Source organism: Pseudomonas anguilliseptica (assembly GCF_021375795.1).
Lineage (GTDB): Bacteria > Pseudomonadota > Gammaproteobacteria > Pseudomonadales > Pseudomonadaceae > Aquipseudomonas > Aquipseudomonas anguilliseptica_A.
This window is the reverse complement of record NZ_JAEIOI010000008.1, coordinates 1-46,287: the sequence shown is the minus strand read 5'-3', so window position 1 is coordinate 46,287 and position 46,287 is coordinate 1. Positions and strand designations below refer to the sequence as shown.

Genomic DNA, 46,287 nt, shown 5'->3' with positions numbered 1-46,287 from the left:
GTCGCGCTCGGTCACTTGCTTGACCGCTTCGATCTTGAATTCTTCGGGGTAACGCTGGTTGCTCATGGCACCTCCTAATGGGCCTCAATTATGAGGCTCGGAGGTCTCTAGGGAAGCGGGGCCTATTCACTACCCACTTGATACGACTCGCAATGCCCATATCTACATCCTTGTTAATTTTATGAGGTCGGGATTTTCGTGATGCTCTTCACGCAAGTCAAACTTGAGATGTTTTGTCGTGCCCAGGACGGGCTTGGAAGGGGCAAATAAAAAAGGTTGCTGAAAAGTCGCTGAACCGGGGCTTAAACAGCCTTAATCCACAGCAACTTTCAGCAACCTTTTCTACTGCGGCCCAGTGTTTCCGGGCCTTGTTTGGTGGAGTCGGGGGGATTTGAACCCCCGTCCGCCAGTTCTCCACTGTCGGTACTACATGCTTAGCCGTGTCTATTGAGTTAATCCGCAGCCGCCCGACGGGCAGGGTGCTTTGGACGAGTTGTGTAAGTTTTAGCCACTTCGTCCACAACGTACTACGCGGCGATCCTGTTCTGCATGACAATCACTTCAGGTTTACAGGCATCCCCTAGTGATCGCTGGAGCCGAAGCTACCAGAAGGACTAGTCGCGCCGCTTACGCAGCGAGAGCGTAGCCCTCGTAGTTTTCGTCATTGGCAACTATAGAAAGTTGCAACAGTGGATTTACGACTTCTGTTACCAAGTCGGCATGCACCTCGAGCTTCGCTACCGGCGTCGAATCCTAATCGACCCCAAAGCTTTTGCTGCTGGTACTGGGACGCGAGTTTACGCCAAAGGTTCCACAGCGTCGACCCGGCATTTGTCTGCGGACGCTTTGGGGCGTTGCCGGCTATGATTGCCACCTGCATAACCGACTGTTCTGAATGAGATTGCCGTATGCCGCGTGCACCGCGATATCCCCTGCGTCAATGGATCTGGCGCGCGTTTGTGCAGAGCGCCCTGATCCCGCTGATTCTGGTCGAGTCGGTGTTGATCACGGTGTATCTGCTGAGCAACGCCGCCATCCGCGATGCACAGATCAAGCATTTGCAGGAGAGCGCGCTGGAGGATCTGTCGGCCGCGGTGAAGCGTGAGGGCCAGGTGATCGACGGGCGTTTGCGTTCGGTGGAAGCGCAGGTGCAGATTTTCCGCGATGCGGCGCTGAATGCCCTGCTCAATCAGCGCTTCCAGCCTGATGAGCTGGAGCGCCAGCGTCATGCGCTGACGGATAACGGGGTGTTCTATACCCGCAGCGACGATGGTCGTGCAGCGTCCTTTTATGCCAACAGTACGCCCGTGGCAAAGCAGGATCACGCCAAGGCGCTGCGTCTTTCGCAGCTCGATCCGTTGATGCGCTCAATCCAGGCAGCCAACCCGCGGGTGGCGTCAGCCTATTTCAACAGTTGGGACAGCTATAACCGCATCTACCCGTTTTTCATGACGCCTGAGCAGTATCCCCATGACATGGTGATACCGGATTACAACTTCTATTACCTGGCCGACGCCAAGCACAACCCCGAGCGCAAGGTGGCCTGGACCGATGTTTACCTTGATCCGGCGGGCATGGGCTGGATGATGTCGGCGGTGGCACCGGTGTATCGCGGTGACTTCCTCGAAGGGGTAGTCGGTCTGGATATCACCGTGGGGCAGATGCTTGGCGAGATCGGTGAGCTGGATGTGCCCTGGCATGGTTACGCCATGCTGGTCAGCCGCGATCACAACATCATGGCTCTGCCTCATGCGGGTGAAGAGGATTTCGGCCTGCGCGAGCTGACGGAATATTCCTATGCCGAGGCCGTGCGTCGTGAAGTGCTCAAGCCTGAGGACTTCAATCTGGCCAAGCGTGCCGGCATGCAACCGCTACTGGAGGCCATGGCGGCTGGGCAGGGCAATGTGCAGGAAGTCATGCTCGGTGGGCGCAAGCAGCTGATTGCCTGGAGCGAGATTCCGCAGACTGGCTGGCAACTGCTGTTGGTGGTGGATGAAGCCAATATCTTCAGCGAGACCAACCGCCTGGCCGAGCGTTACCTGCACATCGGTTATTTGCTGATCCTAGGTCTGGCGCTGTTCTACCTGCTGTTTTTCGCCCTGATGTGGCTGCGTTCGCGGCAACTGAGCGAGCAGCTGGTACGGCCCATTGATGGCATTGTCGGGATGATGCGCGAGCTGGGTCAGGGCAATTATCAGCCAGCAACGCCAAACAGCCAGATTGATGAGCTGATGAGTATGGCCACGGCCGTGCAGCAGACCGGTGAGCAGTTGCAGGCCAGCGAAGTGCAGCGGGTTGAGGCACAGCGGATTCTCCAACTGGTGCTGGAAAGCACCACTGAAAGCCTTTGGGAGGTTGAAGCGCAAAGCATGAGCATCAGCCTCAGCGAGCGTTTCCTCAAACGCTTCGGGCTGACGCAGCCGTGCATGACCTTCAGCGAGTTCAATCAGCGCGTGCACCCCAATGATCTGGAGCGCATCCGTCATTTGCGCCAACTGTTTGCCAGCAGCGGTGAGGACCGTTTCGAGGCCGAGTACCGCTACGCCGATGCGCAGGGTGATTATGTGTGGCTGCTCAGCCGCGGCAAGGTATTGGAACGTGATGCTGACGGACGTGCCTTGCGCGCGGCCGGCACGCATGTGGATATCACCCGTCTCAAGCAGGTGCAGGAAGACCTGCGCCGCGCAAGCCTGGAGGCCCAGGCCGCCAGTCAGGCCAAGAGTCGTTTCCTCTCGAGTATGAGCCATGAGCTGCGCACGCCGCTGAATGCGATTTATGGCTTTGGCCAACTGATCGAGCTGGAGGCCCAGGACAAGCCCGATGCCAAGCAGGAAGCCGATTACGCCCGCGAGATCGTCAATGCCAGCCGCCACCTGACCTCTCTGGTCGATGACATTCTTGACCTGTCGAGCATCGAGAGCCGCCGCCAGCAGCTCAAGTTGCAACCGGTGGAAGTCGGTGCGCTGCTGCATGGTTGCGCTGAGCTGGTGCTGCCGGATGTGCAGCAGCGGCAATTACAGTTGCAGGTACTGGCCGAGCCGAATGCGGGGCTGTATGTGCAGGCAGACCCGCGCCGGGTACGCCAGGTGCTGCTTAACCTGCTGTCCAATGCCATCAAGTACAACAGCCCGCAGGGGCTGATCCGGATGGGTTTCGAAGTACGTTCGGATTGCGTGCGGCTGTGGGTTGAAGACAATGGCGCGGGGCTCAGCCTTGAGCAGCAGGCAGGGTTGTTCCAGCCGTTCCAGCGCCTGGGCCGGGAGAACTCCAGCATTCCCGGTACCGGGATTGGCCTGGTGCTTTGCCGGGAGCTGGCCAGTCTGATGGCCGGGGAAATGGGTTTTAGCAGCGCGCTTGGCACGGGCAGCCGTTTCTGGGTTGATCTGCCGGGTGCGGCCGCACCGAGTGCTGTCAGTACGCCGGATGCCGAGCCGCTTGCAGCGCAGCCCAAACAGCTGGCTGAAGTGCTCTGCGTGGAAGATCACCCAGCTTGTCTGAAGGTGGTGCAGGAGGCGTTGCGCGAATTTGCCGAGGTGCGTGGTGCTGGCTCGATCCAGCGCGCTTTGGCCGAGCTGGAGCGCTGCACGCCGACCTTGCTGCTGCTGGATCTGGACCTGCCTGATGGCGATGGATTGCGTGTGCTTGATGCCATGCGCCAGAACCCACGGTTGCAGGCTGTACCGGTGCTGGTGATCAGCGCCGCCGCCGATGAGGAAATATTCAGTGAGGCGCGCCGGCGTGGTGCGCAAGCCTGCCTGGCCAAGCCGATCGACCTGGCGCAGGTGCGCCGTGTAGCGCTGAGCCTGCTGGGGCAGGCGCTTTAAGCAACGCCTTCAGCTATTTGGCTGAAGGCATATGGCCCGTGTTACCCGCGCACATTACTCGCTGGCTTCGAGCAGCTTCAGGGCCTCACCCAGGACCTTGGCCGACTCACCGTGGTTACCGGCCTTGTGCAAAGCTTCGCCTTCGGCGCGTAGCTGCTGCACTTGCGCGAGTACCGTGGCGTCGCTCGGCGGGTCGTTTTTCAGCAGATTATCGATTTTGGCCATATCCGCCGGGCAGTGCATGGCCCAGAGCGAAGTGCTGAGGAGTGCGGTTGCAAGGAACGTGGCAAGACGGCGCATGACAAGGCTCCAGCGATAGGTAGGGCTTTCAGTATAGAAAGCCCTCGCTCGGCGACCGGGCCGTTGGTCACTCAAGGCCTGGCGTGGCTGACCCGATCCAGCAGATAGACCAGCCCGTGATAATCGATACCGCCATGCTGGCTCAGGCCGATTTCGCAGGTGCGGCTGGTGCTGATGCCTTCCTCGCAATATTGCACGGCGGACTTCAGGCTGCGCAGGGCGTGATCGTTCAGCTCGGGCGTAGTAAAGCCCTTGTCGCCGGCAAAGCCGCAGCAGTGAATGCCTTCGGGAATTACCACCTCTGAGGTGCAGCGCCTAACGATATCGATCAGGCCCTGCGCCTCCCCAAGATGCTGGGTGCTGCAGGTGACATGCACCGCCACGGGCTTGTTCTGCGGGGTGATATGCAGGTGGTCGAGCAGATGTTCGCGGATAAATTTCACCGGATCGTGCAGTTTCAGCCGGGCGTCCAAGCCATCCTGCAGCAGCCGCAGGGTGCAAGGGCTGGTGTCGCAGTAGATCGGGTCGAGGCCACCACGGCTGGCCTTGAGCAGGGCGCCGATCAGCTCCTGCTTCTTGCGCTCGGCTTGTTCGGCATAACCCTTGGAGGCAAATGGCTGGCCACAGCAGAGGTTGTCCAGCTCCGCCGGGAACACCACCTGAAAGCCGCCTTTTTCCAGCAGCGCGCGGGTCTTATCGAGTAGCGGCATTTGTTCGCTGTCACCGGCCGCCGGGCCCATGGCGCGGGATACACAGGCGGCCAGATAGACCACCCGTGGTCGGGCATCCGCTATTACGGCAGGCACTTGCAGGCGCTGTACCGCTTGCGGCATCGCTGGCGTCCACTGCGGCACGCGGCCCTGGCTGGCCTTGCTCAGCACCGCCGAGGTGCGGCTAAACAGGGGCGCGCCCATGATCATGCGTGCGCCGTTGGCCACATGCAGCATCAGCCGCGCGCCTTGCAGGGCACGGTGGAAATTATTCGCCAGCCAGTCGGCGCTGCGCGGGCTGTTGGCGTCGCGGGCGCGTAGTTGGCGCACCAGGTCGCCGGTGTTGATGCCCACCGGGCAACGCTGGGCACACAGGCCGGTGGCGGCGCAGGTATCGACGCCCTGGTACTGATAGGCCGCTTCCAGCTCACGGGTGTCGATGCCGGCGCGTTTCTTGGCCTGGATATCACGCCAGATCACGATGCGCTGGCGTGGGCTCAGGGTCAGCCCTTTCGACGGGCACACCGGCTCACAGAAACCGCACTCGATGCACTTGTCGACGATCGCGTCGGCAGCCGGCAGTGGCTTGAGGTTCTTCAGGTGAATGTCGCGATCTTCGGAAAGAATCACGTCAGGGTTGAGGATGCCCTGGGGATCGAGCAGGCGCTTGATTTGCCACATCAGCTGGTAGGCGTCAGTGCCCCATTCCAGCTCAACGAAGGGAGCCATATTGCGTCCGGTGCCGTGCTCGGCCTTGAGCGAGCCGCCGAACTCCACCGCCACCAGTTGCGCGACGTCCTGCATAAAGGCTTTGTAGCGGGTCTTTTCCGCCTCGCTGTCAAAACCCTGGGTGAAGACGAAGTGCAGGTTGCCTTCCAGGGCGTGGCCGAAAATGATCGCTTCGTCGTAACCGTGTTTATCGAATAGCGCGAGCAGGCGGTTGACGCCTTCGGCGAGCTGTTCGATGGGGAAAGTGACGTCCTCGATGATTACCGTGGTGCCGGTCTGACGCACCGCGCCGACGGCGGGGAAGGTGTCTTTACGGATCTTCCACAGCAGGTTGTAAACGCTCGGGTCTTCGCTGAAATCCACCTGCTTTTCCAGGGGGAAGTCGGCGATGGAGGCCATGATCAGCTGCAGCTGCTCGTGCAACAGGCTTTGGCTGGCGGCGCGCGATTCAATCAGCAGTGCACAGGCGCTGTCGGACAGACCTTTGACCCATTCCGGCATGCCGGGCTTGTTCTGCACCGAGCGCAGGCTGCGGCGGTCGAGCAGTTCAACGGCGGATACCGGCTGCTGCTTGAGCAGCGTCACCGCGCGGCAGCAACTCTCTACATCGGGGAACACCAGCAGGGCGCTGGCCTTGTGCGGGTGATCGGGCACGGTGTTGTAGGTCACCGCGCTGATAAAACCGAGGGTGCCTTCGGAGCCCACCAGCAGGTGGCTGAGGATATCCAGCGGCTGGTCGAAATCCACCAGGGCGTTAAGCGACAGGCCGGTGGTGTTTTTCAGCCGGTATTTGTGGCGGATCTTTGCCGCCAGTGCGCTGTTGGCACGGGTCTGTTTGCCCAGCTCGTTCAGTTGCGTCAGCAGGTTCGCATGAGTGGAAAAGAAGCGCGTGACGCTAAGCGGGTCTTCAGTATCCAGCACCGTGCCGTCGGCCAGCACCAGACGGATGCCGGCCAGGGTGTGGTAGCTGTTTTGTGCCGTGCCGCAGCACATGCCGCTGGCGTTGTTGGCGACGATGCCGCCGATTTTGCAGGCGTTGATCGACGCCGGGTCAGGGCCGATCTTGCGCTGAAAGGGCGTCAGTACGGCATTCGCCTGGGCACCGATCACCCCCGGTTGCAGGCGGATCTGGCTGCCCTGGTCGCGGATTTCCCGACCGTTCCAGTTATCGCCGAGCACGATCAGCACCGAGTCGCTGATGGCCTGGCCGGATAGGCTGGTGCCGGCGGCGCGGAAGGTCACCGGCACCTGATGCGCGCTGGCCAGTTTGAGCAGGTCGACCACCTCTAATTCTGCCTCGACGCGTACCACCAGTTTGGGGGTTAACCGGTAGAAGCTGGCATCGGTGCCAAAGGCCAGGGTCGACAGCGGGTCGTCGAAGCGCCGCTCGGCAGGGATCAGGCGTTCGACGGCGGTGAGAAATGCGCTGGGCAGGCTCATGCAGGCTCCGAAGTTAGAGGCAGCGTCAGGACGCAGCGTGGTGCAGTTCGCGCACCAATGAATCGGCATTGATCTCGCTGATCGACTTGGCACCGGTCAGCACCATGGCCACGCACATTTCCTTCTCGATCAGCTCCAGCAGGTTGCTCACGCCTGCGCCACCGTCGGCGGCCAGGGCGTAGATAAAGGCGCGGCCGAGCATCACCGTGTCCGCGCCGAGGGCGATCATGCGTACCACGTCCAGGCCGGTACGGATGCCAGAGTCGGCAAGAATGGCCAACTGGCCTTTTACCGCATCGGCAATTGCCGGCATCGCGCGGGCGCTGGACATCACACCATCGAGTTGGCGGCCGCCGTGGTTGGAGACGACGATGCCGTCGGCACCGAAGCTCACGGCGTCCTTGGCATCCTGAGGATCGAGGATGCCTTTGATCACCATCGGGCCGTCCCAGAACTCACGAATCCACTCCAGGTCCTTCCAGCTGATCGAGGGATCAAAGTTGTTGCCCAGCCAGCCGATATAGTCGGCCAGGCCCGTGGGGTTGCCCCGGTAAGCGGAGATATTGCCGAGGTCATGGGGTTTGCCGAGCAGGCCGACATCCCAGGCCCAGCGCGGGTGGGTCATGGCTTGCAGCATGCGCCGCACGGGCGCATTCGGGCCGCTCATGCCGGAGTGGGCATCGCGGTAACGGGCGCCGGGCACCGGCATATCGACGGTGAACACCAGGGTGGTGACGCCGGCGGCCTTGGCGCGTTCCAGAGCGTTTTTCATAAAACCACGATCTTTCAGCACATACAGCTGAAACCACATCGGCCGGTCGATGGCTGGCGCGACCTCTTCAATCGGGCACACCGAAACGGTCGACAGGGTAAAGGGAATGCCCTTGGCGGCAGCGGCCTTGGCGGCCTGTACTTCACCACGACGGGCGTACATGCCGGTCAGACCGACCGGGGCCAGGGCCACCGGCATGCTCAGGGTTTCATTGAACAGGCGGGTTTCCAGGCTCAGTTCCGACATATTGCGCAGCACGCGCTGGCGCAGGGCAATGTCCGCCAGGTCGGCGACGTTGCGCTTGAGGGTGTGCTCGGCGTAAGCGCCGCCGTCGATGTAGTGAAACAGAAACGGCGGCAGCCGGCGCTGGGCGGCGGCGCGGTAGTCGGTGGAGGCAGAAATGATCATGGAATCACCCAAGCAGGAAAAAGGGTTGTAGCGAAACGTCACTGCGCGCCGCTCCGGCAGCGCGCAGTGCGGCGTGTATCAACTCGCCATCAGCGGGTCGCTGACGCCCAGCACATACACCGCGAACAATGCGATCAGGCCGGTAAACAGCACGTAGTACAGGGTAGGCCAGACGGTCTTGCGCAGGATGCTGCCTTCACGGCCCAGCAGGCCCACGGTAGCCGAGGCGGCGACAACGTTGTGGATCGCCACCATATTGCCGGCGGCAGCGCCGATCGCCTGCACCGCCACGATCAGCGCGCTGGAGATCCCCAGGCTGCTGGCCACGCCGAACTGGAACTGGCTGAACATCATATTGCTGACGGTGTTGGAGCCGGCAATGAAAGCGCCCAGGGCACCCACGCTCGGTGCCAGCAGCGGATAGATACCGCCCACGCTGTCGGCCACCCAGCGCGCCATCAGGATCGGCATGCTCGACAGCTCGGCAGCATTGACCCCGGAGTTGATCAGGATGCGCACCATCGGCACGGTAAACAGCAACACGAAGCCGGCACTGAGCAACACGCTGGACGATTCTTTTACCGCAGTACCCAGCTCGCGCAGTTTCATGCCGTGGAAGAAGAAGGTGGCGATGACCACAGTGACCAGAATCCCGCCCGGCAGGTACAGTGGATCGAAGCTGGCACCAATCCCCGCCTCACCCAGCAGGTCGGGAAATTTCAGCGCCACACTTTTCAGCGCCGCGCTCACTTCAGGGAATACCCGGCTGATCACCAGCAGCATGCCAACCAGCACATAGGGCAGCCAGGCGCGCAGGGCACTCATCGGTTTGGCGGTCAGGTCGTCGAGTTTCATCTCCACGGAGCCTAGCCACTCGCTCGGCCATTTGTCCGCCGGGGCGAAATCCCAGGTGGTTTTTGGCAGCAGAAAACCCACACGTGCAGCGCTGGTGACAATTGCCAGGCCAATCAGACCACCACCCAGTGATGGGAACTCAGGGCCAAGGAACACCCCGGTCAGTACGTAAGGCACGGTAAAGGCCAGGCCGGCGAAAATCGCGAATGGCAGCACTTCAAAGCCGGCTTTCCAGCTTTTCTCGGCACCGAAGAAACGGGTCAGCATCAGCACCATCACCAGCGGCATCACGGTGCCGACAACGGCGTGAATGATCGCCACTTCACTGGTGATCAACTGCAGAAACTGCGCCCAGGACGAACCCTGCTCAACCAGCTGTGCGCCGATGGTGGCCGAGTCCAGGCCGGTGTTGACTCCGACGATGATCGGCGTGCCCACCGCGCCGAAGGACACCGGCGTGCTTTGCACCAGCATGCCGAGCATCACCGCCGCCATGGCCGGGAAACCGATGGCCACCAGCAGCGGCGCGGCGATGGCCGCAGGCGTGCCGAAGCCGGACGCACCCTCGATAAAGCAGCCAAACAGCCAGGCGATGATGATCGCCTGGATGCGCCGATCCGGGCTGATGGTGGCAAAGCCGGCGCGAATTGCGGTGATGCCGCCGGAATGCTTGAGGGTGTTAAGCAGCAGAATCGCGCCGAAGATGATCCACAGCAGGCCGAGGGTGATCAGCAACCCCTGCACGGTGGAGGCCAGCACGCGGTTGAAGCTCATGTCCCAGGCGAACAGCGCGACGCCGGCGGTGAGCAGGTAGACCAGGGGCATGGCATGTTTGGCTGGCCAGCGCAGGCCGATCAGCAGAATGGCGGCGAGCAGGATGGGCGAAAACGCCAGTAGGGCAAGAAGACCTGTCGACATAGTGGTCTCTCCTTAACGCTGCGCGGTGCGCATGGGTGAATGCGGGTACGCATCGGGCTGAAGCGCTGCGGCGGATAGAAGCAATAGAGCCGGCATGGGGGAGACCTCGTAGGATTCTTGGAATTGTTTTAGTGTGGTTAATTGGTAATACCAATTTACAAGACTGCGCGGTCAGGGTAAAAGTGCGGCCGTCGAACTGTCAATTAGCTGCCTTACGACTTTGGTCGTAAGGGTGCGTCTTGCGAGGCCGGACCAGCGGCGATAGGCTTGCCGGCAGCGGGCCGCAAAGGCCCATGGCAGGTGGTCAAACCAGTGGAGTGCGGGATATGGAAGTGGGATCGGTGCGCCAGCGCCGTTTGTCGGACGATATCGTCAGCCAACTGGAAACCATGATTCTCGAAGGCACGCTCAAGGCCGGTGAGCGCTTGCCCGCCGAGCGGGTGCTGGCCGAGCAATTCGGTGTCTCCCGGCCGTCGCTGCGTGAAGCGATCCAGAAGCTGGCGGCCAAGGGCTTGCTGGTCAGCCGGCACGGTGGCGGCAACTATGTGGCGGAGAGCCTGGGCTCGACCTTCAGTGACCCGCTGTTGCACCTGCTGGAACGCAACCCCGACGCGCAGCGCGACCTGCTGGAGTTTCGCCACACCCTCGAGGGCTCCTGTGCTTTTTATGCTGCGCAGCGCGCCACCGAGCTGGATCGCCAGCGCCTGACCGACGCCTTCGCGGCGCTGCAGGACTGTTACAGCCGCAGCGGCAAGGTGACCCGTGCCGAAGAGGGCGCCGCCGATGCCAACTTCCACCTGGCGATTGCCGAAGCCAGCCACAACGCTGTGCTGTTGCACACCATTCGTGGGCTGTTCGACCTGCTCAAGCGTAATGTGGTGACCAATATCGGCGGCATGTACGCCCAGCGTGATGAAACCCGCGACATGCTGATCGAGCAGCACCGCACGCTGTACCAGGCGATTATCGAAGGCCGCGCCGAGGACGCCCGCGCGCTCTCCAACCGGCATATCGACTACGTGCAGGAAGTGCTCGCCGAAGTGCAGCAGCAGGCCCGCCGTGAAGAGCGGGCACAACGCCGCGGTAGCACGCGTTAGCGTCTGGGCAGACGCACAGCGACTTCCAAACCGCCCAGCGGTGAGTCACCGAGGCTGATGCTGCCACGGTGCAGCTCCACTACCCGGCGCACGATGGACAGGCCAAGGCCGGCGCCTTGACCCGCGCCGAGGCGATAGAAGCGTTCGAAGAGTTTTTCCCGCTGCGCTTCGGCTACGCCCGGGCCGCTGTCCTGTACGCGCAGGATAATGGCGTCTGCCTGGGCGTCCAGCTGCACCCGGATACGGCCACTGTCGGGGGTGTATTGCACGGCATTGCTGATCAGGTTCTGCAGCAATGTGCCGAGGCTTGGGCCATCGGCGATCAGCTGATAATCCGCCGGCTCCAGAGCATCCAGGTCGAGTTCCTGATGACGCGCCAGGGCCAGCGGGATCAGTTCTGCCAGCTCGTTGCGCACAAAACCGAGCAGGTCCAGTTCGCCCATCGCCAGTTGCACCACATTGGGGTCCAGGCGGGCCAGCGTCAGCAATTGAGCCACTACCCGGGTGGCGCGTTCGACGCCTGTGCCGAGCTGGCGCAGGGCATCGTTGCGGTCCTGCGGGTCGGGGGCTTCCAGGGCGTTCTGGGCGTGGATGCGCAGTACTGCCAGCGGCGTGCGCAGCTCGTGGGCGGCATCGGCGATAAAGCGCTTTTCCTGATCCAGCAGCTGGTTGACCTGCATCAGCAGGCGATTGAGCGAAGCGCCCATGGGCTCCAGCTCCTGCGGCAGCGGGCCGAAAATCAGCGGTGCAAGGTTGTCCGGTGCGCGGCCGCGGATCGACTCGGCCATGCGTTGCAGGGGCTGCAAGCCAAACCCCACCGCCAGCCAGAGCAGCAATGCCAGCAGCGGCAGGCCGATCAGCAGCGGTTGCAGGCTGCGTCGGGCAATCTTGCCGGACAGCTCGCCGCGTACATCTTCGCGTTCGCCCACCAGTACCCAGTGATGGTCGACGTTGTCGTGCAGCACAAATACCCGCCAGCGGTGCTCACCCAGGGTCAGGGTGTGATAGCCACTGAGGTATTTGGCCAGACGGTTGAGGCGCTCGTTTAACGGTTGCTCGCCGGCCGGCAGGCTGAGGCCAAGCTGGCTGATCATTTCCATCAGCAGGCCTTTGGGCGCACTGGCGGACTGGAACACCAGCTCACCGTTGTCATTGAGCATCTGGAAGGCCAGCTTGCTTTCGTAGCTGTGCCCCAGCAGGCCGTCGAGGCTGCGCGGGCTGTTCTTCAGCAGCAGGGCTTCATCCAGCGCCGCTTGCAGGTCGCGGCGCGAGTCGGCGGACAACTCGTGACGAACCAGGCCCATCAGCACCCGGGAGGTTTGCGCCAGTTGGGCGTCGAACAGCTCTTCCACTTCATGGCTGGCATCGCTGTAGATCTTGTGGCTGATCAGCCCCAGGGTGACGCTCAACAGTGACAGCAGCAGGACCAGCAAACGTGCGCGGATCGAGCGCAACAACTTCGGCATGTTATTTATCCACCAGGTAGCCGACGCCGCGTACAGTGCGGATCAGTTCGGGAAAGAATTTTTTGCGCAGGTGGTGCACGTGTACTTCCAGGGCGTTGCTCTCCAGCTCTTCGTCCCAGCCGTAGAGGGCCTGTTGCAACTTGTCGCGGGTCATCACCCGGCCCGGTTGGGCGAGTAACTCGTGCAGCAGAAGGAATTCCTTGCGCGGCAGATTGACCGCCTGGCCCTGGTAACTGACGGCCTGGCTGACCGGGTCGAGGCTGATGCCACGGTATTCCAGCGCCGGTTGTGGGCGGTTGAAGCTGCGCCGCAGCAGGGCGCGCAGGCGCGCCTTGAGTTCGGCGACATCGAAGGGTTTGACCAGGTAGTCGTCGGCACCGGCATCCAGCCCGGCGATGCGGTCACTGGTCGAGTCGCGGGCGGTCAGCACCAGCACCGGCACCGGATTGGCGGCAGCGCGCAGGTGTTTGAGCACTTGCAGGCCATCCATGCGCGGCAGGCCGAGGTCGAGGATCGCCAGCTCGAAACTTTCGCTGGTCAGGGCATGCAGCGCACTGCTGCCATCCTGCACCCAGTCAACGGTGTAACCCTCGGGCTTGAGTGCAGTACGGATGCCCTCGCCGAGGGCCTTGTCATCTTCGACCAATAGAATTCGCATGTAGACATTCCCGGTTTGTCTATTTGAACCTTCAGGTGCGCCTGCCGTGCCGTAGTGGCAGAGCAGGCGTCACGCAACAGCCTATCACTGCAACTCGGCGTTGACCTGGTTCAGCAAAGCCTGAATTTCCTGTTTACGGCCGACATCAGCCGACTGCCGGTTGGGTCGTGGCGACGCTTGCAGGGCTTTCTCCAGCGCAACCTTGGCTTCTGCGAAGCGTTTGGCGCGGGCCAGGTAATCGCCATAGAAGTAGTTGGGGTCGATGCCATCCGGGTTGATGGCCAGGGCCTGCTTGAGCATGGCCTCGGCCTTTTCGTCATCACCAAAGCCCACCGGCCAGCCGGGGACCTGGTAGTACAGGCTGCCGAGGCTGGTGTAGGCGGAGCCGGACAGCGCCTTGGGGTCGAGTGCCAGGCCCTGTTCCAGGCTGGCCTTGGCCTCTTTGACCAGGCCCAGCGCACCCAGGCCGCCCTTGGCGCCGGCGTAAGTGCTGAGGATGATGCCGTTCCAGATCTGCAACTCGGCGGCGTTCGGCTCGGCGGCGACGGCTTGTTGCGCTTGTTTGCTCAGGCTGGCGAAGGCTTTTTCGCGTTGCTCCTTGGGCAACTGGTAGTTGATCTCGGCCCAACGGTCTTGCAGGTTTTGCAGCTGGGCCTGGCCCTGTTCGCTGAGGGCAAAGCTGGGCAGGCTGGTGAGGCAGAGCAGGGCGCAGGCGGCGTTACGGAGCAGCTTCATTGGGGTGTCCTCTTAGGGTTTGCTTCGGGCAAAGCGCTGAATGATCGGCAGTTGTTTGCGCAGGGCCTGATCAACCAGGCGCGGCAGCAGGCTGTTGAGGCGTACGAAGAGTTGTTCCGGCCAGCCCAGGTAGCGCTCTTCCTCCTCGCGGCGAATGGCGGCCAGCAGTTGCAGGGCGACGCTGTGCGGGTCGTCCATGGCCACCTTGAGCTCGTCATTCATGGCCACCACATTGGCGGCGTTCATGCTGGTCTGGGTGGCGCGTGGGGCAAAGTAGAGAACCTTGACCTGGGTATCGGCCAGCTCACGGCGCAGGGCTTCGGAGAACCCGCGCAGGGCGAATTTGCTGGCGCAATAGGCGCTGAAGCCGGGGTAGCCGATGGAGCCGAAGGTCGAACCGAGGTTGACCACCAGCGCCCGGCCCTGTTGCCGCAGCAGCGGCAGCAGACGGTGAGTCAGTTGCAGGGTGGCAGTGACGTTGAGTGTGATCAGCTCGGCGATGGCGCTTTCTTCATGCTGCTCGAGCAGGCCGAAGTGATTGACCCCGGCAGCATTGATCAGCGTGTTGATACCGCCGAAACGTTGCGCGGCGGCGACCACCGCTTCACGACCGCTGCGTTCACAGATATCGGCCGCCACCACCGTGATCTTGCCCGCGTGGGCTTTGGCCAATGCCTGCAGGGGTTGCGGCTGGCGGCCGACCAACAGCAGTTGGGCGCCTTCGAGCAGCAGGGCGGCGACCAATGCCTGGCCGATTCCACCACTGGCACCGGTAATCACGGCGCGACATTCAGACAGTTTCATGGTGCCTCCTAAGCGCTCAGCGGCAGGCTGCGGAACATGTCGCCATACAGGCGGTAGACCACCTTGGCGGTGTGCACCACGGCGGCTTTGTCGTCGTCGTTGTCGAGCTGGTTCATCAATTTCTTGAAGAACTCGATGTGTTCCAGATCCAGGCTGCCGTGGGAGCTGAGGTAGCTGAACGCCTTGTTTGGCAGTTGCAGCTTGTCCTGGATCACCCCGGCTACCTGGGTGGCCAAGGCAATGCTGGTGCCTTCCAGCACATTGACCATGCCGAAGAAACTCACCGGGTTATGCCGTGCGATGCGGTCGTAGACGTAGCTGACCATCAGTTCGGTGGGTAGTTTGGGCGTGCCGTGGCGCACCGCTTCTTTATCGGCACCGCACACGGCAATGTCGTTGAGCACCCATTCCTGGTGCCCCGTTTCTTCCTCGATGTATTCGCCGATGGCTTCGCGCAGCCACTCCAGCCGCTCCGGCAAACGTGCGCCGCAGGCCATCAGCAATGGCACGGTGTGTTTGACGTGGTGGTAGGCCTCAGTGAGAAAGGCCACGTAGCTGTTCAGGCTGACGGTGCCGGCCATGGCCTGGGCGATGATCGGCGCGCTGAGCAGGTAGTTGCGTTCAGCGCTGGTTTGTTCAAGCAGGGATTCATAGAAGTTCATCAGACATCTCCGTAGCAGGTTTGCTGCGCCATCAACTGTTCGATGGCGTGCTGGTAGTGGTTGAACAGAGCAGCACGGCGCAGGCGGCCATTGCTGGTGGCCAGCTCGTTGCTGGTGCTGAAAGGGGCTGGGGCGCGCAGCCAGTGGTGCACGCGGGCGTAGTCGGGCAAGGCTTGGTTGGCACTGGCCACGGCTTCAGCCAGTTGGCTGTCGCTGGTATTCGGGTAGCGCGGCACCAGCACGGCGACGTTGCCTGGCAGGGCCTCGCCGTATAGCCAGGCCTGGGCAATCGGCAGTTGTTGCACCAGCTCGGCCTCGACCCATTCCGGGTTGACGTTGCGGCCAAAGGCGGTGATGAACTGGTGTTTTTTGCGCCCATGCAGCACCAGAAACGGCCCGTCGAAATGCCCCAGGTCACCAGTGCCCAGCCACTCTGCATCAGGGCATGGTTCGCCCAGGTAGCCGAGCAAGCGTGGGCCTTTGACCAGCACCTCGCCGTCTGTGCCCAGGCGTACCTGCAGGTGTGGCAATGGCTGGCCGACGGTGCCGATGCAGCGGTTTTCCGGGGTGTTCAGGCACACCACCGAGGCGCACTCGGACAGACCGTAGCCTTCGAATACCGGCAGCCCCAGAGCGTCGGCGCGTTGCAGCAAATGGCTGGCGACGCGGCCACCGCCGACGGCGATAAAGCGCAGGCAGCTCGGCACCGGCAGGCCGCGTTCGGCCGCACTGACCAGCGCCAGCAGCAATTGCGGCAGGAGGATCAGGCTATTGGGTTGCGCCTGGGCCAGGGCGCCGAGAAAGCGCGGCAGGTCGAACTGGCTGGCACCCAGCAGGCCGATCTGCGCCATTGGCATCAGCTCAATCCGCGCCCCAGCCAGCAAGGGCGCATAAACCCCGGCAATGTTTTCCAGCAGGGTGGCCAGTGGCAGGACGCACAGGTGGCGTTCGACTGCGCAGCTGGCGCTGGCCTGCACCAGGCTGTGAGCCACGGCCAACTGTGTGGCGATATCCAGGCATACGCCTTTGGGTTGCCCGGTAGTGCCGGAGGTGTAGGTGATCTTGCAGGTGCCGACGGGCAGCGTGCTGACCTGCGCCCGTGGGCGTTGCAGCATGCCGGCCGCGCTAGGGCTGAAACCCAGTGCGCTGAACAGTGCAGTGTTCGGGCCGATCAGGCAGTCGATACTGGCACTGTCGAGCACATGGGCCTGCTGGCCGCTGGAGAAGAAGCCCGGAAGCGGCACGCAAACCAGCCCGGCATGCAGGGTGGCCAGGTCCCAGAGCACCCAGTCGATGCCATTGTCCAGGGCCAGGGCAACGCGCCGCGCGCCCTGCTCCAGCAGTTGCGCACTGCGCTGCTCGACCTCATGCAGCAGCTGGGCGTAGCTCAGTTGCCAAGGGCCTTCACGCAGGGCGCTGGCATCGCCTAGTTCGGCCAGGCGGTTGAACAGTGATTCAGCGGCAGGCCACATCAGGCATGTCCTCCAGGGCATAGAAAGCGTGGTGAGCCAGGCGCGGGTAAGCACCCAGTTGCAGCAGGCGTTGGTGACCGGCGTAGATGTCGCCGGCCATCACCTGCGGTTGGTTGTTGTAGTAGCTGCCCCAGTCCGCCAGTTCATCGCCCACACAATCCGGATTGGCCGGGCCCAGTGCTACGGGCGTCAGACCCAGGCGCTGGAAGCTGTTGAGCAGGGCCAGGGTGCCGGTAAAGGTCACCCAGCGATAACCCAGCGCCACCAGCAGGTCGGTGAGGGCGACGATCAGCAAACGCGCAGCGCCCGGGCTGCCCGCTGCCAGGTTGCCGACCTCAACCAGCTGTGCTCGTTGCGGCGCATTGGCCACCTGCTGGGCTGCAATCACCTGTTCCGCCGGTTGCTGCAGGTAGCGTTCAAGAAACAGCGGGCCACTGGCGGCACCGCGCAGGCCCACTGCGCCGAGCAGTTGCCCGTCGCGATCTTCCAGGCTGAGCAGGCAGGGCATGAAGTGACGGATACGCGCTTGATGCTGAGCGGCAAAGCGCTCGCCGATAAAGGCTTCAATCCCCGCTCGGCGTGGACTTTCATGGTTGGCCAGGTACAGGCTGAGCGGTTGCTCGCGGCCGATCTGTGCAAGTGCAGTGTTTTGATACACCCAAGGCAGCTCCATAAACGGAACCTCGTCTGTGAACTTGGGTGTGAGTGTCTGCCTGCAGTCTTAACGCCAAATTAAGAACCTGTTTACGATCTGCTGCACGTCGACCCTGCCGCGTTAAAAACAGGCTGGAAGCCGCTTGCGGCTAACGCGCTTCAGCGCGACCTGAAACGAGTAATGCTCATGTACAGCTCGTACACTCCGCTTCCTCGCCTCTTTTTGCCTTGCATGGCTCTAGCTCGCTAGATCGTAAACAGGCTCTACGTCGCGAAATATTCTGCGTAAGGTGGCTGTGGGCATTTCATCGCTTGCACTGCAAGCGCAACAGCCCATAGCCTGCTAGGCCTTGCCGGCAGATGGACTGCTGGCTGGATTTGCCCTGACCTTAAGCGCCTACGCTCGGAGATCGTTATGCCCCCTATGGATACTGAGCAACAACTGGCGGCCCGTCTGGCCATTCTGGAAAACCCTGACGCGCAGGACTGCACGGTGTATCGCGCGGATGACCAGGACCCGGAAGCCGAGGAAGTGGATCTGGGTGATGCCAAGGTGCTGTTCTGCGGCCCGTTCGAAGCCCCGGCCGACTGGGATGCTGCAGAGCGTGAAGATTATTTCGGCGACAGCGCGCCGGAGCTGTTCGTCAATGCGCGCATCGAGTGTGAAGCTAAACCGGGTTCCAAAGGCCATTTCACCGTGGATATCGGTGACTACGTGGCCGCCCAGCCCGGCCTGGGTGAAGTCGTGATGTTCTATGTGCACGACTACCTGGAAGACGACACTGGCTGCACCTATGTGCTGCTGCGCGATGAGGAAGTGCTGGAGTAATCCAGCCTTTCCTTCTGCTATGTACCGCCTTGGTATGTGTGTCGTGCGCAGGTAGGTTGGTGTTGAGCGCAGCGAAGCCCAACGAGCTGTGGCATGCCTAGTTGGGCTTCGTCGCCTTGCTCCTCAACCCAACCTACTTGCTGCCTTTCGCCATTCCTCGCTGACCGTCTATCTATCGTTTGCTCTGTAGTACCGGGTTATTACCCGCGCTGGGCGGATCGGGATAACACTCTGTGCTTCTCAATTCATTGAAGGGAGCAGGCACATGGCAGCGAAGAAGATTCTTATGCTGGTCGGCGACTACGTCGAAGACTACGAGGTGATGGTGCCGTTTCAGGCGCTGCTGATGGTCGGTCATCAGGTGCACGCGGTGTGTCCGGACAAGACTGCCGGGCAAAGCGTACGCACCGCCATCCACGATTTTGAAGGCGAGCAGACCTACAGCGAAAAACCGGGGCATAACTTCGCCCTCAACTTCGACTTCGCTCAGGTCAAGGCCGAAAACTACGACGCCCTGTTGATCCCCGGTGGCCGCGCCCCGGAGTACCTGCGCCTGAACGCTCAGGTGCTGGCGCTGGTACAGGCCTTCGACAAGGTTGGCAAACCGATTGCGGCGGTTTGCCATGGCGCGCAATTGCTCGCCGCTGCTGGCGTGCTTAAAGGCCGCGAATGCAGCGCCTACCCGGCCTGTGGCCCGGAAGTGACCCTGGCCGGCGGGCGCTATGTCGATATCGCCGTGGACCAGGCCCATGTGCAGGGCAATCTGGTCACCGCCCCGGCCTGGCCAGCGCACCCCAACTGGCTGGCCGCATTCCTCGGTCTGCTCGGTACGCAGATCACGCTATAAACTGCCGGGGCCGTCAGACCCCAACACTCAGGGAGGTGAGCCGCCATGTGCGAGCTGTATGTCAAAGCCGATCCGATTCTTTACGAGTCCCGTGCCCGCTCGCTGCGCATCCGTGGCGTGGTCACCACCCTGCGCCTGGAAAACCAGTTCTGGGACATCCTGCGCGAAATCGCCGAGGTCGATGGCATGACCACCAATCAGCTGATCACCAAGCTGTATGACGAGGTGATGGACTATCGCGGCGAGGTGGTGAATTTCGCCTCGTTTCTACGCGTCAGCTGCACCCGTTACCTCAGTCAGCGTCGTGCGCCGGCCGAGCTGAGTCTGGTGCGTTCGATCCAGGGTTAAACGCCAGTGGCGATACGCAGCGCAGGGTCACCCAGCGGGTGGCTGAGCGCATCGAAGAAACGCAGTTCCACCTGCTGTTCGGCGAACAGGCTGGCGTAGTGCTGCTTCTGCTGCGCGACAAACAGCGGGTTGTGCGGGTAGATCGAGATGGCCAGGGTTTTCACTCCGGCCTGTTGCAGTGCCTGGGTCAGGTGCTGGTCCTGCGCCGACAGGCTGTGGCCGAAGATGCACAGCCTGTCCTTGGGGTGCGCCAGCTGGCTGTAGCAGAACGATAGATAGTCGCTGCTGCGAATGGCCTTGAGCTTGTCCGCGCTGCTGCCTTCGTTGACGAACAACGGAATATCGCCGAGCTGGTTGATGGCGAAACTGGCCAGCAAGGTGCTTTCCGATGAATTGAGAATACGCGTGCTGCCGTCGATGTTCTTCACCAGGTGCATGCCACCGTGCAGATAGAGCATGCGCGTGGCATGGCCCTGGTGCTGGCTGTTGCCTGGATCGAAGGTTGAGTCCGCACCTCTAAACAGGTTTTCAAATGCGTCCGGCGCCTGCATCACTGCCCAGTAGTTGAGCAAGTCGTAATTGCCGGAATACACCGTCTGGTACTGGCTCAGCGCGCTGTTGATCCGTGTCAGGCGATCAGCCTGCATCTGGCTCCAGGGAATATGCACCGCGCGCACGGCGTGGATCAGCGCTTCCTTGATGGCGAAGTAGCGATGGCGTGGCGAGGACGAGTTGATGGTCAGCGCGGCATTGACCCGGATGCTGTTTTTCAGCGCGCTGAGCACCTGCTCGAAATTGCTGGTGTCCAGGGCGCGGAACACGCTGAGTTCAGTCGGGCTGAGCGGGCGATTGCGCGTAGTCTGCGCCTCGTCGAACAGTGAGAAGTAGGCAAATTTGCGCCATACCGCCAGGCTTGCACCGTTGCCGACCAACAGCTCGGGAAAGCCGATGCTGCTGTTCAGGGTGTTCCAGTCTTCCAGTTCGCCAGTAAATGCCGGGGTTTGCATAATCGCTAGTTGTCGCCTTGGGCCGTCGGGGTTGTGCAGCGCGCGACTTTAACATGGGGCGCGACAACTGCTGGCTTGGCTGACGCCGCCCATTGCACCGCCAGAATGCTGCCCAGCACCGCAATCAAGCCCAGCAGCGCCACGCCGGTGATGCTCTGCCCGAGCAATGCCCAGCCGAGAATCACCGCCACCAGCGGGCTGAGCAAACCCAGTGAGGACACCGCCACCGGTGCCAGCCGGGCGATACCGCGAAACCACAGCACATAAGCCAGCAGCGCGCCGAACAGCGACAGGTAGACGTAGCCCAGCCACTGCAACGGGCTGAGTGACGGCAGCGGCGGGTCGATCAGCCAGGCCACCGGCAGCAGAAACAGACCGCCAATCAGCAGCTGCCAGCCAGTAAAGGCCAGCAGCGGCACAGTCGGCCGCCAGCGCCGTGTCAGGTAGGTGCCGCTGGCCATGCAGGCAGTGCCGACAAAGGCGGCGGCAATCCCGATCGCGTCCCAGCTCGCCCCAGGTGCGAGCAGCAGGGCGGCCATCCCGGCGATCCCGATCACACTGGCAGCAACTGCCACAGACGCCGGTCTTTGACCATCCATCGACCACACCAGGCCCATCACCAGTAGCGGTTGAATCGCCCCGACCACAGCCGCCAACCCACCCGGCAAACGGTACGCGGCGACAAACAGCAACGCCTGGAAGAAGCCGATATTCAGCGCCGCCAACACCAGCAAGCGCGGCCATTCGCTGCGCCGGGGCAGGTAGTGGCTGTACAACACCAACAGCAGGCCGGCGGGCAGGGCACGCAGCAGCGCGGCGGTAAACGGCCGGTCGGGTGGCAGAATCTCGGTGGTGACGATATAGGTCGAACCCCAGATGGCAGGGGCCAGCGCAGTGATCAGCACATTCAGCCAGGGTGTTTTCACGGCAGACGCTCCATGCATTTGTCTTGCATTCAAGATAAAATTTGAAGCTAATAGCAACTTGTCTTGAATTCAAGATAAATTTCAGAGGTAGGTCATGGCAGTCCAGCGACAGATGGATGCGGTCGATGCAATTCTTCAGCAGTGGCAACGCGAACGGCCGGAGCTGGATGTTAGCCCGATGGGCGTGCTCGGCCGGCTGGGGCGCTGCGCAGCATTGCTGCGCCGGGAGCAGGACAAGGTGTTCAGCGACTTTGGCCTGACTGCCTGGGAGTTCGACGTGCTGGCCACCTTGCGCCGCTCCGGTGCGCCGTACTGCCTGGCTCCGACGGCGTTGTTTTCGGCGTTGATGATCACCTCCGGCACCATGACCCGGCAGCTGCAGCAACTGGAAGCCGCTGGCCGGGTCAGCCGCCTGGCCAATCCAAGTGACGCACGCAGCATGCTGGTGCAGTTGACCCCGGCCGGGCTGGAACTGATCGACCGCGCGGTTACCGCGCATGTACAGAATCAGGCGCGCATTGTCGCCCCGCTGGCTGAAGCACAACGGGCGGAGCTGGAGGCGCGGCTAACCGATCTGTTGGCCGTACTGGAACCCGCAGCCGAGTAGATTTCCTGCAATTCCGGCCTTGAGCAGACCGGTTGATGAGGTGAGCAATGAGCAACGAATTAGTGATCGAAGACCTTCAACTGGGTGACGGCAAAGCAGTGGTCAAAGGTGCGCTGATCACCACGCAATACCGTGGCTGCCTGGAGGATGGCACCACGTTCGACTCTTCCTACGAGCGCGGCAAACCGTTCCAGTGTGTGATTGGCACCGGCCGGGTGATCAAGGGCTGGGACCAGGGCCTGATGGGCATGAAGGTCGGTGGCAAACGCAAACTCTTCGTACCGTCGCACCTGGGCTATGGTGAACGCCAGTTCGGCGCGCATATCAAGCCGCATTCCAATTTGATCTTTGAGATTGAGTTGCTGGAAGTGCTGACGCGGGATGATTGAGACAAGGTTCGGTCAGTGCAACCTCGCCTGTGCGATTAAGGTCGCTGTCCCGCTCAACTGATAGGGGCGGCCCCTACGCGGTTGCGTCCGGCCTGCTTAGCCCTGTAAAGCGCGGCATCGGCTCGTGCTACCAATTCGCCTGGCGTGTCTCCCGAGGCATACGCGGCCACTCCGAAGCTGCCAGTTTTGTAACCGACGACGGGGTGCAGTGTGTTTTCCAGAGCCCGCCGCAGCTTTTCTGCCAGCTGTGTAGCGTCCGCGAGGTTGGTATTTGGCACGATGACCAGAAACTCTTCGCCCCCCCAACGACCAACAACCTCCATGGCCCGAGTATTGGCCACTAATACCTGGGCGACCTGAACCAGAACAGCGTCGCCGACCAGGTGTCCGTGAGTGTCGTTGACCAGTTTGAAATGGTCTACATCCAATAGAATGACGGCGAATGGCGTGGCATAGCGTTTAGCCAGCGCGATTTGTTCATCGATCACCTGATCCAGACGGATGCGATTGACCAATTGAGTGAGGCGGTCGGTGATCGACAGTTTGGTGACTTCCTCTATGGCCTCTTCAAGCTCTGAGGTCACAGCGTCAATGAAGCGCAAAAGCCGGGACACCACCCGCGTATGTTTATTGGCGTATGGGTCGCGATCATCTGTGCGTGGCGCCAATTTACTGGTGTGCTCGGTCTTGTTTTGAGCCTGCTTCTCACCTTCACGCAGGCCTACCGCCACCATGGTCGAGTTGAGTAGGGTCAGTTTTGATGAGCCGAAGAACTCGCCGTATGTATAGAAACCAAAGGTCGGCGCGGTTTGCTCGAAGGGCAGGGTTTCCAGTTCTACGTCCTCCTGCATGAGAAAGCGTCGGCAGCCGCAGGTGTAGAGGAAGATTGCCTGGGGGGCAAACTGCTTCATTGATTGGTGCAGGACTTTGGCATTTTCGGCAATCAGCTCGATATCGCCATAGCCCAAGCGAAAGGTTTCGCCTTCTTGGATGTCGGCGACAAATCTCAGCACGCCGTCGTTGCAACTGGCGACTGGCACGCGCGCCAGCAATTCACCTTCACGTTCAAGCAGAAAGGGGAACTCCAGGGCATTGAGAAAGAACTGCTCGTCGTCGGCGATATTGAGGTAGCGGCGGTAAACATCAAACGCAGGCAGGCCATCAATACGTTGCACGTGCAAACCGTCGACCTGGGTGATGCGCATTGAGCGACTCAGCGGCTGCCAGCCCAGGTAGGTTTTCGACTCAATGTGCAGGTCCGGGCCGGATAGAACAACCGCGATGGCGCCCTGAGTGATGTGCTCGTTGCCGGCGAACAGCAGCGAGTTGCTGATCTCTGCGTAATCCCCGGCACCGCCGCCAAATACCGGGTAACCGTTTAGTGTCGACTCAAGGCCTTGCAGCAAGGCTGCCGCATCCAGGCTCAAAGGCGTCGAAAGCAGCAGAACGCCGGCAATGTCTGGGGCACAGTCGTTTATTCGCAGGCCCAGCTCTGCCCCTGCGTTGCGTTCTTCGCCGTTGTTGCACGCTAGCGCCAGCAGATTGATTCGTGAGGATACAAAGAAGGTGAAGCCTATGATCACTTGGTTGGTCATCAGTTGGCCATGTGCCACTTCGCCAACCGTTGTGGCGCCAATAATTATGGCTGTAGGCAATCTGTCGCTGATCATGCGGGTGATTGTTAGTATCTGCGGCTGATCGGCTTGTGCTGTGTAAATCTGTATTAGTTGGGCCTGAGAGTCTGCAGCCTTTTGGGCAATCGTCCCGGTGGATAGTGCTGCGCCAAGCGTCGCCAAGTCCGTAAAGACATGCGTCACATGCTGAATCATGAATCACTCCCTAGAGCACGGCACTGCAGCCAGTGTAGGTGTATTTCGATGCTCGCCTCCAGTTTGCCTGGGCTTTAGACGGGTTACTGCGGCAGATACGAGTGCATATCAAAGCCACTGATCATTACGCTTACGCCTTACCCGCAACATTGTCGGCAGAATCAGCCCAGCGAGTAATCCAGCGCCGGCAATGCCGCCGCCGTAGGCCATATAGCGCATCAGTACCTGCTGGTTTTCCTCGCCTAGCTGCGCTTGAAGTTCGCGCAACTCAGAGTTGGCTCGGCTCAGTTCGATATCCAGCGCCGAGCGTGCGGTTTGCAGTTCGTCGATCAGGGTTTTGCGCGAGTCGAGGGTTTCCTGCATGCCTTGCACGCGGGTTTTCCAGGTGTCGTTGATGCCTTCCAGCTCGCTGCTCAGCTGCGCCACTTGCTGTTCCAACTGTGGCAGGCGTTCGGCCTGGCCGGGCACGTCTTGTAGGTCGCGGTTGGCAATCCATACCGCGCTGCCGTTTTCGCCACGCACTTGGCTGTAGTCGCCGGAATTTTGCAGCAGGGTGACTTTCTGCCCGGAAACCAGGGTGCCGACGATGCGGTAGCCGTCGGTTGGGCCGCTGCGTACATAGGTGTTCAGGCTGTCACTTACCCAGCGTGTGTTGCTGGCGGGCTCTTCGGCGTGTGCACTCAAGCTGCCTAGCAGGCAAGCGCTCAGAACGAGGTTGTGCAGCGGGCGGGTACATGAGGGGAGGTAATGGGATAGGGACATGGGCTGTCTTCATATAGCGATTGAATGAAACCCTGCAGGCAGGTGCGATAGCGGTCGGTCAGGCGCATTGCCGTGGACAGATGAGCGATCTGGGGCGCTGCTATGCAGTGGCCTGCTGGGCAAATGGCCAGCAGGTCCACCCTCAGTGGCCGACAGCAGACAGACCCGCACGACGTGCGGGGAGTTCACTGCGCAATCGCGGATAGGGATGAGTGGCCAGCAATCGGGGAGCGATTCATGCAGATAATTTGTGCGTTATAGCGGTGGAACGTATTGCCATTCGTCATGGCAGTGGTCGTGCGGCTGATTTTTTATTGATCTAAAGGATGTTTTTATTATTCACTAAAAGCATTAGTAGCGATTATCTGTGCTGTTTGCCCTGCCAGCGATAAACAGCACCGAGGCCATGGATGACCTGGCAGTTCGTCTGCTGTTTGCGTGCGCCATTGTGGGGAGCGTCTGCGTCCCGTTGAGGTGCTTGTGTTTGCCATGTGCAGGGCTGGCAAACCACCCCAATCACCCATTGCAGAGGATTCTGAATGGAACACAACATCTCCTTGATCACCACCTTGGCAGGTGGTTTTGGTCTGGCGCTGATCTTCGGTTTTATTGCCGAGAAGATAAAACTGCCGGCGCTGATCGGTTATCTCTGTGCCGGCATCCTGCTGGGGCCGGCAACCCCAGGGTTTGTCGCGGACATTCAGCTGGCCGCGCAGCTTTCAGAAATTGGCGTGATGCTGTTGATGTTCGGCGTTGGCCTGCACTTCTCCCTCGATGATCTGTTGTCGGTTAAGAAAATTGCCCTGCCGGGAGCGGTGGTGCAGATGGGCCTGGCCACGGTGCTTGGCATGGCAGTAGCGCATTGGTGGGGCTGGAGTTTCGGTGCCGGGCTGGTGTTCGGCCTGTCACTGTCATGTGCCAGTACCGTAGTGCTGCTCAAGGCGCTGGAGTCGCGCGGCATTCTTGAGTCCATGAACGGGCGCATCGCCGTTGGCTGGCTGGTGGTCGAGGACTTGGTGACCGTGCTGGTGCTGGTTTTGCTGCCGCCTTTGGCCGGTGTGCTGGGGGGTACGCCTGTCGCCGAAATGGGCAGCGATCCGCTGTGGTACACCCTCGGCAAGACCCTGCTGTTGGTAGCGGTGTTTATCGTGGTGATGCTGGTGGCCGGGCGGCGCATCCTGCCCTGGATGCTGATGCAGGTGGCCAAGACCGGTTCGCGTGAGCTGTTCACCCTGTCGGTGGTGGCGGCGGCGATTGGTATTGCCTATGGCGCGGCCGCGCTGTTCCAGGTGTCCTTTGCTCTGGGTGCATTTTTTGCCGGTATGGTGATGCGCGAGTCCGACCTCAGCCACCGTGCGGCGGAAGAGTCACTGCCGCTGCGGGATGCCTTTGCGGTGCTGTTCTTCGTCTCGGTTGGCATGCTGTTCGACCCACTGGTGCTGATCAAGGAGCCGCTGCATGTGCTGGCAGTGGTCGGCATCATCGTGATCGGCAAGACCCTGGCGGCTGCCGCGTTGGTGCTGGCCTTCCGTTACCCGTTGAATACGGCGCTGACCGTGGCAGCGAGCCTGGCGCAGATCGGTGAATTCTCCTTCATCCTGGCCGGACTGGGCATGACGCTGGGCTTGTTGCCGCAGGAGGGCATGAGCCTGGTGCTGGCCGGTGCGCTGATTTCGATTGCCCTGAACCCGGCGCTGTTTGCCCTGATCAAGCCGCTCAAGGAGCTGGCGCTGCGCCGCTCGGCCCTGGCGCGCAAACTTGAGCACCGCGAGGACCCACTGGCCGTGCTGCCGATGAGTACCGAGCACAAATACCTCAAAGGGCAGGTCGTGGTGGTGGGTTATGGCCGGGTTGGACGGCGGATTACCCGCAGCCTGGCCGAGCGCAATATCCCCTTCGTGGTGGTTGAGCAGAACCGTGAGCGAGTCGAGCAGATTCGTGGCCAGGGTTTGGTGGCTGTAACGGGGGATTCGGCCGAGCCCGGTACACTGATCCAGGCACATATCGCCGATGCTGCGATGCTCGTCATCGCCACCCCGGATCCGATGAACGTACAGCGCATGGTGGAAACCGCACGGGCGTTGAACCCGAATATCGACGTGGTGATCCGTACTCACAGCCCGGATGCGGTGGAAATGTTCCGCAAAGATGGTCTGGGGCAGGTGTTCTTCGACGAGGAAGAGCTGGCCCGTGGGATGAAGGCGCACATCCTGTCGCGCTTCTCGCCCCCTGCTGAGGCAGCGAGCAAGGCCCATTAAACCGCCCCCTTGAACAACAAACCCGGCACATGGCCGGGTTTGTTGTTTTTGCCGCAGGGCTTACTTGATCTCGACGGCCAGGCTGTCGTGGATCTTCTTGTTCCAGATTGCCGGGCCGGTGATGTGCACCGACTCGCCCTTGGTGTCGACCGCCACGGTAACCGGCATGTCTTTGACCTCGAACTCGTAGATGGCTTCCATACCCAGTTCAGCGAAGGCCAAGACCTTGGACTTCTTGATCGCCTGGGCGACCAGGTAGGCGGCGCCGCCAACGGCCATGAGGTAAACGGCCTTGTTGTCCTTGATCGCGTCGATGGCAATCGGGCCACGCTCGGACTTGCCGATCATGCCCAGCAGGCCAGTGCTTTCGAGGATCTGCCGGGTGAACTTGTCCATACGGGTAGCAGTGGTTGGGCCTGCTGGGCCCACCACTTCGTCACCGACTGGATCGACCGGGCCGACGTAGTAGATAAAGCGGCCTTTGAGATCGACCGGCAGCTCTTCGCCCTTGTTCAGCATGTCGACCATGCGCTTGTGCGCGGCGTCGCGGCCGGTGAGCATCTTGCCGTTGAGCAGCACGGTTTCGCCCGGCTGCCAGCTCTGCACCTCCTCCGGGGTGATGGTGTCGAGGTTGACGCGGCGCGCGCTTGGGCCCGCTTCCCAGACGATTTCCGGGTAAGCGTCCAGGTCCGGCGCTTCCAGTTCGGCTGGGCCGGAGCCGTCGAGCACGAAGTGGGCGTGACGGGTGGCGGCGCAGTTGGGGATCATGCACACCGGCAGCGAGGCGGCGTGGGTCGGGTAGTCCATGATCTTCACGTCGAGCACGGTGGTCAGGCCGCCCAGACCCTGGGCGCCGATGCCCAGCTGGTTGACCTTGTCGAACAGCTCGAGGCGCATTTCTTCGATCTTGTTCTGCGGGCCACGGGCTTTCAGCTCATGGATGTCGATGGACTCCATCAACACTTCCTTGGCCATTACTGCGGCCTTCTCGGCGGTGCCGCCGATGCCGATGCCGAGCATGCCTGGCGGGCACCAGCCGGCGCCCATTTCCGGGACAGTCTTGAGTACCCAGTCGACGATCGAGTCGGACGGGTTGAGCATGGCCATCTTCGACTTGTTCTCGGAACCGCCGCCTTTGGCCGCGACGTCCACTTCCACCTTGTCGCCAGGGACGATGGAGTAGTGGATGACCGCCGGGGTGTTGTCCTTGGTATTTTTACGCGCACCGGCCGGGTCGGCCAGGATCGAGGCGCGCAGGACGTTTTCCGGCAGGTTGTAGGCGCGGCGCACGCCTTCGTTGATCATGTCGTCGACGCTCATGGTCGCGCCGTCCCAGCGCACGTCCATGCCGACGCGGATAAACACGGTGACGATGCCGGTGTCCTGGCAGATCGGGCGGTGGCCGGTGGCACACATGCGCGAGTTGATCAGGATCTGCGCCATGGAGTCGCGCGCGGCCGGGGATTCTTCCTTCAGGTAGGCCTCATGCATGGCCTGGATGAAATCCACGGGGTGGTAGTAGGAGATGAACTGCAGGGCGTCGGCAACGCTCTGAATCAGGTCGTCTTGCTTGATCACGGTCATGCTTGGCGCTCCTTTTTGTAGGGCTAGGAGTAGGGCAGGGACTTCGAAGAGCGCAAGGGCACGGCCCGGCGCAGGGCTATCAAGGTCAAAGGGCAAGGCCAAAGGACAAGATAAAAAGGCGCAGCAGTATACCGCGCACGCCGCCAGGCGGACACCTGTACGGGCCTCGACCATGGTCGCTGATCGGTTTCCCGAGCCGACTAAATGACGCGGGCGCGGCCTAGGCATTTTGTGATCACAGGGGTACAGTGGCGGCTAGATGCCAGCATGGGATGGAGCCCATTTCCCCATGAGTCTAAGCAGCCAAAAGGGTGCCCAGCGAACGCTGCAAAGTCTGCTGCTGAAGCGTTTCGGCATGGCAGCGGCTACCTATGGGCTGACCGGGCTGCTGTGCTGGATTGGGGTATTGGCTGGGCTGTTTCATGCCACGCCATTCACTGCCGTGAGCCTGACAGTGCTGGCGGCCATCAGCCAGCTGGCATTTCTCGGCTTGTTCCTCTCGCGCGCCAACCTGCGTTTTGCCGACCCCAGCCTGACCGAAGCGCAGGTGCTGGTGGCGCTGTCCTGGCTGACGGTGCTGCTGGCGCTGTTCAATGAAGGCCGTGGCAGCATGCTGGTGCTGTACATGCTGATTCTGCTGTTTGGGGTATTTCAGCTGCCGCCCCGGGTGTTTGCCCGCTGCGCGCTGTTCGCCTTCTTCGGTTTTGCCGGGCTGAACCTCTATGAGGCCTACACTTTCCAGCTGAGTGCCCCGCGTGTGGCGTTGATGCAGGTGTGTGTGCTGGCCGGCGTGCTGATCTGGCTGTGCCTGTTTGCCAGTTACGCTCAAGCCATGCGGCAGCGCATGCGCCAACGGCGTTTTGCTCTGCAAGCGCACCAGGACACCCTGCGCGGCATGATGCGTCAGCTGGAAGACCTGGCGGCCACCGATGAGTTGACCGGCCTGTGCAACCGTCGACACTTCCTGCGCCTGGCCAGCCGCGAGCTGGACAACCTGCGCCACGACCGCCAGCATGGCCTGGCGTTGCTCGATTTGGACCATTTCAAACGCATCAATGATGTGCACGGCCATGCTGCTGGCGACCGTGTACTGCAAACCTTTGCCGCCGTGGCCCGCGCCTGTCTGCGTGACGGCGATGTGGTGGCCCGTTATGGCGGTGAGGAATTTGTGCTGTTGTTACCCAATACCGAAGCCGATCAGTTCACCGCCTGCTGCGAGCGCCTGCGCGAAGCCTTTAGTCGCGCCGAACCGCTGGGCGTGAAAGTGGAGAGCCTGAGCGTGTCCATCGGCATGACCCTGCTGACCATGCATGATGACCTTGATGACGCCCTGCAACGTGCCGACCAGGCGCTGTACCAGGCTAAGCGCAACGGCCGTAATCGCTGTGCCGCGACCTGGGAGGACGTGGATGCCTGAGTTGCGGGTCGCTGAGCACTGCCTTGACGTTGCGATCTCCACCAATCTGCTCGATAGCCTGCTGGCGGCTGGCATCGCCGTGCCTTATAGCTGCCGCGCCGGCAGTTGCCACGCCTGCCTGGTGCGTTGTGTGGCCGGCGAACTGCACGATGCCAAGCCCGAGGCCCTGGAGGCCGCGCAACGTCAGCAGGGCTGGCGACTGGCTTGCCAATGCCAGGTGGTGGCTGATGTGCAGGTCGAAGTGTTCGATCCGCAGCGTGATGCTGCGCCCGCGTTGATTCACAGCTGCGATTGGCTGAGTGCGCATGTGCTGCGTCTGCGCCTGACCCCACAGCGGCCGCTGCGCTACAGCGCCGGCCAGCACCTGCAACTATGGACCGAGAGCGGTATTGCCCGACCCTATTCGCTGGCCAGCCTGCCTGGCGAAGACCCCTGGCTGGAATTGCACATCGATTGTCGTCAGGGCGGTGCCTTTGCCACGGCGGCGCGGGCCTTCCAGGCGGGTGATAGCCTGCGTCTGGGCGAGCTGCGCGGCGGTGCCCTGCATTACGACCCGGATTGGCAGACCCGTCCGCTCTGGCTTTTGGCCGCCGGCACCGGGCTGGCGCCGCTGTATGGCGTTTTGCGCGAGGCACTGCGCCAGGAACACCAGGGTGCTATCCGGCTTATTCACCTGGCCCATGATGCCGCTGCGCATTACCTGGCCGAGCCGCTGCGGGCGCTGGCGGCCCGCCATCCGCAGCTGCAGGTCGAGCTGGTTTGCGCGGCCGAGTTGCCGGCTGCTTTGGCCGAACTACGCCTTGTTTCGCGGCAAACCCTCGCCTTACTCTGCGGCCACCCCGACAGCGTCGAAACCTTTGCGCGCCGCCTGTATCTGGCGGGTGTACCGCGCAGCCAGGTTTTTGCTGACGTCTTTTTGCCCCACGCGCGCTAGCCGTTCAGGTTCTCAGCTCGCGGGTGGCCTGCCGTGAGGAATGATGATGAGCGAGCACCTGCTGGTTGAGCGTGAACAAGGTCTGCTGACCCTGCGCATGCACCGCCCCGACAAGAAGAATGCCCTGACCCGCGCCATGTACAGCGGCATGGCCGAAGTGCTGGTGCAGGCCGATCAGGATAAAAGCGTGCGCGCCGTGCTGATTACTGGCGGCGACAGCTGCTTTACCAGCGGCAATGACGTTGCCGACTTTATCCAGGCACCGCCCACCGGCCTGAACAGCGAAGTGTTCCAGTTTATGCAAGCGCTGTTCGAGTTCAGCAAACCGGTAGTGGCTGCGGTTAACGGCCCTGCCGTGGGCATTGGCACGACCATGCTGCTGCATTGCGACCTGGTCTACGTTGGCCGCGATGCCACGCTGAAGATGCCCTTCGTCAATCTGGGCCTGTGTCCCGAGTACGGCTCCAGCCTGATCCTGCCGCGCTTGCTCGGTCATGCCCGCGCTGCCGAATTGTTGCTGCTTGGGCAGAGCTTTACCGGTGAGCAGGCCGCAACCTGGGGCATCGCTAATCAGGCGTTGGAGAGCGGTGAGGCAACTCTGGCCAAGGCCCGTGAAATGGCGATGCGCTTTCAACAGTTGGCTCCAGCGGCAGTGGCCGATAGCAAACGTCTGATGCGCGCGCCGGATCGCGAGCAACTGCGCCGAGTGATCGAGGAAGAGGGCGCATTGTTCGGCCAGCGCCTGCGTTCGCCGGAAGCCATCGAGGCGCTGACGGCCTTTATGCAGCGGCGTACACCGGACTTCAGCAAGTTTGCCTGATGCCTTGAAGCAAACAAAAAAGGCCGCTCGATTGAGCGGCCTTTTGCGTTGCAGCGCAGCAGTTACACGAGTGCTTCACCGACATGCAGCAGCTTCATGGTGTTGGTGCCGCCAATGGTGTGATAGCTGTCGCCCTTGGTCAGTATCACCCAGTCACCGGCCTGCACTACGCCGCGCTTGAGCAGTTCGTCCACTGCCGCCTGGCTGACTTCGCCCGGTTGCAGTGCCGCCGCGTCGAACGGCACGGTGTAGACACCACGGAACATGGCCGCACGAGCCTGGGTTTCGCGGTGTGGAGAAAAGGCAAAGATGGGTACCGAAGAACGGATGCGCGACATGATCAGCGGTGTGTAGCCACTCTCGGTCAGCGCGATGATGGCTTTCACCCCGGGGAAGTGGTTGGCCGTGTACATGGCTGCCAGGGCGATGCTTTCGTCGCAGCGCTCGAATTCGGTGCCCATACGGTGGCTGGATTTCTTGCTGGTGGGGTGCTTTTCCGCGCCCAGGCAGATGCGCGCCATGGCCTGCACAGCTTCCAGCGGGTAGGCGCCAGCGGCGCTTTCCGCCGAGAGCATCACCGCATCGGTGTAGTCGAGCACGGCGTTGGCCACGTCGGAGACTTCCGCTCGGGTCGGCATCGGATTCTGGATCATCGACTCCATCATCTGTGTTGCGGTGATCACGGCTTTGTTGTGGCGGCGCGCGTGCAGAATGATTTTCTTCTGGATGCCCACCAGCTCGGCATCGCCGATCTCCACACCCAGGTCGCCACGGGCCACCATCACCGCGTCGCTGGCGCGGATCAGGCCATCGAGGGTTTCGTCGTCAGCCACCGCTTCGGCACGTTCGATCTTGGCTACCAGCCAGGCAGTGCCGCCGGCTTCATCGCGCAGTTGGCGCGCATATTCCATATCTGCTGCATCACGCGGGAAGGACACCGCCAGGTAATCCAGCTCCATTTCGGCCGCCAGTTTGATGTCGGCCTTGTCCTTCTCGGTCAGAGCTGGCGCGGTCAGGCCACCGCCACGGCGGTTGATACCCTTGTGGTCAGACAGCGGGCCGCCGATCAGCACCTCGCAGTGCAGCGCATCAGCGGTGGCTTCCACCACGCGCATGACCACACGACCGTCGTCGAGCAGCAGCTCGTCACCGACACCGCAGTCCTTGACCAAGTCCGGGTAGTCGATGCCAACGATGGTCTGGCTGCCGGCAGTGAGCGGGTGGCTGGTGGAGAAAGTGAAGCGATCACCGACCTGCAGCTCGATGCGCTTGTCGGCAAATTTGGCGATGCGGATTTTCGGGCCTTGCAGGTCACCCAGTAGGGCAACGTGGCGGCCGTGCTTGGCGGCCAGTTCACGCACCAGCTTGGCGCGAGCCTTGTGCTCGTCGGGCGAGCCATGGGAGAAGTTCAGGCGGGCGACATCCAGGCCGGCGATAATCAGTTGTTCGAGTACGGCGGGGCTGTTACTGGATGGGCCGAGGGTGGCGACGATTTTGGTGCGGCGGAAGGTCATGCACAGACTCCTGAGTGGCAGCTGAGCACGAGGCTACTATGCCGCAACTCTGTAGTCATTGTTCCTCTGCACTACCAGAACCTATATACGATCTGCTGCGCGTCGGCCCTGCTGCGTTAAAAATCGGCTCGGAATGCTCATGTACAAAAGTACATTCCGCTTCCTCGCCGTTTTTTGCCTTGCCGGTCTTTAGCTCGCGATATCGTAAACAGGTTCTTATCGATTAAGCGCCTGATCCAGATGACGGGCGGCCTTGGTATTCAGATCGCTATTGGGGAATTGCACCAGCAGGCGGCGCAGGTAGGTGATGGCCTTGTCACGGTTGGCTTGTGGGTTATCCGGAGCCAGGTACATCAGGCCGAGCTGGTACAGGGCCTTTTCCTTGATGTCAGCGGGGATGCCGGGGTCGCTCAAGGCCAACAGGTACAGCTCTTCGGCTTCGCCGACGCGGTTTTTCAGCACGGCACGGCGCGACAGCAGGGTCATGTCCGCATCGAGGCTGGGCTTGTACAGGTCGAGTTGCTGATTGGGCTTCCAGTGTGCCAGTAACTCGCGCGAGGTCTTGTGCACCGGCTCGTCGGCGCGTGCGCGGATCATCACGATACGCGCCTCGGCCCGTTCGGCGGCGCGGCTGGCAGGGAACTGGTTGAGCACCTGGTAGAAGTAATTGAGCGCCTTGTTGTCGTCACGTTGTTCGTTGAAGCGGTTCATGTACAGCAGGCCGATCTGGTACAGCGAGATGGCGCGTACCTCGTCGCTGAGCTTCTCATCGCGGTACCCAGTCAGGTACAGCTGCTCGGCCTGTTCACTCTTGGCATCGCGGATGGCCTGGGCGCTGTAGGTCAGCAGGTCGCCTTCATCCTCGATGGCGGCGAGCATGCGGTTGTTTTTCAGGGTTTTGTATTCGACCACTTCGTTGGTGGTGATCTGCGCGATAAACAGCGGTGTGGTGGGTGAGCAGGCGCTCAACAGGGCGGCACACAGCAGCAGCGGCAGGCGGGACGATAACGACATGACAACTCCAGGGCGCAGGGCCGGTGTGCGCCAGTCTAGTCAGGCCTGTGCGTTGCGGCCAAGTGGCTGGCGGCATTACCCATCAGAGGATATGTTGCTGCAGAATTTTCCAGGACAGTCGATACACTGCTCATCGGAGGAGAGGCTTATGCGCACACTGTTTGTTGTACTGCTGCTGGTAGGGTTGACGGGTTGCAATCGCTACTCGTTCGATCACCACCTCAACAGCGCTTATGAGGCTTATGACCGCGGCGAGTGTGAAGCGGCCATTCTGTCGCTGTCCAAGGCCGAGCGTAACAGCCGCTCACGGCGTTATATGCAGCCGGAAATCTCCCTGCTGCGCGGCCAGTGCCTGGAGCGTCAGGCGCTGTTTGTCGATGCCATGCAGACCTATCAGTTCATCGTCACCAACTACCCGGCCAGCGAGTACGCCTATCGTGCCCGTGCGCGCATGGATACCCTGCGCCAGTTGGGGCATGACGGCGTTGATGTGGCGGTCAAGGTCAACCCGGTCAAGCCTTGACCGCTGGTCGTCATGGCACATGGGAGGCTATTCTCGGCAGTAAGCTGAGGTTTTGATGGGAGGGACTCCATGCGTGCGTTGTTGTGTCTGTTGCTGCTGCCGGGGTTGGCAGCGGCGGAAATCTACCGCTGGACCGATGCCAACGGCCAGGTGCATTTTGGCCAGCGCCCGGCGGCGGTAGGTGCTCAGCAGATTGAGGTCAAGCCGCAGGTGGTCGAGCGCGATCAGTTGACCCGTGAGCGCGAGGAGCGCGCCAATCGCTTCTTCGATGCCCGTCGTGAAGAGCAGGCGCAGGCTTCTGCAGTGGCGGCTGAGCGTCAGGCCAAGCGGGCGGCCGAATGTCAGGAGTTGCGCCGTCGCCTAGGTAATATGCCAGAGGGCTACAGTTATTACCGCACCGACGCCAATGGTGAGCGCGAGTATTACAGCGATCAGCAGGTGGATACCGCTCGTCAGCAATTGCAGAGCCAGGTGGCTGATCGCTGTTCCTGAATCTGGTTTAAGCGCAGTAGTAAGGCCATACTCAATGGCCATCTATAGCGATTTGCCACTATGTCCAAGCATATTCAGCGCAGCATCGAGCGTCACCAGCTGCCCTACTACCTGAAGGTGTTCAACCGCATCACCGATAAACCCATGGGCTATATCGGCAATGTGTCACTGGATGGCATGTTGCTGATCAGCCAGTTGCCCATGCTGGTGGGCGCGCGCTTTGATATGCGGTTGAAGATTCCCGGGCATGATGCGCCGCATTACATCGATTTTTCCGCCACCTGCCAGTGGTGCCGTGAGGATGTAACGCCGGGCTGCTTCGACTCGGGGTTCGCCCTGGTGGCACCGCCAGCGGACTATGTGGAGATGGTCGATGCGCTGCGCCATTACTTCAGCTTCCGGCCGATGGCGGCGTCGGCCTAAGCCCGCCACCATTGATCGGCCATAAAAAAACCGCCCTGAGAGGCGGTTTTTTTATGGCCAGGCGGATTAGGCGCTGACGGTTTCCTCTAGCTGTAACAGCGCATCGGAGCGCGACTGCACTTCGCGGTAACGCTCGGCATCCTTGGCCAGAACAGCGCCTTGGGCCGGGAAGATTTCGTTCAGTTTGCGGCTCCACTGCTCAGTCTTGAGCTGTTCACCGAAGCAGCGCTGGATCAGGTCGAGCATGATCGACACGGTCACCGAGGCGCCTGGCGAGGCACCCAGCAGGGCAGCGATGGAGCCGTCCTGGGCCGCCACCAGTTCGGTGCCGAACTGCAGGATGCCGCCGTTTTTCGCGTCTTTCTTGATGATCTGCACGCGTTGACCGGCGATTTCCAGCCTCCAGTCCTCAGCCTTGGCCAGCGGATAGAAACCGCGCAGGGTTTCCAGGCGCTGGGCTTCGGATTGCAGCACTTCCTTGACCAGGTAGCGGGTCAGGTCGAAGTTGTCGCGCGCCACTGCCAGCATCGGGCCGATGTTGTTGAAGCGGATCGACAGCGGCAGGTCAAGGAACGAACCGCGCTTGAGGAACTTGGTGGTAAAGCCGGCGTAAGGGCCGAACAGCAGCGAAGTCTTGCCGTCTACCACGCGGGTGTCCAGGTGCGGCACGGACATGGGCGGCGAGCCCACGGCTGCCTGACTGTAAACCTTGGCCTGGTGCTGCTTGACCACCTCTGGGTTGTCGCAGCGCAGCCACTGGCCGCTGACCGGGAAGCCGCCAAAGCCTTTGCCTTCCGGAATGCCGGACATCTGCAGCAGCGGCAGCGCCGCGCCACCGGCGCCGAGGAAGACGAACTTGGCCTGGATTTCACGGCTGTTGCCGCTCTGCAGGTCCTTGACGCTGACCAGCCAGCCTTGGCCGCTGCGCTTGAGGCCAACCACTTTCTGCTTGCAGGTAACCTTGGCGTCGGCCTGTTGGCCGAGGTGCGCGAGCAGGCTCTTGGTCAGGTTGCCGAAGTTGACGTCGGTACCAGCCATGACGCGGGTCGCGGCGATCGGCTCGTGCGCATCGCGCCCCGGCATCATCAGAGGCATCCACTCGGCCAGCGTGGCGCGGTCTTCGGTGTATTCCATGTCTGCAAAGGCATGGTGTGCGGTCAGTGCGTTGAAGCGCTTCTTCAGGTAATCAATACCTTTTTGGCCGCGCACGAAGCTCAGGTGAGGCACCGGGTTGATAAACGATTTGGGTGAACCGAAGCGGCCTTTCTCGACCAGGTAGGCCCAGAACTGCTTGGACTCTTCGAACTGGGTATTGATGGTCACCGACTTCTTGATGTCGATCGAACCGTCCGCCGATTCCGGCGTGTAGTTCAGCTCGCACAGGCCAGCGTGGCCGGTGCCTGCGTTGTTCCAGGGGTTGGAGCTTTCAACCGCCCCGGCTTCCATCATCTCGAGCACTTCCAGCTTGATCGCCGGGTCGAGTTCTTTCAGCAGCACGGCCAAGGTCGCACTCATGATGCCGGCACCCACCAGCACCACATCCACTGTTTCGTAATCGTTCTGCGCCATTACCACTTCTCCGCAAACCAGCACTCAAAAGACGTTAGTTAGCTTGTGTGAACACAGCCGATCAGCAGTCGCCGAGACGCTCAGGGTTGAGGGAAGCAGGCTTCTGGATGCAGATGCCAACCGCGAGATCGTTCATTTTCGCCACACTCTTGTGAAGTTTTCCAAACCGTTCTTTTCACGCTCTTTTGGAGTCGTGAACCTCAAAACACGTCTGCTGGGCGCGCTTCTCGACGACATAGAGCAGCCATGCAGGGATTGCAGGTGCTTTACGTGGGAGTAAGCAGCAGCCGGAGGCAGCGCGAAGTGGGCGACTCTCTGGGGCAGAGCTGGTGCATCAAGCATCAGCGATACGGCAAGGCCCGAACAGGAGGCGTCCTTATAGTCGGGGCGCGATTATAAGGGCAAAGCAGGAAAATTGATCGCCTGGTGTGACTTTTCTTCTTCCGCCGGTCAGGCCGCCAGCGTTTGTTGCAGGTGCAGGCAGGGCGTGACCTGGGCGACTCGCGCCCCGGCAGGCAGCGGTCGATTGAGCCAGCTCAGGCAGCTGGGTTGCACTTCGATCCAGCCAAAGCCTTGTGGTGTCTGGGCTGACTGGCGCAGGGCGCGGCAGATGCCTTGAGCGTCGAGCAGGGCAAACGAGCGCATCGGACGGCGTGGAGCAAGCAGGTTGCGTAGCGAAAACATGGCAGTGATCCAGCAGCGAGGAAGACTAAAGTCTTATGCCCGAACTGCATGACAGGGGCGTTACGGGAACCTGTTAGCAGGTTATGCGTCCTAGTACGCATGACTGTCAGGCACCTGGCGCGCTGGTTATACTGCGCGTCACTTCTGCCCCTTACTGTATGGAGAGTTGAGCATGCTGCATCGTCTGCTGTTTGGTCTGGTGGCTGTTGCCAGCCTTACTCTGGTGGGTTGCGCCCACAGCCCGCAACAACTCAGCCCGCAACCCAAACTCAATAGTCCGTTGACGGCGGTTGGCCAGGGTCAGCCTGTGGTGGTGCGCGTGGCAGATGGGCGTCCGTCCCCGGTGCTGGGCACCCGTGGCGGCCTGTACCCGGAAACCAGCGCCATCAGCGTGACCGGCCAGGACATCCTGCCCAAGCTACAGGCGCAGGCAGAAGCTGCTGTTCGCCTGCTTGGCTTCACCCCAAGTGCCAACGCCTACAACGCACCGCAGCTGACCTTGACCCTGGCTGATCTGAAATATCAGTCACCGAAAGAAGGTCTGTACGTGACCGAGGCTGACATGACCGCGACCTTCCGGGTTGATGTGCAGAACAGCAGCCGCCGTTACAGCGGTCGTTATGGCGCGTCGCTGAATCAGCGTTTTGGCATGGCACCGAACCAGGCAACCAACACCAAACTGGTCAGCGATGTGTTGAGCGATGCCCTGACCCGCGCCTTCAAGGACCCGACCATCGGCCAGATGCTCGCCCAGTAAGGTCGATTTGCGTTCATGAAAAAGCCCGGGCTGTTCCGGGCTTTTTCGTATCTGGGTTGTGCCGTTCCTGGTTTCAGGCCGCTTCGCTGTAGAACTCCGGCAGGCTCATGCCGGTGCGCGTATCGACATCGGGTAGAGCGTAATGCTCATGGCCGCCCATGGCGCAGTACACCAGCCAGTGGTCGTCCTGCACGTTGAACGACAGGCCATCGATTACAGCGTCTACATCGTCCAGTGAATCGATCAGGTAATCGCGGTCTTGCGGATGGGCATGCAGCATGTGGTTTTCCTCCATGATTGATCGGATCTGGCCCCGGTTTGCGTATGCAGTGCGGAGGCTCGTGTTAGACCATAGAGCATGCAGATGACAGTGTTTAGACCGTGTGGTCATAGCGACTGCGCTTCGTCGGAATCGATCCGCGAGCGCTGCATCCTTCTGTAGACTCCGCCGCCGTATCTGGCTGCCCGCCGCTTGTGCGGGCGTAGTGCGGGGTGTGCGGCGCAGCTGGCATGCCCTCAAAGAACCTTGAGGTCGAGAATGTCTGTGCAAACACTCTGGTGGCTGATTGAGGCGCAGCCCGGCTTGTGGCTGAACGGTTTGGCGCTGTTTGTCGCCCTGGCAGGGAGTTGGTTGCTGTTGGCCACGCGCCTGCGTGAGCAACGTGCGGTGGCGCGTCTGCTGGCTGGCAATCAACTAAATGAAATGACGCAGCAGGCCTATGCCCTGGATGAGCCTACAGAGCGGCTGAACCGCTTCTTCTATCGCTTTGCAGCGGTTTGTCTGGTGGCGGCGTTGTGCCTGTCCTGGGTCAGTACCCGCTTGTAAGTGCACTGCAGGTCATAAAAAACGGCAGCCAATGGCTGCCGTTTTTTATGCAGGGTAGTCAGCTCAGAGCGGCAGGCCTGCCTTGATCCGATACTGATTACGCACCGGGTTGGCGTATTGCAGGATCAGGTAGGGCTGTTGCTCGCTTGGGCAGTTGTCCAGGCGGCGCTGCCACTCGGCTTGAGCAGCACGCAATTCCTCGGCAGGGAACAGCTCGGCGGCACTCGGTACAGCCAGGGCGGGATCGCGTTCGGCCCACATGGCATAGGCCAGGTAGTGCACGGGGAATAACCGATAACCGCTGAGAATCTGCCGATCCATTTCGGCAGCCAGCAGTTTGCTGTCGTCCAGACCCTGACTGACCGGCGCGGCGAAGTGCACATGCACACGGCCTTTGTAGCCGGTAATACCGAGTGCGATGCTCTGGTCGTCTTCGCCAGCGGCTTTGGTGTAGCTGCCGTTGCTGGCGCGGATAAACAACTCACGGGCCTTGGCCTGATCACAGGGGTCGTATTCGTAGCTGATCGACACCGGCGTCAGGCGCAGCGCGTTGATCACATCGGCGAAGGCTTCGTCCTTGCGGCTCATGTGGAACATCTTGAGGATCGCTGAATCGGTGCGGTCATCACCGTCCTTGGCACGGCCTTCGGCCTGAGCGATCCAGATTGATTCGCCATCCTTGCGGATCGAATGATTGATATAGGCCGACAGCAGTTGGTAAGCCGTCAGCTTTTCGCGCCGGCCGCTGATCGAGCGGTGCACGATAAAGCTCTTGTTCAGGCGCATCAGGTCGCTGACGAAAGGCTTCTGCAGCAGGTTGTCGCCGATGGCGATGCGCGGCGTTGGCAGGCCAGCGTGGTACACCGCGTAGTTGACGAAGGCCGGGTCCATGACGATGTCGCGGTGGTTGGCGAGGAACAGGTAGGCCTGGCCTGCTTGCAGGTGTTCGATGCCGGAGTAGGTCACCCCATCCGTAGCCCGCTCGATGGTGCGGTCGACATAACTCTCGATACGCGTCTGCAATTGCGCCACCGACGCCACATCACGGAACTCAAGACGCAGGCGATAGGCTATAAGTGGTTTAAGCAGCCAACCCAAGGGTGCCGCCAGGCGCGGGAAGCGAAACTGGGTGAGGATGTCGAGAAACGCATCGTCCGCCAGCAGTCGCGCCAGAACGGCAGGGACTTCGGCGTCGGCGTAAGGTCGGATGGCATCGAATTCGCCCATCATGCTCTCTTGTGGTGGTTGGCTGTTGATGTACTCACTGCTGGGCACGCGGGTTCAGCCAAGGCTGTAGCGCGACTGCAGGGCCAGCTATAGACCGGCGATTATACGCCCAAGTCACAGGCGTCTTTTAAGTTCCTTTAAAATCAATGACTTAGGTGTTTTCGCTGTCTGAATTGACTACGGTTTGTCTACAGCCTGACCACAACGCTAGTGGATTGAGTTGTAGAGCCTTATGTAGATGTTCAGGCGCTAAGTGCGCGTATCGCATCGTTGTTTGTATGTCCGCATGGCCAAGAATATCGCGCAAAGTTCGCAGATCACCGCCAGCCATAACAAAGTGCGATGCAAAAGTGTGGCGCAGTATATGGGTTAACTGACCCGGAGTTGAGAACCCACAACGGGCATAAGCAACCTCGAATGAGCCGCGAGCGTTCCCGAATAAACGTTCGGTTGGTAAGGCAATGGATAGCGCCTCTTCTATCAATGCAGGATCTACCGGAACGGTTCTGTTGCGTCCGTTTTTAGTGCCAGTGAAAACAATGCGATCAGGTAGCACCTGGGAGCGCCTTAGGTTTTGAACCTCTGACCAGCGTGCACCAGTTGATAACGCAAGTTTAACGATGATCGTGACGTAGGGATTGGCGCACTTGCGTAGCTCAGACAAAAGCAGCTGGATCTGATCAAACGTGAGGAAGGCGAGGGTCTTTTGGTCGACCTTGAAAAGCCTGATTGAGCCTAGAGGGTTGGGGCCATGGAAATGCCCTTGACGGGTCAGCTCAGCAAATACGGACGACACGTAGACATGCTCAATATTCACGGTTGAGCGTGCAGAGGTTTTGAGGCGTTCGACACGGTAGCGCGACCAAACAGCGGGCGTAAGATCCGCTGAAAGCGGGTTGCCGAGCCGGGCGACGATCTGTTTTAAGGCGATGTACCGGCGCTGGCCGTTCTTCAAGTTCACCCCGTGGACTTGAAACCAGAGGTCAACGAGGTCTGAAAGCCGCGCTACGGTGTGATCAGGCTTGGACAGGTAGTCGCGCTCAAAGCGCATTGCATGGGCCTTGCTGGGGAAGCCTGAACGCCTCACACGCTGGCTACCGCGTCCGTTGACGTAGAAGTCTACCGACCACTTGCCGTCAGGTTGTCTGGTGGCGGTCATACAGCACGTCCCCACCTAACATGGCGTTCTTCAAGAATGCCTTTGATGTGCTTATACAAGGCGTCTTCATCCATGCCCTTGGCGGCATAGTGGTCGCGAATTACGGGCCAGCAGTCCCAATCCTTGAGGGTGTGAAATGCTCGTCTAGCGCCCACTCGCTCCCGTGCCAGCAGGCTTACGAAGTTTCCCAGGAAGAGTTCCACGTTCTTGCCAGAGAACCCCTTAGAGGTCTTGTAGTAGCGCTTGTATTCAGTGTCATCAAGCAGGGAATCGACCGGAAGGTCTACGCGCACGTCATCACGAATCAATGTCCATACAGGCGCGTAGCAGCCGGGGCGGTGCAGGAATTTGAATTGGCGCAGGCCATAGCGCCACAGGCCATCCAGATGACCGGCAAAGGCTTCAAATGAGCGTGTGTCGATTGGTTGGCCGGTGCGGACGTCCAGGGAGCCGCTCGCGAACTGCTGGATAACTGAGTGGTGATAGCGCAGCTCTACCCGCCAAACGTCCTGGGCTGGGTTGTAGTTGTCGGGGTCTTGATCGTCGAAGCTGTCGCGACGCTTCCAAACGCTTTCCCAATAGTCGAGTTTGTCAGTGGCTCGGGCTTGCTCGGTCTTGTTGTAGATGCAGAGTTGAACGCCACTGGCAGAGCCAAACATCGACGTTTCCCCGCGCCCGTAGGTGCTGGATTTAGTGGCCCAGTTAATTTCGTTGATGCCGCTAATGTCTCGCTGCATGCGTGCTTTACAGTGCATGCGCGCTACCAGATCAGCCGGTGGCGTCCAGCCCTGCAGATCCAGAGCGAGGTGCACGGCACACTGGTTAATTTCAACGTGGGTCAGAAGCTGGGAAGCGTAGAAATCTAACCGGGCCTGCAGGCGCTCAGGCGACAGGCTGTCGATTGCATGGGGTGACACTTCGATTTTCAGGTGTGGGCCGATGTTGTCCAGCTTGGAGTTGAAATTCTTCACCAGCAGGATGATTCCGAGGTCAGCATTCTGCAGCTTGTACTGGTAGCCGGAGTCACGGCCAACACGTCCAGAGTGCCAACGCTGCCCGGCGAAGTTGACCAGGGTTCCCGGCTTCTCAAATAGCGCCATGATTTCCGGGCGGATCAAGCCCCGGTACAACTGGCGCACGGTATCGACGCCACAGCGAAGCAAACGAACCTTGGAAAGGTCAGTGATTTGACCGGTTTGCGGATCAACAAAGATGGTCGGAAAGTCTTCTACCCGGAGGAAATCAACGGTCTTACCCATGTAAAAAACACCTTTTAGAGATTGTTAGACTTCAATGTCGGTTTAAAGCTGTTTATCTGACGTGTTACAGGGACGTCAGCGCGCGCATTTGGCGCAGCGCTCGTACCTCGCGCATGCGCTCAAATGCGCCGAGCGAAGGCGCTGAGTGATCACCATAGGAAGCGGCCTTTCTCATAGGGGATTTGCCTCACGATGACGTTCTGAGGGGCTTGCTGGGGTTGTTGCGGCTGCTGCTGGGGTGGGTTGTTGGCCTGCTGCAGATCGGGGCGCGCACCAGGGTCAGGGCGGGCCGGATCGAATGCGCCGCGCTCTACGGTGTTCTTGCAGTAGGAGAACGAGGTTTTGTGCCAGCTGCCTTGCTGGGTGAAGCACTCGCAGATAAAGGCTTTTTCCTGCGTTCTGACGACCCGGTAGCGCTTGGCGTTGCGGTCGATATAGCCCTCATCGGAGCTCATGACGCAGGACAGCCGCGGGTAGCTTTGTGGCTTGGTCAGTTCGTCGTAGATGGGTGCCGAGCTGGGCACGTCCGGTATGCGAGGGACACGGGCGGCTAGGTATTCGTCCAGGCTGAGTGCCTTTGTACCGGGCTTGTTGTTGACCGGATTTATGAGCGAGCCGACCGAGCTTTTCACTTGATCGACTACGCCGCTCGGGCTGCTGGTTTCGGCTTGGGCTTGTGTGGCCTGTTCGGTCTGTTTGCCGGCTTCGTAGCGTTCGTAGGCGCGGTAGACCATGAAGACGGCACCGGCGATGACCAGCACGGCCAGAATGAATTTGGTCGGTAGCTTGGTCTGAAAATGGTGCTGTGCATTGCTGCTGGTGTAGACGCTGAAAAACTTCTTATCGAGGCGTACCGTGGTTTTCTCGGCATCCTTGAAGCTGCTTTTGACCTCGACTTTTTCAATCACCGCATCGGATTCAAAGCGCAGCAGTTGCTGGGATTTGAAGACGCGCCAGTAGTGAATATGACCATTGCACAGGCGGCGTAGGTGCACATCCAGATAGCGCGGGTCCTGGGTGATCAGGTGCACTTCGTGGCCGCTATGGCGCATGGTTTCAAAGCGGGTGATGTGCTCAGGCGGACGCGCCCGAGGATCACGACCACCAAACCAGCCTTGGGCCTCGTCCACGACAATGATGGAGTCGTTGGGCAGTTCGAACCACTTTTCGGGATCATCGAACTTGTACCAAGAAGCCTTTAGAAGCTCAGGCTGCAGGCCGTTGATGTTGTGGAAGTAGACGGTGCGGCCTTCTGCGTGGGCCTTCTGATCCACTTCCTTGATGGTGTTGAGGGTTTTGCCGTGGCCGGGTTTGCCGGTGCGGATATAGAGCATGGCAGCGCCTCCCTACGCTTCGATGGAGGTGCCGCCCGGCTTGCGCCAGACCTGATTTCGTTTGCGATCCTGGGCCTTGTTGATGCCCGCGATGATGAAGCGGGTGAACACGGCGGAAAGCATGATGTTTATCGCTATGTCGATCTTGGCCAGCCCGAGGATCTGCTGAATGACGATCCCCGAGTTGCCCATATTCGTGATCATGTAATCGCGGGCAGCATTGATCAGCGCGTTGAAGCCAAAGTAAGTGACGAAGCCAAAGCCGATGGCCCGAAGTACGGTCATCACCAGCGGGCCGGCGATCATCCAAAGGAACTGGGCAACCCATAGAAATGCAGGCATATCACTCACCTCCCGAGGCGCGGCCAACGTAGATGGCGTAGAAAAGCGAAGCGGCTATGACGATCAGGTAGCCAAGATCGATGGCGAACTGGCACAGCGGCTCATAGGAAAATTCGAAGGTGCGACCACCCTGGGTTTGCAGGGTGAAGGTCTTGGCAGGTGGGCAGGCTGCCGGCAGAAAACGCGGATCAGTCGGGCCGCTGAACAGGCCGGACACATCAATTTCACCGTCGCCCTCATCGAGCTTGGCGCTGTCGCCTTTGCCGTCGATAAAGCCGGTGATGTCGCCTTCTTGTGACGGGAAGTCACCAGCGGTCAGGGCATCGCAGCGGGCGCGCTTTTGCGTCTCGAAAATGGCGCATTGAATGGCATCGCCAGAGCAGACCAAGGGCTGGCTGCATTCAATGCCGGAGGCGCTATTGCCGTCGCTGTCGCCGCCACCGGGGTTGGTGCCGCCGTTGCCTGGGTTCGTGCCACCGTTGCCGGGGTTGGTTCCGCCGTTACCGGGATTCGTGCCACCGTCGCCGGGGTTGGTGCCACCATCGCCAGGGGTGCCACCACCACCCGGATCAGTGCCGCCGTCGCCTGGGTCGGTTCCACCATCACCCGGGTCGGTGCCGCCATCACCTGGGTCGGTTCCACCGTCGCCGGGGTCGGTTGGCTGGGGAACCTCGGGCGGCTGGTTTTCGGATGTGGTGCAGGTTTCGCCAGTTAGCTTGGCGTTGTAGTCGCAGTAGGTAATGGAGCCGTCTGTTTCGCTTTCGTTGAAGCAGGAAGAAACCGATTGATGCTGGGCTTTGCAGCCATCAATGCAGGCAAACGCAGGCGGGGAGATTTCTGTACCTGGCGCGATGTTGAACTCTGCAGTCGAGTCACGCCGACCGAGGGGCCAGGTGTATGTGGATTCGGTGCCAGCAGCACAGGCCGGCATTGTATCGACGACAACAGCACCGGAGGACGGCCCGCCCTGGGCAATTGGCTGTTGTGGGTTGCCGTAGGGGTGATAGGAAAAGTTGTACTTACACAGAAATGAAGTGGTGTTTTGTACCGGGGTATAACTACCCGCATAAGTTGGGTTGATCAGGTTTACAGGGTGCGCAATG

At 60.9% G+C, this 46,287-nt stretch carries 43 protein-coding genes and 1 other RNA gene; 16 read left to right on the top strand and 28 right to left on the bottom strand.

Translation table 11 applies throughout. From position 1 onward, the window contains the following. Window positions 1–373: 373 nt before the first annotated feature. Window positions 374–765, bottom strand: a transfer-messenger RNA (tmRNA) gene (gene ssrA, locus IOD17_RS18755). Between the two features lie 143 nt (window positions 766–908). On the opposite strand from ssrA, the gene IOD17_RS18750 reads away from it, so the two are divergent. Further along, window positions 909–3,824 (top strand): ATP-binding protein, encoded by a 2,916-nt coding sequence (locus IOD17_RS18750; protein ID WP_233686544.1) that lies wholly within the window; start codon window positions 909–911, stop codon window positions 3,822–3,824. 54 nt (window positions 3,825–3,878) lie between these two features. Here the strand turns inward: IOD17_RS18750 and IOD17_RS18745 are convergent, their stop codons facing one another. The 4 genes from IOD17_RS18745 to IOD17_RS18730 all read right to left on the bottom strand — a co-directional run bounded on the left by IOD17_RS18745 (window position 3,879) and on the right by IOD17_RS18730 (window position 9,956). Next, on the bottom strand, window positions 3,879–4,124 hold the full coding sequence (locus IOD17_RS18745) for a hypothetical protein (protein WP_233686543.1): 246 nt from the start codon (window positions 4,122–4,124) through the stop codon (window positions 3,879–3,881). Window positions 4,125–4,195: 71 nt separating this feature from the next. Beyond that, complete coding sequence (locus tag IOD17_RS18740; protein WP_233686542.1) at window positions 4,196–7,003, bottom strand: FAD-binding and (Fe-S)-binding domain-containing protein; 2,808 nt, start codon at window positions 7,001–7,003, stop codon at window positions 4,196–4,198. A gap of 25 nt (window positions 7,004–7,028) precedes the next feature. Then, window positions 7,029–8,183: an FMN-dependent L-lactate dehydrogenase LldD gene (lldD, locus tag IOD17_RS18735; protein WP_233686541.1), complete on the bottom strand. Its 1,155-nt coding sequence runs from the start codon at window positions 8,181–8,183 to the stop codon at window positions 7,029–7,031. 78 nt (window positions 8,184–8,261) lie between these two features. Continuing rightward, on the bottom strand, window positions 8,262–9,956 hold the full coding sequence (locus IOD17_RS18730) for an L-lactate permease (RefSeq protein WP_233686540.1): 1,695 nt from the start codon (window positions 9,954–9,956) through the stop codon (window positions 8,262–8,264). 326 nt (window positions 9,957–10,282) lie between these two features. Between IOD17_RS18730 and IOD17_RS18725 the strand changes: the two genes are divergently transcribed. Further along, window positions 10,283–11,053: an FCD domain-containing protein gene (locus IOD17_RS18725; RefSeq protein ID WP_233686539.1), complete on the top strand. Its 771-nt coding sequence runs from the start codon at window positions 10,283–10,285 to the stop codon at window positions 11,051–11,053. On the opposite strand, the gene IOD17_RS18720 is transcribed toward IOD17_RS18725, so the two are convergent. The 7 genes from IOD17_RS18720 to IOD17_RS18690 all read right to left on the bottom strand — a co-directional run bounded on the left by IOD17_RS18720 (window position 11,050) and on the right by IOD17_RS18690 (window position 17,523). Beyond that, on the bottom strand, window positions 11,050–12,519 hold the full coding sequence (locus IOD17_RS18720) for an ATP-binding protein (protein WP_233686538.1): 1,470 nt from the start codon (window positions 12,517–12,519) through the stop codon (window positions 11,050–11,052). The two genes, IOD17_RS18725 and IOD17_RS18720, sit on opposite strands and share 4 nt — an antisense overlap. Before the next feature lies 1 nt (window position 12,520). After that, window positions 12,521–13,177 carry a response regulator transcription factor gene (locus IOD17_RS18715; protein ID WP_233686537.1) on the bottom strand — a complete coding sequence of 219 codons (657 nt, stop codon included), beginning with the start codon at window positions 13,175–13,177 and terminating at the stop codon, window positions 12,521–12,523. Window positions 13,178–13,261: 84 nt separating this feature from the next. Next, entirely contained in the window at window positions 13,262–13,912 is a 651-nt protein-coding gene (locus IOD17_RS18710; RefSeq protein ID WP_233686536.1) for a tetratricopeptide repeat protein, read from the bottom strand. A gap of 12 nt (window positions 13,913–13,924) precedes the next feature. Further along, window positions 13,925–14,716, bottom strand: coding sequence for an SDR family oxidoreductase (locus IOD17_RS18705; RefSeq protein ID WP_233686535.1), 792 nt, complete (start codon window positions 14,714–14,716; stop codon window positions 13,925–13,927). Between the two features lie 8 nt (window positions 14,717–14,724). Beyond that, on the bottom strand, window positions 14,725–15,378 hold the full coding sequence (locus IOD17_RS18700) for a TenA family transcriptional regulator (protein WP_233686534.1): 654 nt from the start codon (window positions 15,376–15,378) through the stop codon (window positions 14,725–14,727). Next, on the bottom strand, window positions 15,378–16,850 hold the full coding sequence (locus tag IOD17_RS18695; protein ID WP_233686533.1) for an AMP-binding protein: 1,473 nt from the start codon (window positions 16,848–16,850) through the stop codon (window positions 15,378–15,380). The genes IOD17_RS18700 and IOD17_RS18695 overlap by 1 nt, the downstream gene beginning before the upstream one ends. Then, entirely contained in the window at window positions 16,834–17,523 is a 690-nt protein-coding gene (locus IOD17_RS18690) for a thermostable hemolysin (RefSeq protein ID WP_233686532.1), read from the bottom strand. Before IOD17_RS18690 ends, IOD17_RS18695 begins: the two co-directional genes overlap by 17 nt. A gap of 396 nt (window positions 17,524–17,919) precedes the next feature. On the opposite strand from IOD17_RS18690, the gene IOD17_RS18685 reads away from it, so the two are divergent. From IOD17_RS18685 to IOD17_RS18675, 3 genes are all read left to right on the top strand, one after another. Continuing rightward, window positions 17,920–18,333, top strand: coding sequence for a hypothetical protein (locus IOD17_RS18685; protein ID WP_233686531.1), 414 nt, complete (start codon window positions 17,920–17,922; stop codon window positions 18,331–18,333). Window positions 18,334–18,598: 265 nt separating this feature from the next. Further along, entirely contained in the window at window positions 18,599–19,180 is a 582-nt protein-coding gene (locus IOD17_RS18680; protein WP_233686530.1) for a DJ-1/PfpI family protein, read from the top strand. Between the two features lie 45 nt (window positions 19,181–19,225). Then, window positions 19,226–19,528, top strand: a complete 303-nt coding sequence (locus tag IOD17_RS18675) for a ribbon-helix-helix domain-containing protein (RefSeq protein WP_170048216.1) — start codon at window positions 19,226–19,228, stop codon at window positions 19,526–19,528. On the opposite strand, the gene IOD17_RS18670 is transcribed toward IOD17_RS18675, so the two are convergent. Together IOD17_RS18670 and IOD17_RS18665 are read right to left on the bottom strand one after the other, a co-directional pair. Next, the gene (locus tag IOD17_RS18670) at window positions 19,525–20,535 is read right to left on the bottom strand and encodes a DUF4917 family protein (protein WP_233686529.1); all 1,011 of its coding nucleotides are present in this window, start codon (window positions 20,533–20,535) and stop codon (window positions 19,525–19,527) included. The genes IOD17_RS18675 and IOD17_RS18670 overlap by 4 nt on opposite strands. Before the next feature lie 5 nt (window positions 20,536–20,540). After that, window positions 20,541–21,461 (bottom strand): DMT family transporter, encoded by a 921-nt coding sequence (locus IOD17_RS18665; protein WP_233686528.1) that lies wholly within the window; start codon window positions 21,459–21,461, stop codon window positions 20,541–20,543. Window positions 21,462–21,555: 94 nt separating this feature from the next. Between IOD17_RS18665 and IOD17_RS18660 the strand changes: the two genes are divergently transcribed. Further along, window positions 21,556–22,068: a MarR family winged helix-turn-helix transcriptional regulator gene (locus IOD17_RS18660; RefSeq protein ID WP_233686527.1), complete on the top strand. Its 513-nt coding sequence runs from the start codon at window positions 21,556–21,558 to the stop codon at window positions 22,066–22,068. A gap of 47 nt (window positions 22,069–22,115) precedes the next feature. Beyond that, window positions 22,116–22,457, top strand: coding sequence for an FKBP-type peptidyl-prolyl cis-trans isomerase (locus tag IOD17_RS18655; RefSeq protein WP_233686526.1), 342 nt, complete (start codon window positions 22,116–22,118; stop codon window positions 22,455–22,457). Between the two features lie 53 nt (window positions 22,458–22,510). Here the strand turns inward: IOD17_RS18655 and IOD17_RS18650 are convergent, their stop codons facing one another. Together IOD17_RS18650 and IOD17_RS18645 are read right to left on the bottom strand one after the other, a co-directional pair. Next, complete coding sequence (locus IOD17_RS18650) at window positions 22,511–24,286, bottom strand: diguanylate cyclase (RefSeq protein ID WP_233686525.1); 1,776 nt, start codon at window positions 24,284–24,286, stop codon at window positions 22,511–22,513. Window positions 24,287–24,394: 108 nt separating this feature from the next. Beyond that, a complete protein-coding gene (locus tag IOD17_RS18645; RefSeq protein ID WP_233686524.1) occupies window positions 24,395–25,048 on the bottom strand; it encodes a TIGR04211 family SH3 domain-containing protein in 654 nt (217 codons plus the stop codon). Window positions 25,049–25,587: 539 nt separating this feature from the next. Here IOD17_RS18645 and ybaL point away from each other — a divergent pair. Beyond that, window positions 25,588–27,306, top strand: coding sequence for a YbaL family putative K(+) efflux transporter (ybaL, locus tag IOD17_RS18640; protein ID WP_233686523.1), 1,719 nt, complete (start codon window positions 25,588–25,590; stop codon window positions 27,304–27,306). Between the two features lie 60 nt (window positions 27,307–27,366). On the opposite strand, the gene IOD17_RS18635 is transcribed toward ybaL, so the two are convergent. After that, window positions 27,367–28,890: a fumarate hydratase gene (locus IOD17_RS18635; protein WP_233686522.1), complete on the bottom strand. Its 1,524-nt coding sequence runs from the start codon at window positions 28,888–28,890 to the stop codon at window positions 27,367–27,369. A gap of 289 nt (window positions 28,891–29,179) precedes the next feature. Here IOD17_RS18635 and IOD17_RS18630 point away from each other — a divergent pair, with 289 nt between their 5' ends. Genes IOD17_RS18630 through IOD17_RS18620 form a run of 3 tightly spaced genes read left to right on the top strand, consistent with a single transcriptional unit; the run spans window position 29,180 to window position 32,061 of the window. Further along, window positions 29,180–30,307: a sensor domain-containing diguanylate cyclase gene (locus IOD17_RS18630; protein WP_233686521.1), complete on the top strand. Its 1,128-nt coding sequence runs from the start codon at window positions 29,180–29,182 to the stop codon at window positions 30,305–30,307. After that, on the top strand, window positions 30,300–31,241 hold the full coding sequence (locus tag IOD17_RS18625) for an iron-sulfur-binding ferredoxin reductase (RefSeq protein WP_233686520.1): 942 nt from the start codon (window positions 30,300–30,302) through the stop codon (window positions 31,239–31,241). Before IOD17_RS18630 ends, IOD17_RS18625 begins: the two co-directional genes overlap by 8 nt. Before the next feature lie 46 nt (window positions 31,242–31,287). Beyond that, window positions 31,288–32,061, top strand: coding sequence for an enoyl-CoA hydratase (locus tag IOD17_RS18620; RefSeq protein ID WP_233686519.1), 774 nt, complete (start codon window positions 31,288–31,290; stop codon window positions 32,059–32,061). A gap of 62 nt (window positions 32,062–32,123) precedes the next feature. On the opposite strand, the gene pyk is transcribed toward IOD17_RS18620, so the two are convergent. Together pyk and IOD17_RS18610 are read right to left on the bottom strand one after the other, a co-directional pair. Continuing rightward, entirely contained in the window at window positions 32,124–33,575 is a 1,452-nt protein-coding gene (gene pyk / locus IOD17_RS18615; RefSeq protein WP_233686518.1) for a pyruvate kinase, read from the bottom strand. A 216-nt stretch (window positions 33,576–33,791) separates the two neighbouring features. After that, window positions 33,792–34,589 carry a tetratricopeptide repeat protein gene (locus IOD17_RS18610; RefSeq protein WP_233686517.1) on the bottom strand — a complete coding sequence of 266 codons (798 nt, stop codon included), beginning with the start codon at window positions 34,587–34,589 and terminating at the stop codon, window positions 33,792–33,794. 148 nt (window positions 34,590–34,737) lie between these two features. Between IOD17_RS18610 and IOD17_RS18605 the strand changes: the two genes are divergently transcribed. From IOD17_RS18605 to IOD17_RS18595, 3 genes are all read left to right on the top strand, one after another. Then, a complete protein-coding gene (locus IOD17_RS18605; RefSeq protein WP_233686516.1) occupies window positions 34,738–35,112 on the top strand; it encodes a tetratricopeptide repeat protein in 375 nt (124 codons plus the stop codon). 69 nt (window positions 35,113–35,181) lie between these two features. Beyond that, entirely contained in the window at window positions 35,182–35,604 is a 423-nt protein-coding gene (locus IOD17_RS18600; RefSeq protein ID WP_233686515.1) for a DUF4124 domain-containing protein, read from the top strand. A 60-nt stretch (window positions 35,605–35,664) separates the two neighbouring features. After that, a complete protein-coding gene (locus tag IOD17_RS18595; protein WP_233686514.1) occupies window positions 35,665–36,027 on the top strand; it encodes a PilZ domain-containing protein in 363 nt (120 codons plus the stop codon). 66 nt (window positions 36,028–36,093) lie between these two features. Here IOD17_RS18595 and mqo read toward each other — a convergent pair whose 3' ends face one another. Both mqo and IOD17_RS18585 read right to left on the bottom strand, forming a co-directional pair. Continuing rightward, window positions 36,094–37,596: a malate dehydrogenase (quinone) gene (gene mqo, locus IOD17_RS18590; protein WP_233686513.1), complete on the bottom strand. Its 1,503-nt coding sequence runs from the start codon at window positions 37,594–37,596 to the stop codon at window positions 36,094–36,096. A 450-nt stretch (window positions 37,597–38,046) separates the two neighbouring features. Then, complete coding sequence (locus IOD17_RS18585) at window positions 38,047–38,280, bottom strand: hypothetical protein (protein ID WP_233686512.1); 234 nt, start codon at window positions 38,278–38,280, stop codon at window positions 38,047–38,049. A 172-nt stretch (window positions 38,281–38,452) separates the two neighbouring features. On the opposite strand from IOD17_RS18585, the gene IOD17_RS18580 reads away from it, so the two are divergent. After that, window positions 38,453–39,037, top strand: a complete 585-nt coding sequence (locus IOD17_RS18580; RefSeq protein ID WP_233686511.1) for a YajG family lipoprotein — start codon at window positions 38,453–38,455, stop codon at window positions 39,035–39,037. Window positions 39,038–39,110: 73 nt separating this feature from the next. Here IOD17_RS18580 and IOD17_RS18575 read toward each other — a convergent pair whose 3' ends face one another. Continuing rightward, window positions 39,111–39,317 (bottom strand): hypothetical protein, encoded by a 207-nt coding sequence (locus IOD17_RS18575; RefSeq protein ID WP_233686510.1) that lies wholly within the window; start codon window positions 39,315–39,317, stop codon window positions 39,111–39,113. Between the two features lie 258 nt (window positions 39,318–39,575). Here IOD17_RS18575 and IOD17_RS18570 point away from each other — a divergent pair, with 258 nt between their 5' ends. Then, window positions 39,576–39,863: a hypothetical protein gene (locus IOD17_RS18570; protein ID WP_233686509.1), complete on the top strand. Its 288-nt coding sequence runs from the start codon at window positions 39,576–39,578 to the stop codon at window positions 39,861–39,863. A 63-nt stretch (window positions 39,864–39,926) separates the two neighbouring features. On the opposite strand, the gene IOD17_RS18565 is transcribed toward IOD17_RS18570, so the two are convergent. From IOD17_RS18565 to IOD17_RS18540, 6 genes are all read right to left on the bottom strand, one after another. After that, entirely contained in the window at window positions 39,927–41,093 is a 1,167-nt protein-coding gene (locus IOD17_RS18565) for a 1-acyl-sn-glycerol-3-phosphate acyltransferase (protein WP_233686545.1), read from the bottom strand. A gap of 148 nt (window positions 41,094–41,241) precedes the next feature. Then, window positions 41,242–42,249: a tyrosine-type recombinase/integrase gene (locus IOD17_RS18560; RefSeq protein WP_233686508.1), complete on the bottom strand. Its 1,008-nt coding sequence runs from the start codon at window positions 42,247–42,249 to the stop codon at window positions 41,242–41,244. Further along, window positions 42,246–43,508, bottom strand: coding sequence for a hypothetical protein (locus IOD17_RS18555; RefSeq protein ID WP_233686507.1), 1,263 nt, complete (start codon window positions 43,506–43,508; stop codon window positions 42,246–42,248). The genes IOD17_RS18560 and IOD17_RS18555 overlap by 4 nt, the downstream gene beginning before the upstream one ends. A 149-nt stretch (window positions 43,509–43,657) precedes the next feature. Next, window positions 43,658–44,842, bottom strand: a complete 1,185-nt coding sequence (locus IOD17_RS18550) for a zonular occludens toxin domain-containing protein (protein WP_233686506.1) — start codon at window positions 44,840–44,842, stop codon at window positions 43,658–43,660. 12 nt (window positions 44,843–44,854) lie between these two features. Further along, window positions 44,855–45,184 (bottom strand): DUF2523 domain-containing protein, encoded by a 330-nt coding sequence (locus IOD17_RS18545; protein WP_233686505.1) that lies wholly within the window; start codon window positions 45,182–45,184, stop codon window positions 44,855–44,857. Between the two features lies 1 nt (window position 45,185). Next, the coding region (locus IOD17_RS18540) for a virulence factor TspB C-terminal domain-related protein (RefSeq protein WP_267925935.1) at window positions 45,186–46,287 on the bottom strand (1,102 nt) is incomplete at its 5' end.

Excerpts from the sequence above, each read along its gene's own strand:
- IOD17_RS18750 (WP_233686544.1), top strand. The coding sequence starts at position 909 with ATGCCGCGTGCACCGCGATATCCCCTGCGTCAATGGATCTGGCGCGCG.
- IOD17_RS18745 (WP_233686543.1), bottom strand. The coding sequence starts at position 4,124 with ATGCGCCGTCTTGCCACGTTCCTTGCAACCGCACTCCTCAGCACTTCG.
- IOD17_RS18740 (WP_233686542.1), bottom strand. The coding sequence starts at position 7,003 with ATGAGCCTGCCCAGCGCATTTCTCACCGCCGTCGAACGCCTGATCCCT.
- lldD (WP_233686541.1), bottom strand. The coding sequence starts at position 8,183 with ATGATCATTTCTGCCTCCACCGACTACCGCGCCGCCGCCCAGCGCCGG.
- IOD17_RS18730 (WP_233686540.1), bottom strand. The coding sequence starts at position 9,956 with ATGTCGACAGGTCTTCTTGCCCTACTGGCGTTTTCGCCCATCCTGCTC.
- IOD17_RS18725 (WP_233686539.1), top strand. The coding sequence starts at position 10,283 with ATGGAAGTGGGATCGGTGCGCCAGCGCCGTTTGTCGGACGATATCGTC.
- IOD17_RS18720 (WP_233686538.1), bottom strand. The coding sequence starts at position 12,519 with ATGCCGAAGTTGTTGCGCTCGATCCGCGCACGTTTGCTGGTCCTGCTG.
- IOD17_RS18715 (WP_233686537.1), bottom strand. The coding sequence starts at position 13,177 with ATGCGAATTCTATTGGTCGAAGATGACAAGGCCCTCGGCGAGGGCATC.
- IOD17_RS18710 (WP_233686536.1), bottom strand. The coding sequence starts at position 13,912 with ATGAAGCTGCTCCGTAACGCCGCCTGCGCCCTGCTCTGCCTCACCAGC.
- IOD17_RS18705 (WP_233686535.1), bottom strand. The coding sequence starts at position 14,716 with ATGAAACTGTCTGAATGTCGCGCCGTGATTACCGGTGCCAGTGGTGGA.
- IOD17_RS18700 (WP_233686534.1), bottom strand. The coding sequence starts at position 15,378 with ATGAACTTCTATGAATCCCTGCTTGAACAAACCAGCGCTGAACGCAAC.
- IOD17_RS18695 (WP_233686533.1), bottom strand. The coding sequence starts at position 16,850 with ATGTGGCCTGCCGCTGAATCACTGTTCAACCGCCTGGCCGAACTAGGC.
- IOD17_RS18690 (WP_233686532.1), bottom strand. The coding sequence starts at position 17,523 with ATGGAGCTGCCTTGGGTGTATCAAAACACTGCACTTGCACAGATCGGC.
- IOD17_RS18685 (WP_233686531.1), top strand. The coding sequence starts at position 17,920 with ATGCCCCCTATGGATACTGAGCAACAACTGGCGGCCCGTCTGGCCATT.
- IOD17_RS18680 (WP_233686530.1), top strand. The coding sequence starts at position 18,599 with ATGGCAGCGAAGAAGATTCTTATGCTGGTCGGCGACTACGTCGAAGAC.
- IOD17_RS18675 (WP_170048216.1), top strand. The coding sequence starts at position 19,226 with ATGTGCGAGCTGTATGTCAAAGCCGATCCGATTCTTTACGAGTCCCGT.
- IOD17_RS18670 (WP_233686529.1), bottom strand. The coding sequence starts at position 20,535 with ATGCAAACCCCGGCATTTACTGGCGAACTGGAAGACTGGAACACCCTG.
- IOD17_RS18660 (WP_233686527.1), top strand. The coding sequence starts at position 21,556 with ATGGCAGTCCAGCGACAGATGGATGCGGTCGATGCAATTCTTCAGCAG.
- IOD17_RS18655 (WP_233686526.1), top strand. The coding sequence starts at position 22,116 with ATGAGCAACGAATTAGTGATCGAAGACCTTCAACTGGGTGACGGCAAA.
- IOD17_RS18650 (WP_233686525.1), bottom strand. The coding sequence starts at position 24,286 with ATGATTCAGCATGTGACGCATGTCTTTACGGACTTGGCGACGCTTGGC.
- IOD17_RS18645 (WP_233686524.1), bottom strand. The coding sequence starts at position 25,048 with ATGTCCCTATCCCATTACCTCCCCTCATGTACCCGCCCGCTGCACAAC.
- ybaL (WP_233686523.1), top strand. The coding sequence starts at position 25,588 with ATGGAACACAACATCTCCTTGATCACCACCTTGGCAGGTGGTTTTGGT.
- IOD17_RS18635 (WP_233686522.1), bottom strand. The coding sequence starts at position 28,890 with ATGACCGTGATCAAGCAAGACGACCTGATTCAGAGCGTTGCCGACGCC.
- IOD17_RS18630 (WP_233686521.1), top strand. The coding sequence starts at position 29,180 with ATGAGTCTAAGCAGCCAAAAGGGTGCCCAGCGAACGCTGCAAAGTCTG.
- IOD17_RS18625 (WP_233686520.1), top strand. The coding sequence starts at position 30,300 with ATGCCTGAGTTGCGGGTCGCTGAGCACTGCCTTGACGTTGCGATCTCC.
- IOD17_RS18620 (WP_233686519.1), top strand. The coding sequence starts at position 31,288 with ATGAGCGAGCACCTGCTGGTTGAGCGTGAACAAGGTCTGCTGACCCTG.
- pyk (WP_233686518.1), bottom strand. The coding sequence starts at position 33,575 with ATGACCTTCCGCCGCACCAAAATCGTCGCCACCCTCGGCCCATCCAGT.
- IOD17_RS18610 (WP_233686517.1), bottom strand. The coding sequence starts at position 34,589 with ATGTCGTTATCGTCCCGCCTGCCGCTGCTGCTGTGTGCCGCCCTGTTG.
- IOD17_RS18605 (WP_233686516.1), top strand. The coding sequence starts at position 34,738 with ATGCGCACACTGTTTGTTGTACTGCTGCTGGTAGGGTTGACGGGTTGC.
- IOD17_RS18600 (WP_233686515.1), top strand. The coding sequence starts at position 35,182 with ATGCGTGCGTTGTTGTGTCTGTTGCTGCTGCCGGGGTTGGCAGCGGCG.
- IOD17_RS18595 (WP_233686514.1), top strand. The coding sequence starts at position 35,665 with ATGTCCAAGCATATTCAGCGCAGCATCGAGCGTCACCAGCTGCCCTAC.
- mqo (WP_233686513.1), bottom strand. The coding sequence starts at position 37,596 with ATGGCGCAGAACGATTACGAAACAGTGGATGTGGTGCTGGTGGGTGCC.
- IOD17_RS18585 (WP_233686512.1), bottom strand. The coding sequence starts at position 38,280 with ATGTTTTCGCTACGCAACCTGCTTGCTCCACGCCGTCCGATGCGCTCG.
- IOD17_RS18580 (WP_233686511.1), top strand. The coding sequence starts at position 38,453 with ATGCTGCATCGTCTGCTGTTTGGTCTGGTGGCTGTTGCCAGCCTTACT.
- IOD17_RS18575 (WP_233686510.1), bottom strand. The coding sequence starts at position 39,317 with ATGCTGCATGCCCATCCGCAAGACCGCGATTACCTGATCGATTCACTG.
- IOD17_RS18570 (WP_233686509.1), top strand. The coding sequence starts at position 39,576 with ATGTCTGTGCAAACACTCTGGTGGCTGATTGAGGCGCAGCCCGGCTTG.
- IOD17_RS18565 (WP_233686545.1), bottom strand. The coding sequence starts at position 41,093 with ATGATGGGCGAATTCGATGCCATCCGACCTTACGCCGACGCCGAAGTC.
- IOD17_RS18560 (WP_233686508.1), bottom strand. The coding sequence starts at position 42,249 with ATGACCGCCACCAGACAACCTGACGGCAAGTGGTCGGTAGACTTCTAC.
- IOD17_RS18555 (WP_233686507.1), bottom strand. The coding sequence starts at position 43,508 with ATGGGTAAGACCGTTGATTTCCTCCGGGTAGAAGACTTTCCGACCATC.
- IOD17_RS18550 (WP_233686506.1), bottom strand. The coding sequence starts at position 44,842 with ATGCTCTATATCCGCACCGGCAAACCCGGCCACGGCAAAACCCTCAAC.
- IOD17_RS18545 (WP_233686505.1), bottom strand. The coding sequence starts at position 45,184 with ATGCCTGCATTTCTATGGGTTGCCCAGTTCCTTTGGATGATCGCCGGC.